46 protein-coding genes and 1 pseudogene (2 of these 47 running past the window's edge) are annotated in these 57671 nt (G+C 47.7%); 29 read left to right on the forward strand and 18 right to left on the reverse strand.

The window, feature by feature from the left end; all coding sequences use genetic code 11:
- The 4 genes from MKZ13_RS02505 to MKZ13_RS02520 form a co-directional block, all read left to right on the forward strand.
- Window positions 1-299 carry the final stretch of an ABC transporter ATP-binding protein gene (locus MKZ13_RS02505; RefSeq protein WP_036672188.1) on the forward strand. 616 nt of this gene lie to the left of the window's left edge, so 299 of the gene's 915 nt are visible here — the last part of the coding sequence; the start codon falls outside the window, past its left edge; it ends in the stop codon at window positions 297-299.
- Entirely contained in the window at window positions 296-1012 is a 717-nt protein-coding gene (locus MKZ13_RS02510) for an ABC transporter permease (protein ID WP_339181510.1), read from the forward strand. Before MKZ13_RS02505 ends, MKZ13_RS02510 begins: the two co-directional genes overlap by 4 nt.
- A 1-nt stretch (window position 1013) precedes the next feature.
- On the forward strand, window positions 1014-1748 hold the full coding sequence (locus tag MKZ13_RS02515; RefSeq protein ID WP_339181512.1) for an ABC transporter permease: 735 nt from the start codon (window positions 1014-1016) through the stop codon (window positions 1746-1748).
- A 629-nt stretch (window positions 1749-2377) separates the two neighbouring features.
- Window positions 2378-5086, forward strand: coding sequence for a PAS domain S-box protein (locus MKZ13_RS02520; protein ID WP_339181515.1), 2709 nt, complete (start codon window positions 2378-2380; stop codon window positions 5084-5086).
- A gap of 164 nt (window positions 5087-5250) precedes the next feature.
- Here MKZ13_RS02520 and MKZ13_RS02525 read toward each other — a convergent pair whose 3' ends face one another.
- Complete coding sequence (locus MKZ13_RS02525) at window positions 5251-6204, reverse strand: L-lactate dehydrogenase (protein ID WP_339181518.1); 954 nt, start codon at window positions 6202-6204, stop codon at window positions 5251-5253.
- 544 nt (window positions 6205-6748) lie between these two features.
- Between MKZ13_RS02525 and MKZ13_RS02530 the strand changes: the two genes are divergently transcribed.
- Window positions 6749-7435, forward strand: coding sequence for a hypothetical protein (locus tag MKZ13_RS02530; RefSeq protein ID WP_221823739.1), 687 nt, complete (start codon window positions 6749-6751; stop codon window positions 7433-7435).
- Between the two features lie 135 nt (window positions 7436-7570).
- Window positions 7571-8392, forward strand: coding sequence for a protein kinase (locus MKZ13_RS02535; RefSeq protein ID WP_339181522.1), 822 nt, complete (start codon window positions 7571-7573; stop codon window positions 8390-8392).
- Between the two features lie 218 nt (window positions 8393-8610).
- Here the strand turns inward: MKZ13_RS02535 and MKZ13_RS02540 are convergent, their stop codons facing one another.
- Window positions 8611-8820 (reverse strand): hypothetical protein, encoded by a 210-nt coding sequence (locus MKZ13_RS02540; protein WP_074093270.1) that lies wholly within the window; start codon window positions 8818-8820, stop codon window positions 8611-8613.
- Between the two features lie 207 nt (window positions 8821-9027).
- Here MKZ13_RS02540 and map point away from each other — a divergent pair, with 207 nt between their 5' ends.
- Complete coding sequence (gene map, locus MKZ13_RS02545) at window positions 9028-9774, forward strand: type I methionyl aminopeptidase (protein ID WP_211084250.1); 747 nt, start codon at window positions 9028-9030, stop codon at window positions 9772-9774.
- 174 nt (window positions 9775-9948) lie between these two features.
- Window positions 9949-10962: an NADP-dependent oxidoreductase gene (locus MKZ13_RS02550; protein ID WP_076215938.1), complete on the forward strand. Its 1014-nt coding sequence runs from the start codon at window positions 9949-9951 to the stop codon at window positions 10960-10962.
- Between the two features lie 121 nt (window positions 10963-11083).
- Here the strand turns inward: MKZ13_RS02550 and MKZ13_RS02555 are convergent, their stop codons facing one another.
- Window positions 11084-11569 carry a cytochrome c biogenesis protein CcdC gene (locus MKZ13_RS02555; protein ID WP_179088578.1) on the reverse strand — a complete coding sequence of 162 codons (486 nt, stop codon included), beginning with the start codon at window positions 11567-11569 and terminating at the stop codon, window positions 11084-11086.
- A gap of 217 nt (window positions 11570-11786) precedes the next feature.
- On the opposite strand from MKZ13_RS02555, the gene MKZ13_RS02560 reads away from it, so the two are divergent.
- From MKZ13_RS02560 to MKZ13_RS02570, 3 genes are read left to right on the forward strand one after another with little or no spacing between them, the layout of a single operon-like run.
- Window positions 11787-12941 (forward strand): HEAT repeat domain-containing protein, encoded by a 1155-nt coding sequence (locus MKZ13_RS02560; RefSeq protein ID WP_339181529.1) that lies wholly within the window; start codon window positions 11787-11789, stop codon window positions 12939-12941.
- A complete protein-coding gene (locus MKZ13_RS02565) occupies window positions 12922-14364 on the forward strand; it encodes a glycosyltransferase family 2 protein (protein ID WP_339181531.1) in 1443 nt (480 codons plus the stop codon). The genes MKZ13_RS02560 and MKZ13_RS02565 overlap by 20 nt, the downstream gene beginning before the upstream one ends.
- Before the next feature lie 53 nt (window positions 14365-14417).
- Window positions 14418-15548: a hypothetical protein gene (locus tag MKZ13_RS02570; protein WP_339181534.1), complete on the forward strand. Its 1131-nt coding sequence runs from the start codon at window positions 14418-14420 to the stop codon at window positions 15546-15548.
- A 698-nt stretch (window positions 15549-16246) separates the two neighbouring features.
- Here MKZ13_RS02570 and MKZ13_RS02575 read toward each other — a convergent pair.
- On the reverse strand, window positions 16247-16819 hold the full coding sequence (locus tag MKZ13_RS02575; protein WP_339181536.1) for a TetR-like C-terminal domain-containing protein: 573 nt from the start codon (window positions 16817-16819) through the stop codon (window positions 16247-16249).
- Window positions 16816-17547 carry an MBL fold metallo-hydrolase gene (locus tag MKZ13_RS02580; RefSeq protein WP_339181538.1) on the reverse strand — a complete coding sequence of 244 codons (732 nt, stop codon included), beginning with the start codon at window positions 17545-17547 and terminating at the stop codon, window positions 16816-16818. Before MKZ13_RS02580 ends, MKZ13_RS02575 begins: the two co-directional genes overlap by 4 nt.
- Before the next feature lie 430 nt (window positions 17548-17977).
- On the opposite strand from MKZ13_RS02580, the gene MKZ13_RS02585 reads away from it, so the two are divergent.
- From MKZ13_RS02585 to MKZ13_RS02595, 3 genes are all read left to right on the forward strand, one after another.
- Window positions 17978-18442: an Rrf2 family transcriptional regulator gene (locus tag MKZ13_RS02585; RefSeq protein WP_339181540.1), complete on the forward strand. Its 465-nt coding sequence runs from the start codon at window positions 17978-17980 to the stop codon at window positions 18440-18442.
- A 65-nt stretch (window positions 18443-18507) separates the two neighbouring features.
- Complete coding sequence (locus tag MKZ13_RS02590) at window positions 18508-18639, forward strand: hypothetical protein (RefSeq protein ID WP_260632933.1); 132 nt, start codon at window positions 18508-18510, stop codon at window positions 18637-18639.
- Window positions 18640-18706: 67 nt separating this feature from the next.
- Window positions 18707-19333, forward strand: a complete 627-nt coding sequence (locus MKZ13_RS02595; protein WP_076215923.1) for a nitroreductase family protein — start codon at window positions 18707-18709, stop codon at window positions 19331-19333.
- Window positions 19334-19460: 127 nt separating this feature from the next.
- On the opposite strand, the gene MKZ13_RS02600 is transcribed toward MKZ13_RS02595, so the two are convergent.
- Entirely contained in the window at window positions 19461-20144 is a 684-nt protein-coding gene (locus tag MKZ13_RS02600; protein WP_339181543.1) for an S-layer homology domain-containing protein, read from the reverse strand.
- A 145-nt stretch (window positions 20145-20289) separates the two neighbouring features.
- Entirely contained in the window at window positions 20290-21150 is an 861-nt protein-coding gene (locus MKZ13_RS02605; protein ID WP_339181546.1) for an AraC family transcriptional regulator, read from the reverse strand.
- 235 nt (window positions 21151-21385) lie between these two features.
- Between MKZ13_RS02605 and MKZ13_RS02610 the strand changes: the two genes are divergently transcribed.
- From MKZ13_RS02610 to MKZ13_RS02640, 7 genes and pseudogenes are all read left to right on the forward strand, one after another.
- On the forward strand, window positions 21386-22441 hold the full coding sequence (locus MKZ13_RS02610; protein ID WP_339181548.1) for a lactonase family protein: 1056 nt from the start codon (window positions 21386-21388) through the stop codon (window positions 22439-22441).
- A 335-nt stretch (window positions 22442-22776) separates the two neighbouring features.
- Entirely contained in the window at window positions 22777-24003 is a 1227-nt protein-coding gene (locus MKZ13_RS02615) for a transcriptional regulator (RefSeq protein WP_339181550.1), read from the forward strand.
- Between the two features lie 236 nt (window positions 24004-24239).
- Window positions 24240-26117: pseudogene (locus MKZ13_RS02620) on the forward strand (rhamnogalacturonan lyase).
- Window positions 26118-26596: 479 nt separating this feature from the next.
- Window positions 26597-27676: a sulfate ABC transporter substrate-binding protein gene (locus MKZ13_RS02625; protein WP_221823720.1), complete on the forward strand. Its 1080-nt coding sequence runs from the start codon at window positions 26597-26599 to the stop codon at window positions 27674-27676.
- 87 nt (window positions 27677-27763) lie between these two features.
- On the forward strand, window positions 27764-28600 hold the full coding sequence (cysT, locus tag MKZ13_RS02630; RefSeq protein ID WP_339181552.1) for a sulfate ABC transporter permease subunit CysT: 837 nt from the start codon (window positions 27764-27766) through the stop codon (window positions 28598-28600).
- 67 nt (window positions 28601-28667) lie between these two features.
- A complete protein-coding gene (gene cysW / locus MKZ13_RS02635) occupies window positions 28668-29543 on the forward strand; it encodes a sulfate ABC transporter permease subunit CysW (RefSeq protein WP_036607456.1) in 876 nt (291 codons plus the stop codon).
- 156 nt (window positions 29544-29699) lie between these two features.
- Entirely contained in the window at window positions 29700-29939 is a 240-nt protein-coding gene (locus tag MKZ13_RS02640; RefSeq protein WP_036607453.1) for a YezD family protein, read from the forward strand.
- 98 nt (window positions 29940-30037) lie between these two features.
- Here MKZ13_RS02640 and MKZ13_RS02645 read toward each other — a convergent pair whose 3' ends face one another.
- The gene (locus MKZ13_RS02645; protein WP_339181555.1) at window positions 30038-31678 is read right to left on the reverse strand and encodes an extracellular solute-binding protein; all 1641 of its coding nucleotides are present in this window, start codon (window positions 31676-31678) and stop codon (window positions 30038-30040) included.
- Between the two features lie 212 nt (window positions 31679-31890).
- Window positions 31891-34212, reverse strand: coding sequence for a helix-turn-helix domain-containing protein (locus MKZ13_RS02650; protein ID WP_339181558.1), 2322 nt, complete (start codon window positions 34210-34212; stop codon window positions 31891-31893).
- Between the two features lie 364 nt (window positions 34213-34576).
- Here MKZ13_RS02650 and MKZ13_RS02655 point away from each other — a divergent pair, with 364 nt between their 5' ends.
- Window positions 34577-37288 (forward strand): S-layer homology domain-containing protein, encoded by a 2712-nt coding sequence (locus tag MKZ13_RS02655; protein ID WP_339181560.1) that lies wholly within the window; start codon window positions 34577-34579, stop codon window positions 37286-37288.
- A 725-nt stretch (window positions 37289-38013) separates the two neighbouring features.
- Here the strand turns inward: MKZ13_RS02655 and MKZ13_RS02660 are convergent.
- A complete protein-coding gene (locus MKZ13_RS02660; protein ID WP_339181562.1) occupies window positions 38014-38901 on the reverse strand; it encodes a hypothetical protein in 888 nt (295 codons plus the stop codon).
- A gap of 111 nt (window positions 38902-39012) precedes the next feature.
- On the opposite strand from MKZ13_RS02660, the gene MKZ13_RS02665 reads away from it, so the two are divergent.
- The 3 genes from MKZ13_RS02665 (at window position 39013) to MKZ13_RS02675 (ending at window position 42275) form a co-directional block, all read left to right on the forward strand.
- Window positions 39013-39441: a GNAT family N-acetyltransferase gene (locus tag MKZ13_RS02665; RefSeq protein ID WP_237177682.1), complete on the forward strand. Its 429-nt coding sequence runs from the start codon at window positions 39013-39015 to the stop codon at window positions 39439-39441.
- A 319-nt stretch (window positions 39442-39760) separates the two neighbouring features.
- Entirely contained in the window at window positions 39761-40393 is a 633-nt protein-coding gene (locus MKZ13_RS02670) for an NAD(P)H-binding protein (RefSeq protein WP_339181564.1), read from the forward strand.
- 202 nt (window positions 40394-40595) lie between these two features.
- Window positions 40596-42275: an NAD(P)H-hydrate dehydratase gene (locus MKZ13_RS02675; protein WP_221823705.1), complete on the forward strand. Its 1680-nt coding sequence runs from the start codon at window positions 40596-40598 to the stop codon at window positions 42273-42275.
- 521 nt (window positions 42276-42796) lie between these two features.
- Here MKZ13_RS02675 and MKZ13_RS02680 read toward each other — a convergent pair.
- The 4 genes from MKZ13_RS02680 to MKZ13_RS02695 form a co-directional block, all read right to left on the reverse strand.
- A complete protein-coding gene (locus MKZ13_RS02680; protein WP_221823703.1) occupies window positions 42797-44449 on the reverse strand; it encodes a methyl-accepting chemotaxis protein in 1653 nt (550 codons plus the stop codon).
- A 26-nt stretch (window positions 44450-44475) separates the two neighbouring features.
- Complete coding sequence (locus MKZ13_RS02685) at window positions 44476-45483, reverse strand: BMP family ABC transporter substrate-binding protein (RefSeq protein ID WP_221823701.1); 1008 nt, start codon at window positions 45481-45483, stop codon at window positions 44476-44478.
- 367 nt (window positions 45484-45850) lie between these two features.
- Entirely contained in the window at window positions 45851-47461 is a 1611-nt protein-coding gene (locus MKZ13_RS02690; RefSeq protein WP_221823755.1) for a gamma-glutamyltransferase family protein, read from the reverse strand.
- A gap of 123 nt (window positions 47462-47584) precedes the next feature.
- Window positions 47585-48484: a glucose 1-dehydrogenase gene (locus MKZ13_RS02695; RefSeq protein ID WP_339181570.1), complete on the reverse strand. Its 900-nt coding sequence runs from the start codon at window positions 48482-48484 to the stop codon at window positions 47585-47587.
- Window positions 48485-48641: 157 nt separating this feature from the next.
- Between MKZ13_RS02695 and fosB the strand changes: the two genes are divergently transcribed.
- Both fosB and MKZ13_RS02705 read left to right on the forward strand, forming a co-directional pair.
- Window positions 48642-49061: a metallothiol transferase FosB gene (fosB, locus tag MKZ13_RS02700; protein WP_339181572.1), complete on the forward strand. Its 420-nt coding sequence runs from the start codon at window positions 48642-48644 to the stop codon at window positions 49059-49061.
- Between the two features lie 140 nt (window positions 49062-49201).
- Window positions 49202-51013, forward strand: a complete 1812-nt coding sequence (locus tag MKZ13_RS02705; RefSeq protein ID WP_339181573.1) for a S9 family peptidase — start codon at window positions 49202-49204, stop codon at window positions 51011-51013.
- Window positions 51014-51197: 184 nt separating this feature from the next.
- Here MKZ13_RS02705 and MKZ13_RS02710 read toward each other — a convergent pair whose 3' ends face one another.
- Both MKZ13_RS02710 and MKZ13_RS02715 read right to left on the reverse strand, forming a co-directional pair.
- Complete coding sequence (locus tag MKZ13_RS02710; RefSeq protein ID WP_339181575.1) at window positions 51198-52232, reverse strand: aminoglycoside phosphotransferase family protein; 1035 nt, start codon at window positions 52230-52232, stop codon at window positions 51198-51200.
- Between the two features lie 21 nt (window positions 52233-52253).
- On the reverse strand, window positions 52254-53228 hold the full coding sequence (locus tag MKZ13_RS02715; protein WP_221823692.1) for an SMI1/KNR4 family protein: 975 nt from the start codon (window positions 53226-53228) through the stop codon (window positions 52254-52256).
- A 212-nt stretch (window positions 53229-53440) separates the two neighbouring features.
- Here MKZ13_RS02715 and MKZ13_RS02720 point away from each other — a divergent pair, with 212 nt between their 5' ends.
- Together MKZ13_RS02720 and MKZ13_RS02725 are read left to right on the forward strand one after the other, a co-directional pair.
- The gene (locus tag MKZ13_RS02720) at window positions 53441-54148 is read left to right on the forward strand and encodes a helix-turn-helix domain-containing protein (protein ID WP_221823690.1); all 708 of its coding nucleotides are present in this window, start codon (window positions 53441-53443) and stop codon (window positions 54146-54148) included.
- A complete protein-coding gene (locus MKZ13_RS02725; protein WP_339181579.1) occupies window positions 54123-54527 on the forward strand; it encodes a DUF6516 family protein in 405 nt (134 codons plus the stop codon). The genes MKZ13_RS02720 and MKZ13_RS02725 overlap by 26 nt, the downstream gene beginning before the upstream one ends.
- Before the next feature lie 112 nt (window positions 54528-54639).
- Here the strand turns inward: MKZ13_RS02725 and MKZ13_RS02730 are convergent, their stop codons facing one another.
- On the reverse strand, window positions 54640-55671 hold the full coding sequence (locus MKZ13_RS02730; protein WP_091018583.1) for a ribonucleotide-diphosphate reductase subunit beta: 1032 nt from the start codon (window positions 55669-55671) through the stop codon (window positions 54640-54642).
- Window positions 55672-55880: 209 nt separating this feature from the next.
- Window positions 55881-57671 carry the 3' portion of a ribonucleoside-diphosphate reductase subunit alpha gene (locus tag MKZ13_RS02735; protein WP_339181582.1) on the reverse strand. Its footprint extends 528 nt past the window's final position, so the window shows 1791 of its 2319 coding nt (coding positions 529-2319); its start codon lies off the right edge, out of view — the gene reads right to left on this strand; the stop codon is at window positions 55881-55883.

Consider the following 57671-nt stretch of genomic DNA (forward strand, 5'->3'; position numbering starts at 1 on the left):
TCCGTGAAGGCAAGATGGTGCTTCAGGATACTATCGCAAGTCTGCATAGTCAGACGGGCAGCTCTATCCGGTTAACGGTTTCCGAGCCGGAAGAGGCTATGAAGCTGGCGAGAGAACAGGGACAATTTGGTCAGCAGCAAGGTTCTGCGTTAACGTTCCCTTATATGGATAACAGTTCAGTGGCACTGCTTGTGCGCCGATTAATTGAGCAGGATCATGATGTGTATCGTGTAGAGGAACAGCGTCAGTCGCTGGAAGATCTGTTCATGCGGGTCATTGGCGAGGGGGCGTCCATATGACCGGGCGTGCATTATCGTCAGACTGGCTCAAGATTCGGGGGAAAGGGATCTGGTTTCTTGTTTTTCTGGCCCCTCTTGGATTAACAGCGATGCAGGCGCTTAATTTTGGCTTACGGCTGGGCTATCTGAAAGAGCAGTATGCAGATAACCTGTGGGGCGGATTGCTTGGCAATGTGGTTGTCTTTGTGCCCTTGTCTCTGATGCTGGGAGCAACCATTCTCAGCTCCATGATCGCTAATGTCGAACATGAACAGGGATCGTGGAAACAGTTGCTCGCGATGCCTATTCCCAGACCAGCCGTGTATTTAGCCAAGTTCCTGCTTGCTTGTGTGCTGCTGGTGATCTCCTGCCTGCTGTTAACCGCAGGCATTGTGGGTCTGGGTCTGATCCTCGGATTCCATGCCAGCGAAATACCTTGGACACATGCGATCAAGCTGGGTCTATTGCCTTTGGCTGGTGCACTTCCGGTGTTATCACTGGAGTTGTGGCTCACAATGGTTAACAAGAATCAGGCGCTTCCCGTCACCCTGGGCATCGTTCTCGCGATAACGGGTATGTTCTCACTCAGTATCTCACCGATCTTTCCGCTCGCATGGGCACAGATGGCCTGGAATGGGCCTAATCCTTACCTGTATGCAGGCATGGGGGCAGGTCTGGGGTTATTAATCCTGTTGCTGGGTATGATGCATTTTAGCCGGAAGGATGTGGCCTGATATGAGCTTTGCGACAACGTATTTCCGAATTTTGTCCGCTGAACGATTGAAAATGAGCAAATCGCCCATATGGCTCCTGATTCTGCTGAGTCCACTCATTGCGCTGCTCATCGGACTGTTGTCCACGCCATCGGGCAATTGGCAGGTATTGATGACCACAATGGTTTTCCTGCACGGATTGTTATTGTTACCGATGCTGACTGGCGTGTTTACGTCCTTTGTCTGCCGTTTCGAACATGCAGGTGGAGGGTGGAAGCAGATGCTGGTTTTGCCGCTCACACGTTCAGGTGTATATGCAGGTAAACTGACGATTGTACTCATGCTTCTGGCGGGTACACAAGTATTATTGCTGATGTCCATTCTGCTGGCAGGCATGATTCACGGCATTACGATGCCAGTACCTTGGGGATTCTTGGTAGGCAAACTACTGCTTGGGTTGCTGGCCTGTGTACCCTTGGCTGCCCTGCAGATGTTCGTTTCATTGGTGTGGAGCAGCTTTGCCGCACCGCTCGCACTGAATTTTGCACTGACCATACCGAATATTCTCATTGTAAACTCGGCGACATATGGGCCGTATTATCCATGGGCACAACCGATGATTCTGATGACACCCGTGGACGGCGGAGGTTTCGGAGCCTACAACGTGCCACTGATGACGATGCTGGCGGTTGTTGGAGGCAGTGCTGTTATTTTTATTGGAATCGGCATGATGTATTTTGCGAAAAAAGAAATCTGAATAATTCGTTACACACTTGGTTATCGTAGATCAAAATCCTCTTAAAGCAAAACATGCAAACTCCATTGTATGTAGGCTTCAGGAGGATTTTTTCTAATGTCTGACCCACCCATCATGAATGGTCAACTCGCTAACGAATCTGAGGAGTCTTAATCAAGGATTTGAAGTGATCTCAGAAATCTAAGGAACCTGAGACATGTTATATCCAATGAAACAACTGATTGCAGCGTTTATGACAGGAGATTATGGGGATTAACGTGTCTGATGTTCTTTAAAATTTACAAAGGGCGCATGGACGCCAAATAAGATGTCCTGAGTTCTTTAGAAAATCGTTTAGTCACAGCTGACTTGAAATTGAACTTCAAGCTTGTTAGAGGCTTACTTGATCCTTATAAATTGTCTGCCTTTGAAGACACCTCCTGAGTAATATCAAAATTCCAAGTATTACCTCACACATCATGTGAATTGAATCATAGATTGTAAGCAAAATGAGACGAGAATCTGGTAAAATAAAAAAAACTGTTTCTAGGTTGGCTTACATGGTTATTCGAGGGTAGGCCTATTTCTAAGGAACTAAAAAGATTCCTGTTGTTAGATGTAGATATCGGCTGAGAAAAGAGGGGTAAGCCTTGGATGTTAATAAAACGGAAACCCTGAAGCGCATTATTTCTGAGGGAAGTTCTTACCAATCACTGTTTTTTAACCATCCGGATGCCATTTATGTAATGGATATCCGTGGAAACTATATTGATGCTAATCCCTCGGTAGAGCGGATATCAGGGTATACACTGGATGACTTGATTCGTATGAATCAGAGTGAGATCTGTCCTCCGGACAGTGAAAATTCACGCAAAGAATATATTAAAGAGGTACTGGCTGGACGTTCAGTCAGTAATCCCATTACTTTTTATCATAAAGATGGTTCCCTGAAACAGGCAGAGATAACGTATGTGCCTATCACAGAGAGTGATGAAGTTGTCGGCATATACGGCATTGCCAAAGATGTTACCGATATCCTAAAAGTGCAACGTGAGCTTAAGGAGGCACAGGAGAAATATCAGGTGCTGGCTGACCACGCACAAGATCTGATTACAACTTGTGCTAAGGATGGCGAGTTGTTATACGTCTCCCCTTCCGTGTACACCTTACTGGGTTATAAGCCGGAGGAAGTCATAGGAAAGTCCTTCAAGGATTATTGTTATCCGGGAGATTATCCGGACCCTATGGATCTCTCCAAGATCGGCAATGGCTGCAAGATGCGTGTGTTGCACAAGAAGGGACATTATATCTGGATGGAGACATTGGCGAAACCTGTGGCTGGAGAGCGTGGCAAGAGTGTCCAGATTGTCAGCATCAGCAGGGATATTACTCAGCATAAGGATGCAGACAGACGTCTTCGGGAAAGCCGTCAGCGATACAGATCGCTGTTCGAACATAATCCGGCGGCGGTGTATTCATTGAATCTGGATGGCAAATATAGTGCGGTGAACAGCAAGCTGGTCCAAATGCTGGATGTTCCGCGCAATAAGCTTATTGGCAAATCGTTTTTGTCCAATCTGGATAAATGTGAAGTTCAACACGGTCAAACGAACTTTGACAAGGTTAAGCAAGGCGATCCGCAATATTATGAGACCCGAATCGTCAATTCAAGTGGTCGGAAGATCGAAGTATCTGTTACGAATGTGCCCATTATTGTGGATAAGGAAATGGTAGGTGTCTATGGGATCGTGTCCGATATTACCGAGCGCAAGGAATATACGGAACGGATTCAGGAGCTTAGCAAGCAACATGAGTTGATTCTCAACACGGTTACGGAAGGAATATATGGTTTGGATGCGGATGGCATCACCATGTTTATGAATCCTGCAGCAGCTTCGATGTTCGGTTATGAGGCGAAAGAATTCATTGGCAAAAACTCACATCCTATTATCCATCACACCCGTGCAGACGGAAGTCATTTCCCAAAAGAAGAGTGCCCGATTCACATGACTGTGTTGGATGGACAGAGACGTTCAATCAAAGAAGATGTATTCTGGCGTAAAGATGGCAGCAGCTTTCTGGTGCAATATCAGGTGACGCCAATTATTGAACAGGGACAGATTCAGGGCGCGGTGGTTGTGTTCAATGATGTGACTGGCGAACGTGAAATTGTACGTGCCAAAGAGACAGCTGAGCTGGCAGCTCAGGCCAAGTCAGAATTTCTGTCGATGGTTAGCCATGAGATCCGGACACCGATGAACGGGATCGTGGGGATGACAGAATTGTTGATCGGCACCGATTTATCGGAAGAACAGCGTGAATATGCCGAGATTATTCGAGACAGCGGCGATGCTCTGCTGAACATCCTTAATGATATTTTGGACTTCAGTAAGCTGGAATCCGGGAAAATGGCACTGGCTTATGAACCATTTGCATTACGCAAGATGCTGGAACAGGTTGCCGAACTGTTTAAACCGCGTGCAGATGAGAAACATCTGGAGATCAGATATCGCCTCAATCCAAGCATCCCTGAGTTCATGGTCGGTGACGCTATACGTATCCGGCAGATTCTGGTGAACTTGGTTGGCAATGCGCTCAAGTTCACAGATCAGGGAAGCATTGATGTTAACGTGGATATTATCAAGGGCAGAAAGCCTGAAGACAGCGTTCTTGATTTTGCGGTGCAAGACACGGGAATTGGCATCCCGGCTGACAAGCTGGATCAGTTGTTTCAGTCCTTCTCTCAACTACATCCGGTGATTAACCGGATGTATGGTGGTACCGGACTGGGACTGGTCATCTCCAAGCGACTCGTGGAGATCATGGGAGGCAGTATCAGTGTCGAGAGTATAGAAGGGGAGGGCTCAACCTTCCGGTTTGCTGTTCCTGCGGCGAGTGTAGATGCTTCAGCAGAACAGACAGCAAGTCAGTTCCATCATGATCGCACACGTCAAAGTGACAAGGTCGCCATGCGTATTCTGGTGGCGGAGGATCATCCTGTGAACCGGAAGATTTTGCGAGAATATCTGGAGAAGCTCGGATATCACGCAGATGTATGTACCAATGGTGTGGAGGCAATTGATGCCATCTCTCAGAATGCTTATGATATTGTCCTGATGGATATTCATATGCCTGTGATGGATGGACTGAAGGCGACAGACCTGTTACGCCGCCTAATTCCACAGGATCGCATACCTCCAATCATCGCAGTTACAGGTAATGCCAAACGTGAAGACAAGGAAGCTTGTCTGGAGATGGGTATGCGTGACTTCATTAGCAAACCGGTTATGCTGAGTGAGTTGAAGCGAGTGTTACAGCAATGGGGACCAAGGGACGAACCTCAACTTGCACCGAATTGAACAACAGCTCAAATCAATTATGAAATTGATTCATCTGGCTGTGAAAAATAATAAACGCAAACATGCCAATAAGACTCCTCGCATGGAGTATTATTGGCATGTTTGCGTTGGTAGGCTTTTGAAGTTGAGCCGAAGCATACAAAGTGGAGTTGTATAGGAATGGCTTATACCAGTGTCAGACGATTGATATTACCAGATAGGATTTCACAGGAACTGTTGAATTTCTCACGTTCCGTTGCATCCAGATTCAATTCGATAATCTCTTGAATGCCATTGCCACCGATGATTGCAGGAACACCGACGCAAACGTTGTGTTGCTCGTACTCTCCGTCCAGAATAGCCGATACGGCGATGATCTTGTGTTCGTCATTGAGGATGGAACGAGTGATGTGCGCGAGGGCATTGCCGATTCCGAATTGGGTAGAACCTTTACGGGTAAAGATCTCCCAGCCGGCATCCTTTGTTTTGCGTGCAATATCGTCCAGATCCAGATGTTTGAAGCGTTCCTTGTGCTGATCCATGATGTGCATAATCGGTTTGCCACCGATGGTCACATGCGACCAGGCCACGAACTGGGATTCTCCATGCTCCCCGAGAGCATAACCGTGCACACTGCGTGGGTCGATGGAGAAGACTTCAGACAGCAGCGTTTTGAGCCTTGAAGAGTCAATAGACGTTCCTGTGCCGATGACATGCTCACGCGGAAGACCAGATAATTTCCATACCATATAAGTTACTATGTCAACCGGATTGGCAGCGACGACAAAAATCCCGTTAAATCCACTGTTCATGATCGGGACCACGATGTCTTTGGTAATCGATTCCGCTTCCCCCAGAATATCCAGCCGTGTCTGTCCTGGCTTGGGATTCGCCCCGGCAGTTAAGACAATAACATCCATATTGCCACAATCGGCGTACGTGCCTGCATATACCTTGGTGCGGTTATGTGTGAAGTCCATACAATGGGAAAAATCCAATGCCTGTGCTACAGCACGGTCATACGTCCGGTCCACCATCATAATTTCCCTGCATATCGATTGATTAATCATGGAATACGCACAACTTGAACCGACAAGACCCGCCCCGATCACCGCTACTTTGCCTGATTTGCCTAACACTGCCTTCAGCCCCCATTTAGATTGATATTTATCCGTTACTCATGCGTTCTATGTTAAGTATAGTCTTTTATTTTATGCTGGAATGTACTTCTACGTTACATAAGATAACACATGAAAAAGCTGTACAGCAATGATATCCGCTATCACGGGAGCGTATTGGAGTAAAGGAGTTAACAAAATTGACATGAATAATTCATAATCATATGATTTGACGGCATTTGCACCTGTGTCATTCGACATGACAGCATTCATGCTTGTTGTCGGATTGGGGGTTATTTGTGCGGATCATATACCTGACAAAACTTCTTAGGAATCCGCAGAAACAGAACAAAACCGCCAAAGGGATCTGCTGAGAAGCTGACGAATACATACGGACAAGCAAAAGATAAGCATACTTGATCCATGAGACAGGTTGCCCCGATCCGATGACGGTTCCAAAAAGGAACGCTGAAGCCATAATGTTTTTATCCAAGAATCCATTTCATAACTCACTACAGGTATTATGAAATGGATTCCCAAAAGACTTCATTCCGGGAGGGAATTAATGATGATTGAAGAAGCAGGAGCAACGACGGAAACGGCCAAGAGCCTGGGCATAGGTGCCAGTACTCTTCGTAAATATGCGGCGGCACTGGAAGAACAGGGATACCGGTTCGAACGGTCCGCCAACAAATCCAGACTATTCAAGTCCGACGACATCGAGTGCATTGAACGCCTGATGACCGAACTCAGGGAGCATAATCTCCCCCTGGCTGATGCTGTGGTGACTGTATTGGCTCCAGAAGTACCTGTAGCTGCAGTAGAAGTGGATGTACCGGTGGTGGGGATTGAAGGTCTGTCAGAGACGGAATGTGCAGCGACAGTCATGTCATCCGTATTCCCTGAAGAACCTGAAATAATGGGTAATCTGAGATCCTATGAAGGTCTGGGCCAACTGGTAAGTGAGGTGACTTATGGTGCTGTAGAACAACAGCAGGATGATCGGGTACAGCTGCTGCAACAGCGGGTCGATGAACTGGAGCTGACCCTTCAGCATCTGGCTGATACACATATGGCGCTCCAGGAACAGATGGAGAAACAGCGCCTGTGGATGAATGAGAAGCTGGAGGAAGAGCGGGATCGTGAACTTGTGACCAATCTGCGCAGTTTCCAGGGAAGAAAACGCAAACCCAAAGGAGTATCCCTGCGTATGTTGTTCGGGTTCCTGCCCAAGAAGCATAAGGAAGCTTGAGCAACAGGCATTTACCCATCGTGATTTTACAGTATTGGCCTGATATAATAAGCTCCATACAACATGAAGACTGGCAACCGACTGCTCAGTATAGATAAAGACTGAGTGGATCAGGAAGCTGGCGTGGGAGGATCTGTGGAGCTGCGACGAAGTTGGCAAAGAGTGCTCGGATTATGGACGGATCGTCCTCGGCGGGAAGGCACGACCATTGCTGAGCGTTATACAATACAGGAATTGCTGGGTATGGGGAGCTATGGGCTGACATACCTGTGTACAGATGATCAGAACGGCAGGGAAGTGGCGTTGAAGGAATCCAAGCCTAGCAAGGGCAGACTCTCTGCTCACCTGTTGGAGCGGGAGGCGGACGTGATGAGACGTCTTCATCATCCGGCGATCCCTGAACTGTTGGATGTGTTCACATCCGGGAGACGAAGTTATATCGTTACCGAGTATATTCGTGGACAGACGCTGGAAGATTGCATATTTGAGCAAGGTCTTCGATATACGGAGCGGGAATGTCTGGAATTGGCAGGTCAACTGCTGGCTCCGGTGGCGCATGTGCATGAGCAGGGATATATACATGGAGATGTGCGGATTCCCAATGTTATTTTACGTGAAGGGAAGGTGCATCTGATTGACTTTGGCCTGGCAAGACGCTTGGGGGAGCCGTTGTTGCCGGAGTTGAAGCGACGTATGCGTGAAGTCCCTGAACCTGAAGATGAACGGGCTACACCGGATCATGATTTGCAGGATATCGGCCACTTTCTTCTCTTTCTGCTGTACTCGGCTTATGAGCCAGAGAAGGGCCGTGAACCCGCCAGCTGGCAGGAGGAACTTAAGCTTACGCCGGAATTGCACCAGATGCTGGAGCGACTCCTTGGACTCCGTCCAGGTTATAAGGGTGGGGCGACAGAGTTAAAGGCAGAGATTGAGAAAGTGTTGCTGAGATTACAATGAAATAAGCTCTGTAGGCGGACCTATATTTGTTATCCGTGACCTCTTCGTATGATATCTGCAGGGGTCTTTTTCCTTTTTACTATATAGAAACAATAAAGGGGTGTTCTGTTAGCCGTGTGTATGGCTAGCGAACACCCCTTTATTACATATTCATTTATTGTAGCGTCTAATAAGCTGGTGTGTGATCATTGCTCTTTAAAAGCAGTCGTGTTAGCAGCTTAGCTGGAGCTGTATTTTCTGCTTTTGTAATACCCGGAGCCACTACGGCTATCCCGGTATTTCACATCCGAAGAAGAATAGCGCTTGTAGGAACGCTTGCCTGAGGAACTACTGTGACGTTTATAGGAGCGCCTGTCTGAGGAGCTATGACGTTTGCGGTGAGATGAAGATTTGGAATCGATAAGTTTGCCGATAATCTTTTTGAACATGAGCTTTCACCCTTTCGACTTCAACTGTTTTAAGCATATACGTGGCTAGATCAGAAGGGGTTTCGATTTTTTCATGGATAATTGTATTCATTGGACAGGAGCTTGGCGTATAATAGGATGTTGCTAATTGCACGGAATTTTTTATTTTGAGTGTTTAGAGTTACAATAGAGGACAGGATAAGATTTTAACGGACAGGAGTAGTTATTATGATTACATTGAAGACCAAAGAACAGATTGAATATATGAAAAAAGCCGGAGAAATTCTCGCCGCATGCCATAGAGAAATTGCAAAGATGATTCGTCCAGGCATTACGACACAGGAGATCGACCAGTTTGCAGAAGCTTTTATGAAGAAAAATGGCGCTACGCCGGAACAAAAGGGATATAACGGATACCAATATGCGACATGTGCGTCGGTTAATGATGTGATCTGTCACGGGTTTCCGGGAAAATATGCATTGAAAGACGGCGATATCGTTACAATCGACATGGTAGTTAATCTGAATGGCTGGCTGGCGGATTCGGCTTGGTCATATGCCGTAGGTGAAGTGACTCCGGAAGCACAACATCTGCTGGATGTAACCAAAAACTCTCTGTACAAAGGCATTGAACTTGCCGTGGTGGGCAACCGGATCGGAGATATCTCCAATGCGATTCAAGTGTATGCAGAAGGTGAAGGCCTATCGGTTGTGCGTGAGTTTATCGGACACGGCATTGGTGAGAAGATGCATGAGGAACCACAAGTCCCTCACTACGGTCCGCCTCATCGGGGTCCGCGTCTCAAGGAAGGCATGGTTATTACGATCGAACCGATGCTGAATATTGGTACGTTCCGAAGTAAGCTGGATTCAGATGGATGGACTGCTCGTACTTTGGATGGAAGTCTGTCTGCCCAGTATGAACATACGATTGCGATTACGGCGGATGGTCCAGTGATTTTGACAGCACAATAATAGCCAAAAGCAGCTACAATGTGACGATATTTGCATATTTCAAGGCGGCCCACGTTTGTGATCCGCCTGTTTCGGTTTAAACTATTAAGAAGTGATAACACAGAGCCAGTGGTAAGTGATCTCAGCTGACAAGGGTTAACCTTGTGTCCACTTGGCAACAAGGAGGTAATTTTGGTGTCTTTAAATAAACAGATCGTACTTGCGTCTCGTCCCGAAGGTGCCCCTTCCAGAGAGAATTTTAACTTCATTGATGCACCTCTTCCTGAACCGGAAGCTGGGCAAGTTCTGGTACGTACATTATATTTGTCGGTCGATCCGTATATGCGGGGCCGCATGAAAGATACAAAATCCTATGCTGCACCGTACGCGTTAAATGAAGTGATCAAGGGTGGAGCCATTGGACAGGTTGTGGAATCTTCGGAACCCAATCTGCGCAAAGGAGATCTCGTATCCGGTATGTGGGGCTGGCAGCAATATGCCGCAGTGAATACGGCTGATCTGTCGCTGATTGATACGGAAGAAGCACCAATCACGGCTTACCTGGGTGCGCTGGGCCTGACGGGTCTGACGGCTTATTTTGGTATGGAGGACATCGGCAAACCGAAGGACGGCGAAACGGTCGTTGTATCGGGAGCAGCCGGAGCGGTAGGCATGATTGCAGGTCAGATTGGTAAAATTGTGGGAGCACGCGTGGTTGGTATTGCAGGCTCTGATGAGAAATGTGCTTATTTGAAAGAAAAGCTGGGCTTCGACGTGGTGTTGAATTACAAGAAGGAGCAGGATATGTCAGCAGCCATTGAACGGGCTTGCCCGGATGGTGTAGATGTCTACTTTGACAATGTTGGCGGTGACATCTCGGATGCAGTCTTGCGCCACATCAATCGGAATGCACGTATTCCGTTATGCGGTCAGATCTCGTCCTATAATCTGGAGAAGCCGGATATCGGGATGCGACCACAGACATTGCTGTTAACAAATACAGCATTAATGAAAGGTTTCCTGCTGGGTGACTATACGAAATCCTTCAAGGAAGGCCGCGCCAAGTTGGCGAAATGGATCAAGGAAGGTCATATCCAGTATGAAGAAAACATTGTGGACGGGTTCGAACAGACGCCGGAAGCATTCATGGGTCTCTTCTCGGGAGATAATCTGGGCAAGCAACTGGTTAAGGTTGCAGATCCTGAATAGATATCGAATGGTTTACATGTACAAATTAGGTTGAAAACGAAAAGACACGTTCTGCACACCGAGGGTGCAGTAGAACGTGTCTTTTTTATCTGTAAATCTGTGCGTGGTCTGCGTATGATGACTAGTGTTCGGCGACCAGCACTTCTTTGTAGTGTTTGTACATATATACACGCCAGCGTACAATCATGCCAAAAGCCAGCAGGAAGAACAATCCGCCCGTTTGCGGAATACTTACATATCGCTGAATGACTTCATGCAGGATCAGGCGTACGGCCAACAGTCCAAGCAAGATAAAAGCAAAGCTGCGAGAACGTGTGGCAAAAATTTCTTCACCTACTCGTTCAAACCGTGTACTGCGAATGAGGGGATAGGAGAAAAGGAACCAGCCCACCAGAAACGCAATGAATGCCCAGAGTAGAGGAACATGAGTTGCCGGTACAACAAACATGAGAAATCCTGTGCTCATGCCGAGCGGAGGAATAAGGATTTTGCGAATGGTCACCGGTCTGTGACTGGCTTTCATGCGGATGAAGATGGCAAGCAGTGCCATGACGAGCATGCCCACGGTTGCTCCGATTTGCAGGTAGTACGGACTGATTTGAGCCACGTAGAACTCCCTCTTTCTGGAATAATATGTTATCCGGTGATCCGGAACTCAGTACGAATTGCCGGAATTTTCAGTTCCTATTATATCACAAACGCAGAAAGCCGATAGAAAGCTTAGTGTATCATATACCCGATATGTATTCACAGGGTGTATTTGAAAATTTTGTATTATTGTGCCCGTTGTAAGGCCGTTTATTCGATTAAGGGGAAATCATGCAATGATTGGACAACAATGGATGTATATCAAGCTTATCGGCTCACATCATAGTGGGTGGCTTGCAGGTAATACAGATTGGTTGGTACATGTGGTCAGCCTTGTATGTGCAAGTGTACTAGCTTTTTTGCTGGTTATCTACGGTTACATCTTATGGATGAAATATAGCAGTGGGCGCAGGGACAAAGTTAAGACGGCACTGATGAAGGAATTACTTTCCGAAGATTCGGTGTTACAGAAGTACCTGGGCCAAGGAGAAGTAAAAGTAGACTTACTGAATATGAGTGGAGATCAACAGAGCGTTTTGCAGCAGGTGTTATTGCAACGGCTTGCTCAAGGTCCGGTAGAGCACGAGACTCTGCGAATTCGTCTGTTATCCTGGCAAGTCTTTGGAAGTTCATACCGGTCGGTTCTGAAGACGGGAAAGAGGAGTGAACGGGTCAACACGTTGTTATATATTGAACAGTTTCATATGATAGAGCTTCTGCCCAGGTTAGAGGATATGCTACGGGTTACTTCCTGTACGCCGCTTGAACGCTTCATCATATTGCGCATATATGCCCGAACCGGTTATTTCAGAATCGTGAAGGAATTGATGCGTGAGCAATATGTATGGTCCGATTCGCAGTATCTGCAGATTCTGCTGTTGCTTACCGATTCATCCTGGACTCGTCTGAAGGATCATTTCAAGGAGGTACCTTATCAGGTCCAGTCTAATATCGTCCACGCCATTCGTATTCGGGATGACCGGACGGAGGGTGCTGTTGTTCTACTGGAGAAGCTCATTCTTGGAGAGGATGCGCTGCTGCGTACCCATGCGTATCAGGCATTGGCTCAAGTGGGCAGAGGTTGCGAAGATATGCTGAAGGGGCTATTGCTGGTATGGAACGAATCTGGTGAAGAGAGGCAACGCTCTGAAAGACTAACAGTGACCCAGCTTATGGGTACTGTTCATGCGGATGCTTTTATTCCTAGGCTGAAGGTAATGATGGGTGATCCTTCTTTTCAGATCCGACAGGAAGCGGCGAACTCTCTTGCCCGGTACGAGCAGGGACTTGAAGAACTCCGGGAAACGGCTGTAAACCATCCGGATAAATATGCAAGGCAGATAGCGGAGGAAACGCTGGAAAGGATGCAGTATGGACGAAAGATGGATTGAGATGTTGCAGAGTTTTGTTTTGGCATGTTACGAGGGGATATTTATCTATCTGGTGGTAGCGATTGTGATGTGCAGTGTTCTGGTCGTTGCTGCCGCTCGTACATTGATTCGCCAGAGGGATCTGGACCCGCTGCAATATCATGAGATGTTGGATGAAGAACTGGCTCCTGCGGTATCCCTGCTTGTCCCGATGCGTAATAGTGAGAATACGATCGTACAGCGAATTGATTGTCTGCTCGATATTCAGTATGCACGCTATGAGGTTATTATCATTAATGATGGATCAGAGGATGGAACAATGCGGCGTCTAAAAGAAACCTATGACCTGATGCCCATTCGGAGTAAAGTTCATTATTCGGGACTCGGCCAGGAGACAGCTCAGATTAAATGTGTCTACCAATCCAGGTTACATCATCGTCTGGTTGTGATCGACAAGGAGTATGGAGGACGAATGGACTCCCTGAATGCAGGCCTGAATATCTCGCAATATCCTTATATCGCCTCTGTTGGACCTTGGACAGTTCTGGAACGGGATGCATTGGTGAAGATTATGAAACCCTTTATGGATGCTCTCCCGGGAGAAGAGGTTGTTGCTTGTAGTGGACGAGTAGATCTCATGGCCCCCAGAAAGACGGATCATACAGATTTAACGGATAACAGCACAAGACTTACGGACAGTACGTTGTATGTAATGCAGACGATTGAATACGTGCGTGCTTTTTTGATTGGTGGTGTGGGACTTGTTCGTTACAATATTAATGTGCTTTTATTTACGTCTGAAGTATTTGGTGTATTCAAAAAAAACCGGGTGATGGAAGTTGGCGGTTACAAGCGCGATGACCAGGTCGCTCACATGGAACTGGTCATGCGGTTGCAGAAACATATGAAGCGAACTCGGGAACGTGGTCGTATTATATACATTCCCGATCCGATCTGCAGGGTAGAAGTGCCCGGTACATGGCGTCAGCTGTGCAGACAACGTATCGGTTGGCACATGCAGCTTGCAAGCAGTCTATGGGCCCAGCGGAGCATGATCTTCAATCCGGCCTATGGCTGGATGGGGATGGTATCCATCTCGTATTTTATTCTGATCGAATTGTTGGGCCCTTTGATGGAACTGGGAGTGATTTTGCTGTTCATCTCAGGCATAGGGCTACAGTTGGTGGATATCAACCTATGCATCATTCTCGTTCTGCTGCTGACGCTCTATGGTTCACTGTTGTCCGCAGGTATGGTAATGTTCGAAGTATGGTGTTCACGCAAAGCGTATACGTCCAGAGCAGTGACGCGTCTGTTATTGTATGCTTGTTCGGAGACGTTCTGGTTCAGACCGCTGAACAATACATTCCGTATGTTTGGCATTTTGCAGGCTATGGGATTGAGGAAGGAAAAGGAGAAGGAGATCAGGAATGGATTGGGGTAAACTATCGGCAATCCTGGTAATACCTTGGAACAGAGCAAGGAGGAAGACGCTTCATGAAAAAAAGTTACAGGCCAGCCACGATGTGGACGCTGGCTTGTTTTACAGTGGTATCGGTGGTGCTGGTTGTCCCCTGGATTATGTGGCAATCCCAGGCCCCGGTTCCGCTTAACATCATGATTATTGACAAGAGCAGACCTGACCAGTCCTATCAGGGGCACAGGGGATTGGTCTGGTTGCTGAATCAGCAGAAGATCGTACAGCAAACAGGGGAACACTATTCCTATGAAGAGGATTATTACGGCTATGATCTTCAGGACGGGCTTCCTCGGATGAAGCGATTGTTGCCTGATGAGGTGACGGACACGGATCTGATCTATCTGACGGCGAATCGGAGTAGTCTGTCTGCACAAAAGAATGAACGGAAGCAAGACGAAGTCTATGAAGGGTTAACAATATATGATGTGCAGAAGATTCGCGAGGCTGCGTATAAAGGCGTGACGATTGTTGCCGAATACAGTGCATTGGCGAATACGGCTTCCAAGATGACAAGAGAGCAGCTATACCCGATCTTGGGTGTGGACAGCAGTGGATGGCAGGGGAAATCGGTATCTGATCTGCAAAGTATAGAAGAAGTACCCCGCTGGGTTAGGGCGCACTATGAGCAGCAGGAGAAGAAGAAATGGCATTATCGCGGAGCGGGTATGCTGCTGATACATATGGATGGACAGGTCATGGTACTGGAGAAAGGTCCGGATGTGAAGACAGGCAATATACAGATTGCATTTACACCGGAAGGCAGCGATTGGAGCGGTATAACCCAGGATATACATTACAATGGCTGGTTCGATATCATTTTGCCGCAACAGAAGAATTCCATACTGGCCTGGTACAAGACGGATCTCACGGAGACAGGCGAGCAGAAGCTGGTGGATGCAGGAATTCCTGCGGAATTTGCTGCACTTGTCCACTACGACGACTATAATCGGTCGTATTACATGGCAGGGTCATTCGGAGAGATGAAGCATTATTCCTTCTGGCGCCGAATCCGGGGTTGGGAGGTCGTCCGGTCCAAACTTACGCCAGATCAGAAAGATATTCCGGACATGTTCTACTGGAAGGTGTACGTGCCCGTGATGAAGCATATTTTGAAAGAAGTGCAGGATGGACGGCAGCAATGGCCATAGATAGGCTATCGAGAACCGTTTCGATGGAAAGAGGGAAGCTAAAGTCCATTCCAGCCTTCGAGAGGAACGGGAGATGTACATAATAGAGAAGTGCGTTGTTGTGAGTGGCAAAAGTGTAATTGAGAGACAGGGCGAATCAAGTAAGGATCAGATTGCCAAGTGAAAGGGGATTGGGACTGGGGAGATCGAATACGTTTCAGACTCTTACCGCCCTGAACAATGGGAGTTGTAGCTAGATCCGAAACAAGAATCATCCCGCTGCGGCGTAGATGCAGTGTGATCTATAAAGATTCGTATTAAAACACGTACTGAAACAAGTACTAACGTGTGCATCACGATTAGGGTAAGCTCCGTATCGAGAATCGCCCTAATGTGTGTCTGGACGTGCGCCGCTATGATGAGTGGACGAGTATCTATGACATCGTGATCTGAAGCACCGTATGTAGCACGTTCTAACGAACTCAGCACATCTTATATGGCCTAATTGGGTACGTTGGTAAATGTAACGAATCACAGACACGTTAAATGAACACAAGCCGATGAAAGATGAATTCAAAGTGGATGTTAATGTGTTGAAAATAATTGGCGTAACTATAACATTATTACTGTCAAATCTATGGGATGTACCGGTACACCGCAATGCAAAAAGGACTGCAGATCTTCTGCAGTCTTTTTTCATGATGCAATGCGAGGCTTAACTAGTCCTGGTGAAGATGCCGGAGTCCGTGCAGGAAGGCGGATACGGTCAGACGCAGACTTTCGTCTGGATCAAAGTTCATGCCGAAGCCGCCCTGTGCCTCAATGGAGGCAAATCCATGGCAGAGGCTGCGCAAACCACGAACGGCGTGCAATGCTTCCGCTTCGGTGAGCGGGTAGGGCTGCAAGCTGTGTAGCAGCAACTCCAGCGTAGCTGTACTGGCCGCGGCGAGCTGTGGCTCTTCGCGATCCGGGGCATGGAATGAGGCTTCGTACAGCCCGGGGTGCTTGCGGACGAAGCCAATGTATGCCGCAGCGATGGCCTGGATGGCATCATCGCCAGTGCGGTCAGCGATAGCCGCGGTTAATGTGCGGCTAAGCTGTTGCACGGACATCAGCGCCATTTCCTGGCGAAGCCCGGGAAGTCCGCTGATGTGGTTGTAAAGCGACGGCGAGCGCACATCCAGCCGCTGTGCCAACGCGGCCAGTGTCAGCGCCTGAAAGCCGTCGCTGTCAGCAAGCTGGGCGGCGGCGCTGAGCAGAGCGCCGCGATCCAGCCCTTGCCGGGGGCTCATAGTTGCCCCCCGGCAAGATCAAACCGCTGCTGTGCATCAGCGGTTGCCGCGCGCATGGCTGCCGCGGGCTGGCGCAGCATCCGTCCGTGGCCTACAGCCAGCACGGACGGTTCCAGCTCCGCCAGGCGCTTCGCGCTGGTCAGAGCCGCTTCGCGGTTCCACGTCGCCAGCGCGGGGAACGGGAAGAGCGGGCGCACGCGGCCGGATACGGCAAGGCCGCCTTGCAGCTGGTACGCGTCGCCAGCGATGAGCACGCTGCTGCGCGTATCCATGAAGGACATATGCCCCGGCGTATGTCCTGGTGAGGCAATGGCGACCAGTGAACCAATCTGGTCACCGTCATCCAGCAAGTGGTTTGGCTGGGTGTGCACCGCTTTGGGTTTAGGCACCCCGCCGCGTACCGGGGTTTGTGGCTCACCGGGAAGAAGGGAAGTATCACCCGCCAATAGCCGGGCATCCCGTCTGGAGATGAAGACCTCGGCTTGAGGCAGTGCCTCTGTGAGACGATCCAATGCACCAATATGGTCGCTATGAGCGTGAGTCAGAATGATCTTGGTAATGGGTTTTCCAAGGGACTGCGCAGTTGCCAAAATCCCTTTAAGACTGACCGGTATTCCGGCATCAATCAGGGTTAAACCATCTTTCTCTTCAACCAGGTATACGTTCACAGGGAAGAGTCTTGGGAAAAACGTAACTTGAACGACATCAAATTCTCGGGTAATACGCATCGTTAAACCCTCCTTAAAACTAATGGTATTAGTATAATAACTAATGGCATTAGTTTTAGCAATACCTGCTGTTCATTTTATTTAAATAAAAAAAATTTAAAATAATGATGCACTTTACAAAAAAAGCGTTTTCAAATTGAGGATTACCGATTATAATAATCACGTAAGCCCTTTCATATGTCTATCTTATTGGAGCCCTTCGCGTAGCGAAAGGCTCACTTTTTTGTCTTTTTTGGATTAAAATGAAGACAGGATGTTCATCCTAGCTTAATTGTGTTGATGAGCTGTAAGTATTGGTATAACAGGAAAAATCACGTTTGACCTCCATTCGGGATGAAAGTTGACAAACATAACTGTTATTCATATAATGACAGTTATACTTACCTTGAGTTGGAGTTCATCGGTGTTGTAAGCCGGGAAGGAGTAAGTTATGAACAGCGAATTTACCATAGCGGTGCATTGTCTTGTTTTTCTGTCGATGAGAGATGAGTGTATGGCCAATAGTGAAGATTTGTCCCAGAGTGTGGGTACACACCCGGCCAGAGTCCGTAAGGTACTTAGTGTTCTGCGCAAGCATGGTTACCTGACGACCAAGGAAGGTGCTCATGGTGGGTACTTGCTTAGCCGTCCAAGTGAAGAGATCAAGCTGGGAGAATTGTACAGACTGGTAGCTGGTGGTTCACTCGGTCCCAACTGGTGCTCAGGGGAGTCTGGTTCATCGTGCGTAGTTTCTTCCAATATGCAGGATGTGATGGGGAACATATATAACGGAGGCGAAGAGGCGCTCAGCGCTTATTTTGACCGTATATCCATTCAGGATGTGAAAGAGCGCATAGGTCATGGGAAAGCGATAACCCTGTCGCTGAATGGATTGCCTGCAAAGGAGAAGTCCTGACGGAGTCCACAACGAATGGTCCTTCATGACATGGCCTTGGTTTAGTCAGGCATGGTGGACAAGTTATGGCATTGGCGTGTGCTCCGGTGAAAGATCCATTGATGTTCTCAGGCGATTCCGGGCATAACGTGAACACAGATGGGGAGAGATTATCTGCGCTGATGTTATTTTCGGAAGGCAAATCCTTGGGAGAGTAGTATTCTTCAAGATTACCTTGCGAAAGTAAAGAAGTATAAACAAACTAGATTCTGGGGAGTGGAACACATGTCAGGCATTGAAAAAAATGAAACACTTCGCGTTATTAGCGAACGCCATGCTGTCAAAAAGTACGAAAAAGGGTTTGAATTGCCTGAAGCTGATCTCAATGCGATTCTGACAGCAGCAGCGGAAGCACCATCTTCATGGAACCTGCAACACTGGAGATTCCTCGTGATTGAATCCGAAGCAGACAAAGCGAAATTGCTGCCAGTTGCTTACGGTCAAAGTCAGATCGTGGAAAGTTCGGTTACGATTGCTGTTCTTGGAGATTTGGAAGCAAACCGAAACACCGTAATCTACGATCAAGCTGTTGAAGCAGGCGCACTGACTGCTGAGGTTCGTGACGCATTGGTTGGACAGATCAACGGTGCTTACCAAAGCCCGCAAATCGCTCGCGATGAAGCGATCCGCAATGCATCTTTTGCTTCCCAAAATATTATGCTTGCTGCACGCTCCCTGGGTTACGATACATGTCCAATCGGTGGATATAATCCACAAAAACTGATCGAAACATTCAACATTCCTGCACGATTTGTGCCAACGTTGTTGATTACTGTAGGTAAAGCTGCACAGCCAGCTCGCCCGTCAGGACGTTTACCGTTGTCTGAGGTTGTTGTTAAAGGTTCTTTCTAAGTTAGAAAGTTAAATCTGATGATTGCATCAGTGATATAGGTATAAATAACGGTATAATACAAACGGCCGCACTTTCCTGTTGAGGGAAGGTGCGGCTGTTTGGCTTACTGCTTCCACCAAGGAAATATTACTCCTCAGGTGTTTCCGGGATTTGTGGTGCATGGAACGATTGCATGTACTCAATTGCGTTATACATCATCACTGCTGCTTCGGCACGAGTAATCGTTTGTTTGGGATTGAAGTTGCCGTCGGCATCCAGTTGATTGATTTTGAGAACGAGTGAACGCTGAATGGCACCTTGATACTCCGGCGTAAGTTCCTGTTCGTCGGTAATGTCCACAGGTTTGATATTAATCATCGGCAGACCGCCTTTGGCCTCGATGCCTTGCATCAGGAACAGTGTGAATTGTTCACGAGTAAGCGGTTTGGACGGATCGATATCCTGTGACATCTGAATGCCATTATATTGTGCACGGATAAATGCATCACTGTACCATACGCCATCTTTTACATGAGAGAAGTGGTCACTTGGCAGCGGCTGTTTGATAAAACGAATCGTGTCCAGATTCAGATTCAGTCCATCCGCAATCAGTTGAATGCCCTGAGCGGTATTTAACTCCAGTTCAGGTTTGAACAAGCTGTCACTCACGCCTTTGATGAATCCATCCTGATGGAGAGATTCAATTTTGTCTGCTCCTGCGATACCTTGAATATCCGTGAATTGGGCCTGCGCAGCGTTGATCGGGCCTGCACTCAGAGACAGCGTGAGCAGAGCTCCCGCAGTTAATGTAGCAATTATATTTTTTCTCATGATAGGTGCGCCTCACTTTTCCAGGGATAATCCCTTTATATAAAAGTTATTTGCCCCTATAGACGACCCTTCTGTTTAAAAGGTTGCTGGAATTTTCCAACTGAATTCATAATCATTCAGAAAGGGCTAAGTGGAGGCACTACCTCTAACCTTTGGATTTATTTCGATAATCCGTGGGTGAACGACCCATCATTTTGCTGAACAGACGGGAGAAGTAGTAAGGGTCCTTGAATCCAAGCTCGGAACTGATCTGCTTCACGGTCCAATCAGTAAAATCCAGATAGCGGCAGGAATGCTGAATCTTCAGCCGCAGGAAATAATCGATGGGCGAATGCCCTGTAGCTTGCTTGAACAACTGTGAGTAATGAGGGACAGACAGCCGCGCGTGTGCCGCCAGTTCCTTGAGGGTGATTCCGTTCTCCAGATGCTCCAGCATATACTGGACAGATTGTTCAGCCGCACGTTTGCTACTGACGACCCCGCCATCTGTTCCTGTCGTTTCTGGCCCATAAGCGAGCATACCGAGCATATAACCAATAATCTGGGAGGCATACGTCATCGTTTGCATGGAGTAACCCGTCTCTAACGCGCCGTAACATTCATGGAACAACTCAAGCCATTTTTGAGCCTTGGCCGGGGGCATGGTAGTAATATGATGAGTTAACAAGGGTTCTATGTAGGATAAAGCGTGTTCCCCGCGCAGATGAATCCAGAAGATGCTCCATGGTTCAGCTGCGTTTGCTCCGTACACATGAGGAACATGTGCAGGTAATATAACGAGGTTTCCCGGGTTGACATCATATGTCTTGCTGCCATCCATCGTATACCAGCCTGTGCCTTGGACACAGTACATCAGAATGTGTGATTCACAACCATCGGGACGATCACGGTAATGATGCTCCGCTTCGTGAAAGTAACCGATATCGGTTACGTATAATCCGCACGTGACCGGATAAGCTGCGGTTTCTTGCAGCAGGGCGTCCGGAAGCACAATGAGTTTTTGCATACGAAATCCGTCAGATTTACGCTGTAGGGGTGGTCTGTTGTTAGGTCTCATACTTTGTATTATGGTGAGAGGCGATAAGGGAGTCAATGACAGATATGAGAGCGCTCACCGGAGGTGTTCTCGATTTAGAAAGCCACGTTACAGGAAGTGAAGCAGTTGCCCGTGAATTGGGTAAGTACATACTAGTGGGAAGAATCAGAACAGTGAATATATAGGATAAGGGAGAGATATAGTTATGGAACCAGTCACGACTCAGGAAACGTTTTTCTATACAGGTACGTATGCGTCAGCGGATGAACCCGGAATATTCCTATGTGCGTTGAATGCGGATACAGGAGAGATGCGAATCGTCAATCACATGGATGGTGTGGATAATCCGTCTTATCTGGCGCTAAGCCCAGATGGGAACTGTCTGTATGTGGCGAGTGAAACGGACGAGGGAGAGGTGTTGGTCTATCGGAGAGATGCGGCAACGAGTGAGCTGCACCTGATGGATCGAAAACAGACCAGAGGGGCTTCTCCATGTTATGTGTCTGTCTCCACGGATGGTCAGTGGGTGTTCTCATCCAACTATAGCAGCGGCAGTGTCAATGTATTCCCGGTTGGCGATCAGGGGACGCTTGGTGAGATGAGTGCATGGGTGGAGCACACGGGAAGTGGAATCAATGAAGACCGCCAGGAAGGGCCGCATGCACACTCCATTCAACCCGATCCGTCCGGGCAGTATGCTGTCGTATGTGATCTCGGTCTGGATCAGATCATTGTGTATCGGTTGGAAGAGGGACGTCTGGTTACCCATCGTGAGATGGATCAACCACCAGGCGCAGGGCCAAGGCATCTTGTGTTCCATCCCAACTCGAAGTGGGCATATGTAATCAACGAATTGAACAACACGGTTACGGCATTCCTGTACGATGAGCGCAGAGGGGAGTTCACTACGGTACAGCACATTTCCACACTTCCAGAAGGGCATAAAGGAGAGGGGACAGCTGCGGACATCCGTGTATCTCCATGTGGACGCTTCCTGTATGCATCCAATCGGGGAGATGACAGCATCGTGCTCTATCATATTGACCAAGAGAGCGGTAAGTTGGAAGCCGTAGAGTGGACGTCCACGATTGGGCAGACACCGCGTAACTTTAATATTTTGCCAGGTGGGATTCTGGTTGTGGCGAATCAGGACAGCAATAACCTCGTAGGTTTCCAGATCAGTGAAGAAGACGGACGTCTGACACATAACGGGTTCAAGCTGGAACTGCCTCGTCCGGTATGTATTGCGCCTGTGGTGTAAAAGTTGTCTATAAGCTGTGAAATCATGGAGAAATACATGGTTTTACAGCTTTTTTAGTCTTTTTATGCGAATAACTTGAAAATAGTGGCAATTATCACATTTTTTTATTGACCATCGTTCGAACGTTCATTATGATCAGGATATATAGGGATAAAACCTAAAATCTGGATGTTGCACGAAGGGTGGTGCTTTCCTTGATACCTGCAAATTCAATTCGGGAGCAATTAACCCAGTATATCGATAAGAACAGCATGACGCTCTCCCGATTCTCGGAAGTATCTGGCATTAATACAGGCACAATTAGTCGTATTTTACATGGAAATCGTCCCATATCCGTGAGTCAGTTGATTGCGATATCATCAGGAATGGGCGTGGCAGCAGATCATTTTTTTGCCGACTATGTGGAAGAATGTTTTGCTTATTCCGTATCCATGCGGCGGATCAGACCGTTTATTCTCCGAAGTGCGGAGTTGAATCGGCTGGACTGCATTGAACAGATTCTTTATCGGCTACTGGACGACCTGGATTATGCGACAGAACTATTTGAGATGGCTGAACAATTATTTGAACAAAATCAGCGGTCTGCGGCGGCATTGTTATATAAGAGTGTGAGTGAAGTTGAGAAATATCAGCATTCCGAACGGCTTGCGATGTGTCAGTATCGCATGTTTCTAATTGGACAAGGTGAGAACCTGGAGGAAAATCTAAGGATGGCTATCTTGTTCAAGCCCTATGTTGACCGGTTGGATGAGGGATACCAACTTGAAGCCTTCAAAGATCTAATTCATGTTTTTGGCTCGGTAAATAAATGGAGCGAAGTTAAAAATTTTGCTGACAAGATGTTACAGTTAGCCAAAATTCAATATAATACAATTAACATTTCGGAACGACAAAATCAGGAGTGGAAACTAACAGTGCGGCCACTTTACTTTTATATACTATATGCTTGGTTGATTCAGTCGACGGTATTTGAGGAGCAGGGAGACTATGACAAAGCATTAGAACTTGTGGGGCTTTATGCAAGTGGACAGAGCTGGGTGCGGGAGGACGATGATGAGTCTCGACGTGTGCTGAAGCAATTCGAAGAATGGGCAATGGCTAATAAGTATCTCTATCAGATGTTATCTGGAGATATAAATGTTGTTAACGAATATGCAAATTACATCACACAATACCCGGATGAGATATTTTTGGCATTACGTTACATCATCCAGGCAGCGAATAAGTTTAACTGGAATATTGATGATATTTTAGAGCGTTTCTCGGATTACATTCCTTTACGTACATACAAGACAGAGTTTGGACAATACAATTCTTCAATGATGAATCAAAATTATGCAAAACTTCTAGGGGAATTGGCGATATACTATTTAAACCACAATCGCGATGTTGCAATAAGTCGAATTTTAGAAGGATTGAACTTCTCTATTCAAAAAAATAATGATCTCAATTTCATTAAATATGTAATGGCTTTTCTTGAAAAAAGCTTTAGCAGTGAAAATTTTGAAGACAAGGAAAAGCTTAAATTACTAATTAATGAAATGCAGCGAATTAATGCTTAATAACAAGTACTTTAGTTCTGAATCTATTTAGCATTATGATTACACTGTAATATACTTTACGAAGCCAAAGGAGAAATCCGTTGGCTTTTTTCATGTACCAACCATTCAATTACTAAATTAGACCTATAGATGGAATTATATGTTTAATTTAAAATGAATATATTAAAGCGCTTACATAAAAAGATGGCGCTACAAGGGCATCGGGCTTACCAATACAATTGGGGAGGCAATTGTTTATGGGAAATCGATCATCATTGTGGAAGCGCACATTACGTACAGCGGGAGTATCCCTGCTGAGTTCCGCGTTACTGATTACTTCGCTTGGCCTTGGCAACACGCCGGTAACACATGCAGCAGGTCCGAGGCAGATGGAATATCTGGATCGCGGTGTGGTGGCTGTGAAGACCGGGACAGGTGTGTTTGTCAGTTGGCGGCTTATGGGAACGGAAGGCTCGAATGTATCGTTTAATGTCTATCGGGATGGAACCAAGGTGAATGCTACGCCCATAACAAACAGCACCAACCTTCAGGATGCAAGCGGGACAAGCAGTTCCAAATATACGGTTCGCGCTGTCGTCAGTGGAACGGAGCAGGCTGCTTCAGCGGCAGCAAGCGTATGGGGCAATAACTATCTATCTGTACCGCTCAGTGTACCCGCAGGCGGGACAACGCCCGATGGAGTAGCCTACACCTACAGTGCCAACGATGCCAGTGCAGGTGACCTGGATGGTGATGGTGAGTATGAATTGATTGTGAAGTGGGACCCTTCCAACTCCAAGGATAACTCCCAGAGCGGTTATACCGGAGAAGTGTTTATCGATGCCTACAAATTAAACGGAACACGCCTCTGGCGTATTAGTCTGGGCAAAAATATCCGTGCCGGCGCTCACTACACCCAGTTCATGGTCTATGATCTCGACGGTGATGGCAAAGCCGAAGTTGCGATGAAAACAGCCGATGGCACCAAGGATGGCACTGGTGTGGTCATCGGGGATGCAAGCAAGGATCACCGCAATTCCAGCGGTTATGTGTTGTCTGGTCCCGAATTCCTGACGGTCTTCAATGGACAGACTGGCAAAGCGCTCTCCACGGTGAACTACGAACCGGCGCGTGGCAATGTATCCAGTTGGGGGGATAACTACGGCAATCGGGTGGACCGATTCCTTGCCGCCATTGCTTATCTGGATGGAGAGCGCCCAAGTCTGGTCATGGCACGTGGGTACTACACCCGCACAGTGCTCGTGGCTTATAACTGGCGGAATGGACAGCTGACCAAACAATGGACATTTGATTCCAATACCTCCGGTAACTCGGGTTATGCCGGGCAGGGCAATCATAATCTGAGTGTGGCGGACGTAGACGGAGATGGGAAAGACGAGATCGTTTATGGTGCCATGGCAGTGGATGACAACGGCAAAGGATTGTACACAACAGGACTTCATCATGGCGATGCCATGCATTTGAGTGACCTCGACCCGGATCGCCCTGGACTTTAGGTATTTCAGGTTCATGAGACGCCATCCAATGCCGGAGTGGAGTTCCGGGATGCAGGTACAGGCCAGTTAATCTGGGGAGTCAAAACAACGAAGGATATTGGACGCGGCATGGCAGCAGATATTGATCCAAGATATAAAGGCGCTGAAGTATGGGCAGACGGCAGTCTGTATACGGCCAAAGGGCAGAAACTCGGGACAACTCTGCCGTCCTCCACGAATTTTGGGATCTGGTGGGATGGGGATCTGCTTCGTGAACTGCTGGACAGCAACCGAATCGACAAGTGGAATTATGCCAACAGCACAACGATGAACCTGCTCACCGCTTCCGGCGTATCTTCCAATAACGGAACCAAGTCTACGCCGAATCTGCAGGCCGATCTGTTCGGGGACTGGAGAGAAGAAGTGGTATGGCGGACGAATGACAGCTCAGCACTGAGGATCTATACCACAACAGCAGTTACGGACAAACGCATCTATACGCTGATGCATGATCCGGTGTACCGACTTGGCGTCGCTTGGCAAAATGTAGCCTACAATCAACCGCCACACACTGGTTTTTATCTGGGAGAAGGCATGAGCACACCACCGGTACCCAATATTCGGTATGCGGACAGATGAGAATGGACAACGTGTAGCCGTCCATTACCGATTAGGTTTACAATAGCCAGCGAAGTATGGGATTCGCTGAAGGGAACAACGGACGCTGGTTCGTTGTTCCTCTTTTTTTGCCAATAGCCCAGAAATACGGTAAAAATCGGAAAAAACGTTTGACAGGTATATAGACTGCCTTTATTATACGTATATAACTTACTAAACAGGTAGGAATAATAAAAACGAATCTGTTTTCATTGTGAAAACGATCATTTTACAGACAGATGCAACCATGCAACCTGAACAGAATAACGTTCTCACCGTATAGACGGAGGAACACCGCAGCGCATCCTTTTCAGATGGAGCATGCACGGCCTTAAGCCGGCATGACTTTATGGGGAGAAGTGCGCGGGGGTTCCTCCGTCTTCTTGTTTTTTATGGGGCGTTACATCCTGATCAGCCGGCCTGAGGTAGTCATGCAGATCTATATCGGGGGAGTGTATTTAATGAAAAAGAGAATTCACAAGGGTATTCTGGTTGGTCTGGCACTGGTATTAACAGGAGTTCTGGCAGCATGCGGATCGGATAGCGGGGGGTCCAGTGCGGCAGGAACATCGGGGGGAGCGGAAGGCGGCAAGGAAGGGGCCAAGGCCATCGAACTGCTGAATGTTTCCTACGATCCAACACGGGAACTCTATGAGCAATATAACAAAGCGTTTGCGGCGCATTGGTTGAAAGAGAAAGGCCAGGAAGTGACCATCAAGCAATCTCATGGGGGCTCGGGCAAACAGAGCCGTTCTGTTATTGACGGGCTGGATGCAGACGTGGTGACGCTGGCATTGGGATACGATATTGATGCGATTGAAGATAAAGGTCTGATTAACGAAGGCTGGCAGGACAAATACGAGCATAACAGCGCTCCTTACACCTCTACGATTGTATTCCTTGTGCGTAAGGGTAATCCAAAGGGCATCAAGGACTGGGATGATCTGATCACAGGGGATACGCAAGTCATCACCCCGAATCCCAAAACGTCCGGCGGAGCACGCTGGAACTATCTGGCGGCATGGGGATATGCCCTTAAGCATAATAACAATGATGAAGAGAAAGCGAAGGAATTTGTTGGTGAATTGTTCAAACATGCGCCTGTACTGGATTCCGGTGCTCGCGGATCTACGACAACGTTTGTTGAACGTGGCATCGGTGATGTGCTACTTGCTTGGGAAAATGAAGCTTTCCTATCGGTAAAAGAGTTGGGTCCGGACAAATTCGATATTGTCGTGCCTTCGGTTAGTATCTTGGCTGAACCACCGGTTGCGATTGTGGATAAAAATGCAGACAAAAAAGGAAGCCGCGACGTGGCGGATGCCTATCTGAAATATTTGTACAGTGAAGAAGGACAGACAATTGCCTCTGAAAATTATTACCGCCCAACGCTGGACAGCGTGGAGGAAAAATTCAAGGATCAGTTCCCGGCGCTTGAACTGTTCACGTTGAAAGATGTATTCGGTACATGGCGGGATACTCAGGCCAAACATTTCAATGACGGTGGTATCTTCGACCAGATCTATGTTCCAGGCAGCTAAGGTTATTCTGTTCAATGAACACCCGATCAATCGCGCTGTGAGCGGCCAACCAGCCTTACCGGCTGAAGGCAGAGAGGATGAACGTGCATGAGCAAGGTGATGGTGGCGCGGAGACGCACATTGCCGGGATTTGGATTAACGATGGGTTACAGTGTGTTCTACCTGAGCCTGGTTGTACTTATTCCACTGGCTGCGCTGTTATTTAACTCAACAGGGCTGACGTGGGCAACCATGATTGAGGTTGCGACCAATCCCAGGGTGCTGGCTTCATTCCAGGTCAGCTTCCTGACCGCAGGTGCAGCGGCGCTGATTGATCTCGTGCTGGGGTTACTCCTGGCATGGGTGCTTGTTCGGTATGAATTTCCGGGCAAAAGGTTGTTTGATGCGGTCATTGATCTACCTTTTGCCTTGCCGACAGCGGTAGCAGGGGTTGCTCTTACGGCGATCTATGCCGGCAATGGCTGGATTGGGCAGTTTGTAGAGCCTTTGGGCATCAAGCTCGCTTATTCACAGGCCGGGATTACGCTGGCGCTGATGTTTATCGGAATTCCGTTCGTAGTTCGCACGGTGCAACCGGTGTTGGAGGAGCTGGGGGCTGAGGTGGAAGAGGCGGCTGCCACACTGGGGGCAGGAAGATGGCGGATATTCCGCACCATTCTGCTGCCAGATCTGATTCCACCGCTGCTGACGGGTTTTGCTCTGGCTTTTGCCCGGGGCATTGGCGAATATGGCTCGGTTGTGTTTATCTCAGGTAATATGCCGATGAAAACGGAGATTGCTCCCTTACTGATCATGGCCAAGCTGGAGCAGTTCGATTATGCAGGCGCTACAGCGGTAGCTTTGCTGTTGCTCCTGGTTTCTTTCATCCTGCTGTTGATCATTAATTCTTTGCAGCGCTGGAGCCGGAAGGCGGGCAGAGCATGACGATGAAACATGATGGAGTATGGATACAATCAGATGTCACTCACCCAAACCAAAGGAGGTGCAGCATATGGCGGGTTCCGTCCCACTGAGCCCTGTTCCACCCGTAAAGACCGGGCGTGGAACTAATCGTGCAACAACGGAAGCTCCATGGGTCAAATGGTTGTTGATTGGACTGGCAAGCCTGGTACTCATCTGGCTCCTTATTTTACCACTGGCCATTGTGCTCATGGAGGCGTTGAAGCAGGGCTGGGGTGTGTACATCGCGGCTCTTACCGAGCCGGATGCCATGTCTGCACTGAAACTCACGTTATTGGTTGCGGCGATTACCGTGCCGCTGAATACGATATTTGGTGTGGCCGCCGCATGGGTCATTACCAAGTTCCAGTTCAAGGGCAAAGGACTCATGATTACCCTGATTGATCTTCCCTTTTCCATTTCGCCTGTGGTGGGCGGGTTGATCTTTGTATTGGTCTTTGGTTCGAATGGGTGGTTAGGGCCGTGGCTGTCCGAACATGATATCAAAATCATTTTTGCGCTGCCAGGCATTGTGATTGCAACGCTGTTTATTACCTTCCCCTTCGTAGCGAGGGAGCTGATTCCACTCATGGAGGACCAGGGAACCCGGGAAGAGGAAGCGGCGGTTACACTAGGGGCTTCCGGGTGGCGAATCTTCTGGAGTGTAACCTTGCCCAACATTAAATGGGGACTGCTGTACGGCATTATTCTGTGTAATGCCCGTGCTATGGGCGAGTTCGGAGCTGTATCTGTGGTGTCCGGGCATATCCGCGGAGAGACCAATACGTTACCACTTCATGTCGAGATTTTGTATAACGAATATCAATTCTCGGCTTCGTTTGCCGTAGCTTCACTGCTCCTGATTCTGGCTCTTGCCACGTTGCTGCTCAAGAGCTGGCTTGGACACAAAGCCGTTTCAGAAAAGTGATTATGAGAAGAAGAAAATACAGATTGACAGCTACTGGAAGCCCTGCTAATGTATAAACCAAGTATATAGGTTGGATAAGAATGATTTATAAATCCGTTGGCTGACAGCGTTCTTAGGAATATGGCGGGCAATAGCCCGAGAAGAGGAGGCAGCTCTATGGCTAAGCCGTTAAAAGTGGATGAGGTATGGTTGGACCGAATTGCCGGACAGCTGAATGACATGGAGTTTGGTTCATTGCATATCGTGGTGCACGAAGGTCAGATTGTGCAGATGGAGCGGACCGAACGCAAGCGTTTTGAGAACACTCCCTCAGGCAGCGCCTCCAAATCCGGAAGCACGGCACGAAGCAGTTCAGCCCGTTCACTACGCGGATCCAATGCGAGTGCGAAGGGATAGCGAGTGACATGGCGTCAGGAATCGAGGATGGGTGCATAGGAACACAAAGGTATACTTTTCAGAAACTCATGGGAAATGCATGTTCCAAATCATCCTATCTATTGTGCGCGACTTGTCTCCATATGCTCCTTATACCAATGATTCGCTTCAAGCAGCAACTGTTGTCCACCTGCATCCATGAATTCTTCCACAAAGGTATCGAAATACCCCACAGGCTGATCGCCAGTGATGATGGAGATGTACGCTCTGTCTCTCATGCGAATCAATTCAGATGAATATTGAATCAGGGCAGGGGTTGCAACCTCCAGGCGATTATAGATACCATTCTCCGTCAACCCTGCAGATGCAGCCCACTGTTCACGTTTATCCGAGGGTGTACCTGGAACCGTCATGCCGATACTTGAGCCGATCCTATTAATATAATTCTCCATTCTGTTGTATGGGTAAAGTAAATGGAACGAGTTTGAATCTTCAGTGCTCCAATTCCAGTGTTTTCCTGGAAGGCCATACTCCATTTTGATCTGCTCCTCCGGATCGGGGTTGGCACTTACATAATCGAGTATCTCCAGAATTTTCTCCAGTTTTCCCGGCTCCTTCGCAGCCTCAGCACCTATAGCAATAAAATTCATCAGCAGATTGTTCCCTTTTGAACCGCTATGTCCATCAGGACCAATAACAGGAGAACCAAATACAACCTCTGCAGTTGCGTTCTTCTGTAACAGCTCATTAACATTAAACGAGGCCCCCACTGGAGTTTCTTGGCCATGTTCATTAAGGACACTGTAGTCTCCCTCTTGATTCCAATGATAATAGTTGCCCATCGAGGTCATCCCAATTTTTCCATTAATAAAAGCATGGGATAGATGTTTATAGCCGCCTTTATTTTCACCGGTTATGAACTCAGGGTCGATAATCCCGTCCCGATACCATTTTTGCATATAAGCCAATGCTTTTTTCATCTCAGGCTCCAAAGCGCCGATCACAAGTTGGTTGTTTTTTTCATTAAAATACAGTTGCTCGGTGAAAACGGACTGTCCAAAAGCGCCAAACACGACATTTAAGCCCTCTCTGGATAGGCCATACGTATCCTGTTTACCATTTCCGTCCGGATCATCTTTGGCAAAAGCATACATAACCGTTTCAAATTCATCTAATGTCTTCGGAACCTCCAGACCAAGCTGCTTAAGCCAGTCCTCTCGGTATACAACAGGAGTTCGATAGATATTGGTCTGATTAATGGCCGGAATTCCATATAAGCCACCGTTTATTTTTCCATACTCTAAATAACGTGAATCATAATCGCGAATTCGCTGCACGATATTTGGCGCATATTGTTCAAGGACTTCCGGGGAGATTTCCGCTAAGACCCCTTGCATTTGATATTTAAGCAGATCATGCGGTTGTCTGATTCGAAACAGATCGGGTATCTTCCCTTGAGCAAGCTCCAGGTCCAGCAGTTCCTCGTACCGCTTGTTCTCAAGATTCCACACCTCCAGATCGACATCAAACTGATCCTCAATATATGCAATCATCTCCGCGTCCTCAGGAACAGCAATATTTTGATGCATGGTCCAGGATATCGTATATTGCGGTACTGTCTCCTTCTCAGGACTTTCCAAATGGTCCTGCTGTTGCACTTGTGATCCTTCCCTGTTTAGAAAGGTACAACCGTTCATCAATCCTATAAGAATAGATGTAGCAATCAATAGACATAGCTTTCTTGACAGGTTAAGGTTCATAGCAGCTCCTTTCTTAATTTTAAATTCTATATAAGTTCAATTAAAGAGTATTTACACGGACACTCCAATGACAGAACAACCTTCCGATCGCTGTTATTCCCAGATTTCTTTTGATCCCTTTCTAAAGGGGGAAATCCGGGAATAAAGGCGCACGCTTCGCTTCTTCAGGTTTTTTCTGTCCTCTCCGTTATTGTGTAAATGTTAAACTGAACCTATATAGATCCCTGTTCCATTAGACTGCGCATGAAGTTTTTTGGTGTACAGCCGTGAATTTCTTTGAACTTCTTAATGAAATAAGCAGGGGTACGGTAACCGACCGAACTTGCGACCTGCTCAACTGTAATTTCGCGTTGTGTCATGAGTTCCCGTGCGCGTTCCATTCTCTGATTCGTAACATATTCGGAATAAACAATCCCGGTTTCTTCCTTGAAAAGTTTACTGAGATATTTAGGGCTGATGAATACTTGCTCTGAGACATGATCCAGCGTGAGATCGCCCGATAAGTGCTCGTGAATATAGGCTTTGACAGCCGAGATGGTATCCACACTTCGTACCTCGCTGCGCTTCTCCATCTGCATCACAAATTCGGTAACGAGATGAATCATCCATTCCGAATAGCGGTTGATATTGTAGAACAATGAAAATTGCTTGTACAGATTCAATGAGCTCGCCTCGGCGGGTTGCAGGCGCATCTGATTAATACACTCCGCGTAAATAGATACCGTTTTTAATAATATGATACGGCTGTATTCGGCGGAATAGGGGCCTTCCTTTATTGTCGCGACCAATTTCTGAATGGCCTCAACCGTACCTTGCACATCCCGAGTCTGCAATTTCTTTTCAAAGTTGACGAGGTATGACTCCGGAATTTCCAAACTGCTGGCTTCCCTGTTCAGAAGATCAAGATCCTGAATGGCAGACTGCTCGGGAAAGAAGTAGCTGTAGCGAATCAGGATATTTGCCTGATGATAGCTTGTGTGAATCTTCGTGAAGTGTTCTACCCATCCGCCTAACGATAGTACAAATTCCAGGCCAAATCTGCTGCTCGCCTCAGCGTGAATAAAGTCAACAATGTGATCAGAGAGCGGTTCTTCGGGTTGGTTGGTACAGATGATTACTGCTATTTTGTGATCCTGCAATTCCTCTGCCAGCAGTTGAGTTCCATCCATTTCTGTGAGCTCCAGTTGCTGGATCATCGTATACAATGTATGCTGCAACTGTCGTGGCTGCAGATCCTTCCACTTCTCATTGACGGGGTCAATGACGATGCAACGGAAGCGAGAGTAGGCCATTGAAATGTGAACAGACTGGAGCTGTTCCGAAAGTTCTTCGGGTGTAAATCGATTATTTAACATATTAAGCATGATACTATGCTTAATCATTCTGTGATTGGCCTGTAAGGTTTCTTCAAGACTATCAACTTTATTGGACAGACTGTTAAACGTTGTATCGATGAACCGATATTCGTCTTGCTTTAAGCTGGTTGGGCTGTCCATCCGGCTCTTGATGTTATTCATGATTCGCTTAAGAGGACTATAGTTGGCCCTGGTAAAAATGGAGGACATCACGATCCCAACTGCGACAGCCAACAAGCCAAGAAAAACCGAAATTTCTTTTAAGCTATCCAATTTATAATAGAAGCTTTCATTAGGTGTGGTTGTGTATATTCTCCATGCATTTCCTTTAAATTGATCTTGGGTGACGACATGAGAGTCATAGTTAAATACAGGTGCGAAGCTCTCATCTGAAGAATGATAGGCAAGGAGCGACTGCGTTAGATTCTCCTCCGTGGAGCTGCCTATCAACGTTTTGTCCGCGGCAGATATGACGGTTCCGTCCTGATCGATGATTAATGTATTTGCATAGTCAGCAGGGATCATATTTTTAATGATCTGACTGATCGCTGATTCTTTGATATCAATCGCAATCATGGCCTTACTGTCTTGTCCAGACGATTGAAACGGGTAACTATGGACATAGGAAATTAGATGACTCATATTGCCCTGTTCCCGTGATTCGATATAAGCATCCTGAGGCACCATGCGAGTCTTCATCCATAAGGAGCTTTCTGGAGTCTCTTTCATCGCAGCAATCCAATCCGTCGTATGATCCACACTCGAAGGCGTGTCCTCATAGAGCAATAGCCCATATACAGATGAGACGATGAAGTGGTTCCTCGTATCGTACACATGAATAGCTTCAATGAGATCCGAATAATTTTGCACCATATTTTTGAGGGACTGTTCGATGTCCAAGATTTTGCTATGGTTTCCTTTTAAGCTATCTAAATCGATACTTGCTGCGTTACCGAGTGCCAGGGACAGATAGACCTGATTCACCTTCTGGATCACGGAGCTCTCAATAGTATTGACGGTGCTTTTCAGCGAAAGTTGATTATTGATTCGAATCTCTTTGCTGTATTGATGAGAGAAGAAGAGGTATAGAATGGAGCCGAAAAGAAGCGCAATGACAAGAACGACAGCAAGGTAGGAAAGAACCATTTTGGATCTCACAGATTGAAATGGCTTATGCATTCTTTTTCCCCCTTCGTTTCTCGTTTCTAAACAACTTCATCATTATATAGCAGGCCGAGGACTAGAAATCATGTTGATCGAAATTTAACAAACTCCCACTCCATAATTTACTTTCAGTTAATAAAGCGTTTACAAAAGTAGGTGTTTTAATTGATAAATGTAGTATCTAACTCCATTTTTCTTGGCATATAAGCTCCGGAACGTACGATTTTGATATAAAACGGAATTTGTTCTATAGATGCGAAACGCTCCCTAATGCTACAGTAACGGCAGATCAGACATCTGTATAGAGTCTTTCTTACTCATTTGCAGATGCAGAAGCAAAAAAATAATTTACCATAACGGGAGCGTGTATTTGCAAGCCATGAGAAAACCACTTAAAAAGTCACTGGCATTACTTCTAATGTTGTCTATGGTAGGTCCGACATTTGCAGAGAAGAGTTTTGCAGCCGATCAGAAGATTCAGTTCTCTGATATTAAGGGACACTGGGCGGAAGCAAATATCCAAGCATGGGGTGATGAAGGATTAATTCGAGGTTACCTGGATCATTCATTCAAACCGAACACGTATATTACCAGAGCAGAATTTATGAATTTGGTAAACGGTGCTTTTGGATATTCCGGACAAGCTAAAATTACCTTTAACGATGTGTCTGAGAGTGCATGGTATTACGAAGCAATTTCTATTGCAAATGCGAATGGATATATAGATGGTTACACCGATGGCACAATGAAGCCGCAAGATCCGATTACCCGTCAAGAAGCAGCTAAAGTGATCGCTGGCATTTTGAACTTGGAGTCAAATGAAACAGCAGCGAATGTATTTAGCGATTCATCGTCTATTGCGGCGTGGAGCAAGGGAGCAGTAGGTGGAGCGGCAGCAGCGAAAATTGTCGCTGGTTATGCAGATGGAAGCTTCAAACCGCTTAATTCCATTACTCGTGCGGAAGCGGTGTCTGCGCTCGTTAAGGCTGTGGAAGCAGATGCTACTACAGCTGCCAAACCAGCTAAGCCAAAAGGAACGGCAACCGTGCTGAATGTTAACCCCCCAGCAGATGAAGCTCGGTTGTCCGCCGTGAAGCACGGAGCCAATGCTGGAGACGACACCTTGAAAAATATTGCGGAAACCAATCCGTTTATTGATATTTTGGACGGTTTTGATCAAGTGTGGTCCATGAACCAAGCGGATTGGCGAGATGGAACAGCGGCAACCAAAATTGGAGCTGACGGAAAAAATGCAAAGTATGGAGATGGACCGTCCCCTTATTATGACGGATTTAAAAATGACCCAACCGTAGCCGTCGCTGATCAGAAAACATATGCAAATGAAGAGATCCGAAACAAAGCGACTTGGGAAGCCAATATCAAATATGTCGAAAAGGTCACGCAAAACCGCACGGGTGAAGAGGCTTTGGCAGCCTACTATGATGACCAAAGAGATAAGATCTATAGCGTGATGGAGGGCTTTGGTCCGTTGGCTAACACGTATGTAGATATCATCAAGCCAAAGACAAACGTTGAACGAACGGTGGACGAGATGAATGTGGTATTGACCGAAGAAACAGTGGAAGATGAAAGCCAAGGTATTGGAGATTGGGATGAAAAAACGGAGCTTTCAGACTTGGTTCATTTGGTTGATCTGGTTCGATTCAAAATTCCTGCCTCATCTAATCCCTCTAAATATTTCTACTCTTCCCCTAGACCGTGGAGAATGAATTCCAATGGAGAAGTGAAAGAAGTTGTTGACAGCAAAGGATTGCCTGTATGGGAAACCATGGGCGAAGGTGAGAAAAAAGAAGTACCTTTGGCTTCAGGCGGCACCAAATCAACAGGAGAAAAACATTACCAGCAATACGAAACCAACGTTAAGCTTATTCCTGCCTTAAGTTATGTCAAACGAATCGCTGAGGATGGAAGAGGAAAAGATGGCGGATTTCCGAGCGGACATACCAGTGCAGCTTACTTATCCGTATTTCCTTTGGCATACGCTACACCAGAACGATTTGCTGAATTGTTAACGAGAGCAGCTCAGTTGGGAGAGAATCGAGTCGTAACGGGGATGCACTCGCCGCTTGATGTTATAGGAGGAAGAATACAATCCACAGCCATGGCTGCATATGCACTTAATCAGGCTGAGAACAAAGATGTGTTAGAGAAAGGTTATGAGAATGCCGGAGAAGTATTTGGAGCTGCAGCCAAGGAAAAAAATATGAGTCTGTATGAGTATGCACACACCGTAACTGAGGATTACACGTTCAAGAGTGCTTATGATGAACACAAATGGGAAGATCATGATGCCAATAAAGCCTTCTATAGAGAAAAGATGACTTACGGTCTACCACAAACCGGAACCAAAGGTTTGGCTCCAGTTGTACCGCAAGGAGCAGAAGTCCTGTTGGAAACGCGTCAACCGTATTTAACAGATGAGCAACGCAGACAAGTGTTGTATACAACATCCATTGACTCTGGATATCCTGTACTGGATGAATCCAAGGGCTGGGGTAGAATTGATCTGGTCACGGCTGCGGATGGATACGGTGCATTCTTGAACAATGTAACTGTGGATATGGACGCTTCCAAAGAGCGCTTTAATGCACAAGACTGGTGGAGAAATGACATTACCGGTAGTGGAATGCTTACGAAAAAAGGAACAGGAACCCTTACATTGACAGGGAAAAATAGCTACACTAGCGGAACCTTACTGCAAGCAGGAACGCTGGTAGCCGAATCTGAAACTGCTTTTGGTACAGGTGATCTGTATGTAGAAAATGGAACAGTTGTCGTTGATGTCGACGGCGCACTCAACTTAAATAGAAACTTTACCATGGATAACGGTACGTTGGAATTGGTAGTGACTGATAACAACAGTCAGCTGAATGTCGGCAGAAAGCTCTATATTGATGGAGGAAGTCTCAAACTCGACTTGTCCAAGCATAAGATTGAAGGTTCCAAAGATATTACGTTAATCACGGCTAATGGAATCACAGGTGAATTCGACAGTGTAACGGCAGATGGTTATGACGTGACTGTCACGTACGAAAAGGGCCGCGTCATTGCACATGTTGTAGCCAAATAAGTGAAGTAATTATCCATGATATAAAGTGACTAAAGTATGTTACACATGCCACTTCGATGACAGAATAACCTTCCGATCATTCTTCGCAAGACAAAATTAGTAATATAGAAAAGGGCTGAAACTACAATGTAGTTTCAGCCCTTTTTGCGTACAGATACGTTGGATATAGGGGATGTTTTCAATACGTCCTGAAAGCCGAAGTGTATCTGAAAGTGTCCGGAGTAGGCAAGCGCTAAATACTGAATGTACGAGCTAGCGATCAGGATGTCGCAAAGGCGATTCTCCTATTTTCCTCTACCAATGAAAATTTTCGCTTTGTACGAGAGGGGCAGGGGTTGTCCTCTCAGTCGCGCTTGGAACAGAGCATGAGCAGGGATTGAGCGCTAACGAATCTGAGGCACGTTATATCGAAATGTACGGCGTTTTAGAGCGTTTTTATCGAGCGATTTTGGGAAATAACGTGTCTGAGGTTCTTTACAATTTTGAAAGAGGCTGTAGAGGTAATATAAGACGTCCTGTGTTCCTTAGAAAATCGACTGGTTACTCAATAGGAACAGCCTGACGGGAGCTCGATAATTTTGGGACACTGACATCCATCCTCGTATAGCATCCCGAGTAAGGAGACACGACCTGATCTGTGAAAATCCAGCCGAGGGAGGGCCGAGTCTCGTATCATCGAGGTGGGTATCTAAGTTTAATCATAAGGAAGCGGCTGGATGCGTAGGTTATTCGTCGGTGTTGGTACCAGATGTACGACGTGTATTTCCTTCCAGTTCCGTAGAGACTTGCTTCGTTGGTTCCAGATCCGTATGTCCTGCGTAGGGGCGATCACTTCGAGAGCGTGTCCCAGTCAACCCGAAACCCGAAGTGAATATAATCAGCTGTAATGCAAGGGCGTAGGGCGCAGCAGCAGGTCCAATCAGATGGAGCAAGGAGCATAGTGCGATCAGTAAGGAGAGCATTTTGGTTACTGTACGTGGCCTATCCCGGCGTGGGCTGGCCCAGAGCAGATAACCATATATTATGGTTATCATTAGGGAAATCGCGCGAATCCATGGCAAGATGCTGTCCCATGAGTCTACAGAGACGTCCAACATCCGCTGACGAAATACCAGATCTGTAATCAGAAACCCTGTGGCCGCCAGTGCAGCTGGTTCGGCTATGGGCCGAAGGATGGTCCAGACCGCTGTGCCCCAATGATCTGCATGTGTATCCCGGCTGAGTTCATCCGATAATACGGTGCATTCCCGTTCCAGTGCTCTGTGCATCAGTCCGAGTCTGGCAGGGTCATGATCCTTAATACAGTCACGGATCTGGTCCTGTAGCTGAGGGGACAGGTAAGATGCAGCTTTGCAGGCTAACATGGCTGTTATCAGATCATTATGTTCGTGTTCTGATCGTTCATAATTCCGATTTTCCTGGATGGTAAGTTGTCCCAAGAGGGCTGTACTTATGTATAATGTATCTCGTATCCTTCTCATTCGCCTTTCGTGGCTGCGGCGAACTTCAGTGGCAGACCATATGTATATCCCTAGAAGCAAAGCCATGACTCCAAACAGCATAGCCACGGCGCCTGGGCGCGATGTTAGATCTTCAATCCAACGTTGAAACACACTTGTTCCTCCTTTGCACCAACTTCACGTATCATGAAACACGCTTCACGTAAGCTTTCTCTCACTATTACACAGGAAGTAGATGAATTCAAGCAGAAAGGGGCACAATTCATGGATCATGTGAATATTGAACACACACCACCCGCAGCGGTGGAGTATCTTGCCTTGCGGCAGATTGCCGGCCTTAGTGCAATGAGCAGGGAAGGGGCGGAGATTGGATTACCGAATAGCCTGTTTGCCGTATGTCTGCGTGAAGAGGATATGCTGATAGGCATGGGGCGAGTGATTGGAGATGGAGGTTGTTTCTTTCAGGTCGTCGATATTGCTGTACACCCGGATGTTCAGGGAATGGGGTATGGAAGACTGATCATGAGCGAGATTATGAATTATCTGCGTGAAGCAGTACCTGCCCGTGGTCTGGTCAGTCTGCTGGCGGATGTTCCGGCTGATCGCCTGTATGCTCAATTTGGATTTGAATACACCAGCCCAAAATCGGAGGGTATGTGGTGGAGGCAGGGAGAAGAAGGACCGACTACCTAGCGGAATGAAAACTGAAATTTTAAGATAAGAATAGACTTAGGTCGTATGAAATTATCTTAGTATAGCCGCATTTAGCGGCTTTTTTCATGATTCGTGTTGAGTGCTGGCGGAGAGAGGGGATACTTAAGAGTGTCGGTGCTTCTTCCGCTAGTTGAAGTAAAGATTATTTTTCTACATATAAGCTGTAAGAGATAGGTTTACAAGTTGTTCACATCCGGTTTAAGATGGCGTGAGCCGTTTAAGGTATATAACAATAGGATTAAGTATTAAAATAACGGTAAGTTGATGAGATGATATCTACAGAAAAGAGGGAATTCATATGAAAGTAACCATTTTTGGAGCAACCGGAGCGATTGGCAAGACGATACTGTGGGAGCTGATGGATCGTGGGCATGAAGTGACAGCGGTGGTGCGTGATCCGTCGAAGATTGAGATGGTTCATGAGCGTTTGCGTGTAGAACAGGGAGATCTGCTTAACCCGGATCAGGTGGCAGATTTTGCAGCGGGTCAAGAAGTGGTTGTGAGTGCGTATGGACCGAAGTTTGGAGAAGAAGAAGAAATGCTGGAAATCACACGCTCATTAATTGAAGGTGTGCGCCGTGCAAAAGCAGGACGGCTGGTTGTGGTTGGTGGAGCGGGAAGTTTGCTAACCGAATCCGGTGATATGCTGATGGATACGCCGGGATTCCCGGAAGAAGTCAAACCACTGGCAAAAGCACATGCAGAAGCCTATGACCTGATTGAAGCATCAGGTATTCACTGGACCTACATGAGCCCTGCTGCGACAATCACAACAGGACGTCGGACAGGCCAATTCCGGGTTGGCATGAACCGTGTGATTACGGATGATATCGGGGAAAGCTCGATTTCGGTTGGTGATTTTGCAGCGGCTTTGGTGGATGAACTGGACGATCCGCAATTTATCCAAGCTCGGTTTACGGTAGGTTATTAAGCGTAGACATGCTTTGGAATGGATGATTTAATCTGAAGGTCTCGTACACGGGATTAATAGAGCTTCCAATGATGCATGGAGCGCATCGTGGTAACTATATGAGGTTAAGGGAAAGATAGAGATACAAATATAGGATGCAGCGTTTAGTGTGAAGTTGTTGCTTTTAGGTATGAGATGAGCTTGTCACGGGGAGGGATGAACGTTGTTTATCGTAACCGCTGAACAGATGAGAGCTGTGGACGAGCATACCATTCATCAGCTCGGTATTCCGGCAGCAAGTCTGATGGAGAATGCAGGACGAGCCATTGCTGAGGAAGTGATCAAGCTGTGCCGGGAAGGGCAGGCAGAAGGCAGGCTTGCGGATTCAGTAAGGCTTGGCTATAACAGCAAGACAGATGCGAGGCGGGCACACACCGGGCCCGGTGATCGGCAAGGGTATGGTGGCGACATCATCGCCGATCCGGCGCTGGTGATGGAGCGCCCGGGAGATCAGCAGTGGTACATGCTGATCGGCAAGGGCAATAATGGCGGCGATGGGCTGGTGGCCGCGCGCCATTTGGTTGAAGCGGGGCTTGGCGTGACATTGGTCTACGCCGATGCTCCTGATGCACTGCGGGGCGAAGCCGCAATGCAACGGGATGCCGCCGCGAAGCTTGGCATCCCTGCTCTTGTCCACGGGCGCGAAGCCGTGGACTTCAGCCGGTGCACAGGCATCGTGGATGCGCTGTTGGGCACCGGCTCGAAGGGAGCGCCGCGGGGAGCTTACGCGGCGCTGATCGAGGCGGCGAACGACAGCGGCAAGCCGGTCGTGTCCGCCGATGTGCCAAGCGGGCTGGACGCCGACACCGGAGAGGTGTACGAGCCCTGCATTCAAGCCCGGGTGACCGTATGCCTCGCGCTGCTTAAGCGTGGGCTGGTGCAGTACCCGGGTGCTTCTGCCGCGGGGCGCATCGTGGTGAGCGCCATCGGCATTCCCGCGCGGCTTGCGCCAGAGCATGGCCCCTCGGTCCGTCTGCTGACGGACGAGGTGCTGCGCGGTGCGCTGCGCGTGGATACAGGCCGTCTCCGGGCACCGGACGGCCACAAGGGCACCTACGGCCACGTGTTGCTGGCCGCAGGAAGATTGCCGATGAGCGGCGCTGGCCTGCTCTCGGCCAAAGCCGCGCTGCGCGCAGGCTGCGGGCTCGCCACATGGGCGCTGCCCGCGGCACTGCTGCCGCATGTCATCGGCACCGTACCCGAGCTCATGCTCGCTGCCGCCGCCGATGGCGACAGCGGCGAATGGAACGCGGCTTCCGCCGACGCCGTGCTGCGTCTCGCGGAGAGCCGCGACGTGCTCGCGACCGGCCCCGGCCTTGGCCGCTTCCAGGGCGACACAGAATGGCTGCGCCGTCTGTGGCAACATACGGATCGTCCGCTGATCATCGACGCGGACGCCCTCAACATGCTGGCAGACGCTGGCCCAGAGGGGCCTCGCGACTGGGGCCAGCGAAGTGCGGCGACAATCCTGACGCCGCACCCTGGCGAGATGGGCCGACTGCTGGGCATGTCGACCCAGGAAGTGCAGCGTGACCGCATTGGACACGCTGCAAAATACGCCCGCGAGCAGGGCGTGACCCTTGTGCTCAAGGGAGCACGAACGGTCATCGCAACGCCAACCGGCGAGGCGTACATCAACACCACCGGGCACGCCGGCATGGCAACTGGCGGTGCCGGAGACGTATTGACCGGCATCATCGCCGGTCTGCTTGCCCAAGGGCTCAGCGCGGAGCAAGCCGCCGCGTTCGGCGTATATCTCCACGGACAGGCCGCCGAACGCGCAGCCCTGCTGCGCGGTGACCCGTCGTCTCTACTGGCCGGAGACATCATCGACGCACTGTGAGGATGGGGCAGGTGTGGGACAAGCTCGTCAGTGCTCTAACGAATCTTACACACCTTATGCCACGGTATACATGGAGGAGCAAAAGCTAACGAACCTTATCCACGTTATTTCTGTGTATTTCAGAGAATATACCTGTAAAACCAGGCTGAATTAGGGAATAGAATGCCTGAGATTCGTTAGTTTTTAGAATCTGCAATGAGTGGCCCAATAAGGTTTGCTCAGTTTGTTAAACGTTTGGATCTGAAACGCTGATACCTTGTTATCAACTTTCGTGTCTGCTTACCGTCTTGCGCGTGCCATGGGAACGATGATTAGATGAAACAGCGATTAGCTATTGAAAAGGGGAGCCCTGTCATGATCCATGACGGAGACTCCCCTTTATTTGTTTTTATGTTTGTATGTTCACGCTACCTGATCCTGGCTTGCTTATAACCTGCCCATAACTTGCCTATAATCTGCATCTAACCTGCATCTAAACGACATCCGAACTACGCCCGGTCCGAATTCTCCCGACATCTTGATTACAACCGGAATCGCAGCAGCTCCTGATGCATCTCTGCGCTGATATCACGCAATGACTTCACCTTGATACTTGCATCAGCGAAGGAACGTTGTTGTTCCGACGTGGAGGCGGTAATCTCTTCACTGCTGGCAGCTGACTGCTGGGTGATGGCACTGATATTTTCGATGGCCTGTTGCACCTGTGTACTGAGTTCATTGGAGTGTTGCATGTCCTCAGCAAGCTGATGGATGCCGGTACTAATCCGTTCCACACTTCCACGAATGGCGGAGAAGGATTCACGAGTCTGGCTTGTGGCTTGTTCCTGTTCGCCGAATAGCTGCATGCTCTGTGCTACAGAGTTCTTCACCTTGTCCATGGAGGTTGTGATTTCGCCCACAGCCGCATAGATATGTTTGACCGATTGCGCAGATTGTTCGGCGAGTTTGTTCACCTCGCCGGCAACAACAGCGAAGCCACGTCCGGCTTCTCCAGCGCGAGCAGCCTCTATGGAGGCATTTAACGAGAGCATGGTCGTTTGTTTGGCAATCTCCGATACATATGCCGTCATCGTAGTGATTCGAACCGCGCTTTCTTCCAGTTCCCGCACCGTTTGTTCCACCTCGGACATCGCCATGCGATTCACTTCGGCCAGGCGGAGTTGCTCTGCTACAGCCTTATTACCTTCCTCAACGGTAGTTAATACTTCACGACCATCGATCACCGATTGGGAAGTGGCCTCCAGATTGCTATTGAAAGTAGACTGCATTTTGTCCACAACCATCACCGTTTCACTCAGATCCTCGGCAATCTTTTGACTGCCAATCGAGAGTTCCTCCGTGGTGCGGGATACTTGCTGTACGATCGCTTGGGCTGTATCATTACCGCGGTCAATATCTTGTGCCATCAGATCGACCCGCTGACCCGCTTCACCAATCGACTGAATAATGCCACGAATATTATGAGTCATGATACCGAAGGAGCGACTCAGGTCATCGAGTTCATCTTTGCCCCGAGCTTCCGGTAATTGTCCGGTCAGGTCACCGTCCGCAATTTGTCCAGCGGCGTCTTTGAGTGTTCGAATACGTTTGGCGATCTGACGTGAAGTATACATATTAAACAGCATTACGGCGACGAGCAATACGATGGCTCCTGCCAGAGCGGCTTGCCACGTTTGCTGAATGTCATGTTCCAAATCAACCGTATATTGATCATAACGATCCCGAGTCATCTCATCTAACGAATAGATATCATTCTGTATGCCCCGAACCCGAGTGCTGTAACGTTTTGCTTCCGCACTGTTCATCTTGCTCATCGCTTCTGTGGCTCCCTGGTTGAGAGCTTCTAATTTTGTCTCGATGGACTGAATAAGTTGTAACTGCTGATCTGTTTCGAGCAATCCGTCCGTAAGCTCCTGAATCATCGTTTGGCCTTCATCCAGCAAGCGAAGTACGGCGTCCTGGTTTCCTGCTGTCATGGAGAATGAGTAGACATCCAGCGCCTGCTGGGTCTGAATCTGATTGGCATTCAGTTCACTCACCTTGAGCATGGCGGGTACCAGATTTTGATTTTTGGCATTCATGCCGAGCAATTGCATGATGATATAAGCCACTAGCACAAGGCATAGAAGCAGTGAAATTAGAGCATTAAATATCAGTTTTCCCTGTAGTTTCATGAGCGTACCTCCTCGTATCCGATGGGTTATTGATCAAGCTTAATTTTGATTTGACCGGAAGAGATCTTTGCCTTCAGATCTTCGAAGGTTTGCTGTTGTTCATCACTGAGCGTGATATTATGTAGAGCAGTCAGACCCACGGCGTTCTCCGCCAGCCCCTCCACGATTTCCTTTTGAGGGAAGGTATGATTGTTTTGAACAAACGTGTTAACGGCATTATAGATAGAGACATCCACATTTTTCAGCATGGACGTAAGAATGGCTTTTTCCGCCAAAAAGAATTGATCGGTATCTACACCGATGGCGTATTTCCCTAATTTCTGAATCTCCGTCAGTGCGCCTACGCCTGTGAGACCGGCAGCAACGTAGATCACGTCAGCGCCCTTCTCCTGAATCATCTGTGCAGCCAGTTGTTCACCGAGATCAGCATCACCGAAGTCCCCTGCGTAGACGGCATCAACGGTTGCATCCGGCTTGACAGCCAGAACACCTTGTTTAAAACCCTGCTCGAAATTACGAAGGACAGGTATCTCCATTCCACCAATGAAGCCAACATGATCTTCCGTTGAAGCCATAGCAGCAATAACGCCTGCCAGATAACTTCCTTCTTCCGCCCGGAATGAAATGGAGGCGATGTTAGGCAGTTCGGACTGACTGTCAATCATGAGGAACTGCTGGTCAGGATATTTGGCTGCAACTTTCTCCATATCCGCTTGGACAACATCACTCAGGCCGATAACCAGATCAAATTTGGCTTCCGCAAACTCTTCAAATGCAACTTCGGCATTCTCGCCTGGTTCACGATAGTCAAAGACAATGCTTTTCTCATTTCTGGCCTGAACCAGTCCATCAAAAGCAGCATCATTAAAAGAACGGTCACCCAGACCCACTTCCGTAAGCACGATTCCAACCTTCGTTCTTGTGTCTGTTGCCGTTGTTGTATTATTGGCCGAACATGCCCCCAGGATCAGTACCGTCAGGATCAACATTAGGGTGAGACCTAGACCTGCGCGTCTGTTCTTGTTTGTTTTCATATGTGGTACCCTCATTTCTGTAGTCGCATTTTTCTGTTTTGCATGGTTCCTTAGCTCCAGGGAATGACGTATACATGATGACACGTATGGTGAGGATTTCCCTTTATCTATATCGGTCAGAAAGGCACTGTGATTTATGATATGTAGTGAAAATTTACGAAAAAATAAATATTTTTCATGAATTACACATTATTTTTACATTTCTCTGGTTAAAAGGGTACCTGAATATCTACAGTATGTTGTTTGCTGATGTTAGAAGTCCAAAAAAGGCACAAGAGAGATGACGTGAATCATCTCTCTTGTGCCATAGAATAGCACCCTATACGGATGATAAGGTAATCATCCTATTATAAAAATGACGCGAGTTTTACCAAGCCGCAATCGAGCCATCCGCTCGGGTTTCCGTACCCCCGCATAATACGCCATTGTCCGGGTTGCGCCAGATGATCTGACCACGTCCAAACTGGGATGGATCGAGTGCCACTTGAATATCATGTCCCTTGCGGGCGAGTGCCTGTGCAATGTGCTGTGGGAAACCCGGTTCCACGAGAATTGTTTTGCCCTTCGTCCACTGCCAGCGCGGAGAATCCAAGGCGGCCTGTGGGTTCAGATGATAATCGATCGTATTCATGACCACCTGCACATGACCTTGCGGCTGCATGAAACCACCCATGACACCGAATGGCCCAACCGCTTCGCTGCCACGGGTGAGGAACCCCGGAATAATCGTGTGATACGTTCGTTTGCCCGGCTCCAGTGCATTTGCATGATTCGGGTCCAGTGAGAAGTTGTGTCCACGATTCTGCAATGCAATGCCCGTCCCCGGAACAACGAGTCCAGACCCGAAGCCCATATAGTTACTCTGGATAAAGGAAACCATATTGCCTTCACCATCGGCCGTAGCCAGATAGACGGTTCCACTTGCGCGTGGATCACCTGCCTCAGGTGCGCGTGCGGTATCACCAATGAGTTTGCGCCGTTCTTCTGTGTATGCCTCGGACAGCAGTTCCTCCACGGTCACACCCATTTTGCGTTCTTCGGTAATATATTTCTCCCCATCGGCAAACGCCAGCTTCATGGCTTCAAGTTGCTGATGATACGCCAGAACGGATTCTTTCTCGTCAAAATCATATCCCTTCAGCAGATTAAGCGCCGCGAGAGCAATCAGTCCTTGTCCATTCGGCGGAATCTCCCATACATCGTAACCACGATAGGAGACGGAGATGGGATCAACCCACTCCGGCTGAAAAGCCTTCAGATCTTCGCGAGTCAGATAACCACCGTGCTCTGCCATAAAGGAATGAATGCGCTCTGCCAGTTCTCCTTCGTAAAAGTCTCGCGCTTCGCTCTCGCCAATCTGGCGCAAAGTCGCCGCATGATCCGGCGAGCGCCACATCTCTCCAGCTGCGGGAACACGCCCGCCTGGAGCAAATGTCTCAAACCACGCACGGCCTGCCTCCGCATCACCCTGGCGTGCATAGATCTCGGCTGCCCTTGCCCAATGGCGGGCCAGCCCAGGCGCAAGCGGATAACCTTCCTCCGCATAGCGGATGGCCGGTTCCAGCGCTTCCGCCAGCGTGAGCCGCCCAAAACGGCGGCTCAACTCAGCCCAACCCGCCGGTGCGCCAGGCACCGTCACCGGAACAACCCCAAGCTTCGGCATCTCCGTATAGCCTGCCGCTTGAAGCGCCTCAATGGATATGCCCTGAGGCGCAGGGCCGCTGGCATTCAGGCCATGCAGTTTGCCCTCGGTCCATACGAGGGCAAAAGCATCGCCTCCAATGCCATTAGACGTGGGCTCCAGCACCGTGAGTGCTGCCGCAGTTGCAATGGCGGCATCAATGGCATTGCCGCCTTTTTTCAATACATCCAGACCGGCTTGTGCAGCCAGTGGCTGAGACGTGGCGACCATGCCTTGTTTCGCATACACAGGCACGCGGTAAGAGGGGTACGGTTGGTAGAGTGGATCGAAGTTCATCAGGTTGTTCAGCTCCTTGTCGCTAGATGTCAGGCTCCGGATAACCGGATCATACTCCTAACCCTCTTCGCAACTGGACAACTGATATCCTGCCACACCTGCCAAATCCAACCTGACATCAGCCTATGTCGTTACCATATCGCCGCCATTCACATGAATGCATTCACCTGTGACGTAGGATGAATCGCGGGAAGCGAGATAAACGTAGGCTGCCGCCAGTTCGTAAGGCTGACCAGCCCGACCCATGGGCGTATCTGTTCCAAATACCTGTACATCCTCCGCAGAGAAACTGGCAGGGATGAGTGGTGTCCAGATGGGTCCCGGGGCGACAGAATTCACACGGATTCCCTGTGCAGCTAGCGATTGGGCGAGTACACGAGTCAGCGATACGACGGCTCCTTTGGTAGAAGAGTAGTCGATCAGTTGGGTATTGCCTTTATATGCCGTAATGGAAGCCGTATTGATGATGGAGGCACCTCTGCACAGATGGGGGAGAGCGGCCTGAATCAGAAAGAAATAGGCGAACACATTTGTCTGAAAGGTGTGATACAGCTGCTCTTCTGTAATATCAACGATACTTGGCTGCACATACTGTACGCCATGATTGTTGACCAGAATATCGATCTTCCCGTACGTTTCCATGGTTGTGCGGATGACGGCTTCACAGTTTTCCTTTAAGCGGAGATCAATCTCGATTAAGAGACAGCGCTGTCCGATTTCTTCGATCCGTTCACGAGTCCTTTCGGCATCTGTCCGTTCATATAGATAAGCAATGACGATATCCGCACCTTCCTTGGCAAAAGCGATGGCGGCCGCCCGGCCGATTCCACTGTCACCACCCGTAATAATGGCAACTTTACCTTGGAGTTTACAGCTGCCGATATAGGCAGGATCTTCACTAATTGGTTCAGGCACCATCAGGGTTTCCAGACCGGGTTGCTGGTCCTGATGCTGGGGTGGAAATGCCAGTTTTTGGTCCTTGCATACCGTTTTCTTACCATAAAAAGGATAGACAGGATTCATTCGCTTTACATCCTCCTCGAACGTTCATTGATACGGATAACCTATGCATTCGCCCAGAAGAAGGTGCGGGAGGAAGCAGCAGAACGGTTGTTTTTATTGCACAGAATATACCATAATAAGGATAGATCCTTAAATCGATGGAGGTGTCAGGAGCCACATGAATATTCAAGGAATTAATCATTTGTGCTTTTCCGTATCCAATCTGGAGCGGGCCATTACCTTTTATGAGCAGGCTCTCGGTGCCCGAATTCAGGTGAAAGGACGCAAACTGGCTTATTTTGAGCTTGCCGGTCTGTGGATTGCCCTGAATCAGGAGGATGTTATTCGCAACTATACGGAACGAACCTATACCCATATTGCATTTACCGTTACAGAAGAGGAGTTCAACGCGTCTGTGCAGCAGCTGCGAGCAGCGGGTGCTGACATTCTTCCCGGAAGGCCAAGAGATCCGCGGGATGCATTATCTGTATATTTCACCGATCCGGATGGTCATCTGTTCGAACTGCATACAGGTACGATGAAGCAAAGGCTGGATTATTATCGCGAAGACAAGGCTCATATGACCTTTTATCCGTGAGTTCATGTGCAAATTGAGAAAATCTGCAATTATAACTCACATATCTATTGTCTAAACATTGGAATTACCTATAATATGGACAAAGGTTACCTTAATTTACCAATGTTAAATTCGTTGGTTCAATTCCAAGGAGGTTTGTCATGATTCAGTTCCCTAAGCCGGATGTCGAGCAATATTTTCAGACGTACCGTATTTCGCATTTTGCCGTATCGGCAGACGAGAAACGTTTGTTCATGGACAGCAATCTGAACGGTCAGCCGAATATTTGGGCGATGGATTTGCCTGGAGGATACCCGTATCCTTTAACGTACTTGAATCAGAGCAGTCAATTTATCAAAGCAGACCCGAAAGGACGTCATCTTCTTACTGCATTTGATCGGGATGGAGATGAGAACTATCATCTGTATGCACTTCCGCCCGAGGGTGGTGTCCCACTGCCTGTGGTTCCGGCAGAACCTAATGATCGCTGTTATTTCGCTGATTTGTCCGAGGATGGACAACGTCTCTATTATGTCACCAACGCGGGTAATCCGAATTATCTGAATTCACGCCGCATCGATCTGGAGACAGGAGAAGATGAACTGTTATACAGTGGAGAAGAGGTTACGAGCAGCCTGGTGGCTGTAAGTCCTGACGAGAAGAGTTATGTCATTTTAAAAATGTACTCCAATACGTATCAGACGGCGCATTTGCATCGTAACAATGAAGAAATGGAGATTCTGCCAGCTTCAGAACGTCATAGTCAGGTATCCGATCTGATTTTTGCAGATGATAATCGTCTTCTGTTCATTACCAATGATGACTCCGCATACGCTTATGTGGCTGAGTACCGTATTGATACCCGCGAATTCCGTTTATTGTGCCGAATCGAAGGGGAAGATGTGGAGTTTATCCGCTGGCATCAGGCTTCCGAGACCTTATATTTCTGGACACTTACAGGGCCGGAGAATCGTATGTACGTATTGGGCAAAAATGCCGATGAGCCTCGGCGCATAGAGATGCCGCTGGATACGATAGAGCAGGTGAACGTTACGAAGGCTGGTAATGTGTATATCCTCGGACGTGGAGCGATCCAACCGCATAACATTTATCGCAAAATCGCAGGTGATGAGTCCTGGGAGCCGCTGACTGCCAATCGGGTAACCGGACTGGACCCAAGTGATCTCGTGTACCCTGACGTTATTCGGTATAACTCCTACGACGGACTGGAGATCGAAGCTCTCTTGTTCAAAGCAAAACCAGAGCAGGCCAATGGCTACACCGTATTTTGGCCTCATGGTGGGCCGCAAGCATCCGAAGCGAAGTTTTTTCGGCCGATGTTCCAGATGATGCTCGCTCAGGGCTATCATGTCTTTGCACCGAATTTCCGGGGCAGTACCGGATATGGTGCGGAATTCGTCAAGATGGTTGAGCGTGATTGGGGTGATGGTCCAAGGCTGGACTGTGTTGCCGGGATCAACTGGTTGTTCGATCAGGGAATCACCTCGCCAGAACGGTTGTTTGTGGTAGGGGGAAGTTATGGGGGATATATGACCCTGTTATTGGCAGGTCGCCATCCGGAGCTGTTCCGGGCTGCGGTCGATATTTTTGGGCCAAGTAACCTGTTCACATTCCTGGAATCCGTGCCGGAAGACTGGAAGCCGATGATGGATAACTGGCTGGGTGATCCGATCCGTGACCGCGAACGTTTAACGAAGGATTCACCGATTACGTATCTCGATCAGATGGTGAATCCAATGCTGGTCATTCAGGGTGCTAATGATCCAAGGGTCGTGAAGGCCGAATCCGATCAGATCGTGGCCGCGCTCCAGTCCAAGGGAATGGATGTGGAATACATCGTTCTGGACGATGAGGGCCACGGATTCTCCAGAAAGGCAAATGAGATTCTCGTATACCGCCGGATGTTGGAGTTTTTGCAGAAACATCAGGAGGCACCGATTGCACAAGCTTAAGTTGAGGGATTCCATCGTTGAACAAAATATAGTGAGATGAGGAAAACCGCCAGAGATCATCCTTGATCTTTGGCGGTTTTATGCGTGCGCCCGCTTGTTGGGCGGCATATATGGAACGATACATGCGTTAGTTTGGAAGACTGTTATCCATTGAGCGACCTGTTCAAATCTACTAATTAATCTACTAATCCAGCAATGTGACAATTGAATTAATGGACTGCTGCGCCCACTGTGCCAAAGGCAGGTCGGCTGCCCACGTCACTTGTCCAGTCGCTTTGGCTTCCCCCCACCATAAGATACGTTGATAGAGCAGATGCATGCTGAGACGTGTGCGGAAGTGTTGGCATTTCTCTTCATCTGCTGCACAGACCAGATCCCGGTAGCAGCGAAGGAACTGTGCGGCCAGTTCTGGTTGACCCTCACGAACATACCTGGTGGATATTTTGGTTAGGTCGGCTGTGCCATCTCCGAAGTAGGCGGTTGTAAAATCGAACAAACCACTAATCTGCCACCCTGAAGAACGGTCATTCGGATTTTGAATCAAAATATTCTCGACCTTGAAGTCTCCCATGACAAAACATGGAACAGCTTTGGACCGAAATGCCGGTTCAGCATTTTTGAATTGCTCGTCCACCCACTGAACATCTTCATCCGTAATCACCGAGTACTGTTCAGCATCATGTAACCAGTGACGAATGGTCCCGTACAACCAGTCCAGATAATCGCCTGCAAAGGAAACAATCTGCTGCGCTACAGGATCATATTCCCCGGCATCGGGCACCTTCCAGCGGTGCAGTTCAGCCAAAGTATGGGCAAACATACAGGCGATCTCTTCCTGATCTTGCTGTGACAGTGAAGCCTGGAATGCTGGATCATACAGGTGATTCCCGGGCAGGCGCGGCATTATGGCATAACTCCAGCCTAGCAGATGGGTATCTTCATGTAATAAATATGGATCAGGGACAGGAATGGACGTATGTTTTGCCAGTTGTTCTACAAAGAACCTTTCTTCCTGTAACTGTCCTGCATATAAAGGATTGCCTTTCAGAATATATTCTCCACGGGAAGAGCGAATGAGCAGTGTCTGACCCATAACACCTTTATCTGTTCGTCGATAATCTTCAAGGGTTCCCAGGTCAAGCTCATTCAGCGCATCCTGCAATGAAACTGCGGCCACTTCGCCAAGTTGATTGGAACCAAAATATATACGGGTTGTCATATGGCCGGACCCTCCTGGATATTAGTCCTCATTCTCTTCGTCAGACAGGTCATACGTATCCTCATCGACCAATCCACGGATGAAAGCTTCAAAATTCGGCGCAAGATATGTAATCTCATAATCATTTTCCTGATCTACATGAACGACACAAGGTTCACCTTCAGGGCCGCAGAAGCGATAATCCAGCATAACGACATCATGACCAGCGGATGGACAATCACAGATCACAATCCCCAGGTCGGGGTATCCCCAATCCTCGATCATGAACCGACTTCCCAGCTCACCAGCGAGTGCGTATGTTTTATCGTGTCCGATTCCCATAATGCTTGAAATGGCAATGTGATCCTCAGCCCAGGAAGTCGCTTCTTGGGTGGGAAATACAGTGAGCGCAGGGATACCGCCGTTTTGCGTATTCATCAGTTGAATATAGGAGGCAGGGAGCTTGTAACCCAATTCGTGTTCAATCGAAACAATCGTGGCTTCGTCAAAGGGAGCCGACACATGGTTGTCCCGTGCATAATCACTCTGTTTCCAGAATGTCCCTGGGTCGTAGGTTCCTGAAGCAGCACGAAGATGGTTCAACGTGCCACGCTGCTCCCATTCTGTTACTTGTTCTTCATGGCGTTGTCGATCCCGCCGCATCTTCTCAGCGAAAGGTCGAATCTGACTTAGAAATTCAAGGGTTGATTCATCATGTGGCTGAAGTTCGTTAGCTCTCTCAAAAGCCAGTAGTGCCTGTTCATAACTCGCTATATGACAGTATGCATAACCCAAGCGGTATTGCCAGAGCGGGTCGTTTACTCCTTGCTCCTCGACAGACAACAGTTGTTGAATGGCTTTGTGACAACGTGCATCATTATTATAGGCTCTGGCGAGTTGACCAATCAGATCATAATCCCGCTCTGAGACGGGGATACGTTCAATATGTTCAATAATGAGACTGAATTGGTCCTGCTCATGCCACAAATTAATTTGTTCCAGCAGTTCTTTTTCCATGAATAGGCCTCACTTCCGTAGGAGGGGTATGAATCTCTTTCATTATATAATAAGTGCGTGTTGGTTGGAGAATGTATAAATCAGCATCTTCGTAGCATACTGTGTAAGTATACTTTAAGTTTAATCCATAAAGTTTAGGTTATGTTTAACTTTGTTTAAGTATTGTGTTGAAAGTTAAACTTTACTATCCTATACTAGGAGTGTGAGGTGAGATGGATATGGGAATTACAAGAGTTGAAAAGAATATATTTAGTCAGAACACAGATGAGATTGCTTCTGAGTTAGTTCAGAGCTTGAGCAATACGGATAATAGCATTTTACTGTTCAAAGTGCTGGCACTTGCAGTCAAGAATAATACTGAATTTGTTCGTAGCCTGGATGAATCTATCTTTGAAGATGCTGATATCTTTAGAGAAAAGTATGTTACTCTTCTCAAACATGCGTTAAGTCAAGCAGTGAATGTACCGACAGGAATTACAGACAGTGGTGTTCCTTCTATTGAAGCTGTACGTTCTTATACTCCTAAAGAATTATCTGTATTTTTTGGAGTGAGTATTACGACGATTTTTAACTGGATTGATCAAGGCCGTTTTATGGGGATTCAAAGAGCCGGGTCCAACAAACATAATCTCATCCCAGACGATACTACATATGTGTATGGATCAGGTAAAAGAACGACGATTAAAGAGATTGTGACTATGTGGAAAAAGGAAGAGGCAGGACGCCAATCCACAATAGAAGTCAGTGACCTGGATTACCACACGGGGCAAATTGCCTTATACGAAGATAAATACAAAGGGGAATTCGAACGGACACTCGGAACTAAATTGAATTTAACACCTGAAGAAGAAACCGATGCACAAGTTTGGAAACACCATTTGGGGAGGCAGCATCTTGGCTTTAAAGATACCGAAAAGTAATTTTCGTTTTATTGAGAATGATTTTTCAGATATTATTATGGAGATTCGAGATGGTGCCCAGGGTCTTCCAAGCAGCACTAGAACTATTCGTAAAACAATTGTCTTTAATGATTTATCGAAGATGTACTGTGTAGAGGAGATAGATCGAAACGGGGGATTCATCGAGTTATATTGGTATGATTGGTATGATGATCAAAAGGAGTTGGTTATGAAATTCCATGCTCACTATCATCCTGATGAAACACCCGCTAATATCACGATGTATGACCCGTTTCATATTCATACGGCAAATGAAAGAAGATTGAATAATGAAAAATTTCAAGAATTATATACGATTCTTGAATTTATTAGATTAAGAAATATCTCTATTAAATTATAATAGTTCAACGCTGATATAATGTTTGTACATACGAATTAAACAACACTCCCTGAACTTAGGCATGATAGCCACAGTTCAGGGAGTGTTGTTTTTATTTATAGTCTATTCTTTATTACAAATCGTCAAATCCGTTATCGTCGCCAACTTTACCGTAGTTACGGGATTTAGCTTCGAAGAAGTCGGTTTTGGTTGCATTCAATGCTTCATCGGAGAATGGTTTGATCCAAGGCATGCAGTTTACATCCACACCTTCATATGCTTTTTCCATCCCCATCAGACGCAGACGTTTGTTGGCGATGTACTTGATGTAATCTTCCAACTCGTTCAGGTCAATACCGCGCACGTTGCTGAGTGTGTAATGTGCCCAGTTGGTTTCAAGTTCAACAGCACGATGGATTGTTTTGTATACATAGTCCATGTTCTCAGGTGTGTTCAGTTCAGGGAAGTCTACCAGCAACTGTTTGTACACTTCAGCGAAGAAGTAACAGTGTTGGTTTTCATCCCGCTGGATATACGAGATCATCTGGCTGGTTGCCATCATTTTCTGGTCACGGGCCAGATTGTAGAAGAAGGCAAACGTACTATAGAAGAAGATACCTTCGAGTACCAGATCGGCTACCATAGCCTGGAAGAACGTCTGTGGAGACGGCTCATCCCGGAATGTTTGGTAGATGTCTGCGATGAAACGGTTACGGTCAAGCAGAACTGGATCATGTTTCCAGTATTCAAAAATTTCCTTTTGCTCCCGATCAGATACGATCGAAGACAGGACGTAGGAATACGATTGGTTATGAACGACTTCCTGTTGTCCGATAATGGCCGAGATCGCTTCGAGTGAAGAATCGGTAAAGTAACGTTTTACGTCACCAACAAACATCGTCTGCATGGAATCAAGTACCGCGAGCAGAGAGATGTTGATTTTAAACGTACGTTGCTCTTCCTCGTCCAGTTGAGCAAACTGGGAAGCATCTTTGGACATTGGAATCTCGTCTGCGATCCAGTGATTGAGCAGCAATACTTTGTATAATTTGTACATATGAGGCATGCGAATGTCGTTCCAGTTCAGGATACCGGAGCATTCACCTTCAATAATACGTGTTGATTGGTTAGGGGCTTCGGTGTTGAAAATTTTCTGTACTTGCATTGTTCCGTTCACTCCTTGAAATTTCATAATGTTCTGCCGACAGAACTTTGGGGAATCATCTATATCAACATCTTGCGATGCTGTGATCGTGTTTTAGGCAAAAAAGAACCAGGGCAACGCCATTTTGCAATCAAAACAGGATGCCCTGGTAGTCACCTCGAATCTAGTATATCTTCTCTATCATGGATAAAGCGTAAATTGTGCAAAAATCAAGATTCTTCAATTGTTAATGCCCGGCTACGAACATAATAAGTTGATTTCATGCCGGCTCTCCAGGCGTGCAGATGCAATTCCAGGAATTCTGTTGCTTTAATATCTGGTCGAACGTAGAAGTTGAAACTTTGTCCCTGATCGACGTGGCGCTGACGGGCAGCCGCCATATTAATGGAAGCATGTTGATCCACCTGGAACGCCGTTTGGTAATAAGGACTTGTTTTTTCGGACAGATCCGGAGCTGGATTGGCAATTTTGTAAGTTGTTTTCTCTTCATAAGATAACAGCTCATAGAGCGGATCAATACTAGCCGTTGAACCAGCAATAATGGACGTGGAACCGTTAGGTGCAATGGCGAACAACCAGGCATTACGTACACCGTTTTGTCTTACTTCGGCTTGTAGTTCTTTCCACTGTTCGGTTGTCACGAATTCACCTACGCGCTCACCTGATGTGTACTCGCGTTGGTCGAAGTAATGACCACTTTCCCAATCGGAACCTTTGAATTTCGGATAATGTCCTTTTTCTTTGGACAGCTCCATACTGGATTTCACAAGCAGGTAGTTAATTTTTTCATACAGATTATCGTTATACGCTACAGCTTCGTCAGACTCCCAATGAATGCCTTCGAGAGCAAGCAGGTGGTGAAGTCCAAACGTTCCCAGACCGACTGCGCGATATTGGCTGTTGGTATATTGGGCTTGCAGCACTTCAATGTTGTTAATGTCGATAACGTTGTCCAGCATTCGCACCTGAATTGGAACGAGACGCTCCAATACATTATGAGGTATAGCACGTGCCAGATGGATGGAGTTCAGGTTGCAGACAACAAAGTCGCCAGGCACTTTGGAAATCACGATGCGAGTTTGTCCATCCTTGGTTACGAGTTCTTCCTTTTCAATTACAGTGGCAGACTGGTTCTGCATAATTTCGGTACACAGGTTGGAGGAGTATACCATACCGTGTGCACGGTTAGGATTCGAGCGGTTAACCGTATCCCGGTAGAACATGTATGGCGTACCTGTCTCCAGTTGGGATTTCAGTACTCGCTTCATGATGTCAATCGCCTGTACTGTAATCCGGGACAGCAGTGGGTGATTCACCGCTTCTTCGTATTTATCACGGAACGCACCTGCACCAAAGGACTCATCATAGAAATCTTCCAGTCCGAGTGCACGACCATTCTCGTCCTTCCAGCCCATCACTTTCTTTGTTTCGTGTGGACAGAACAAGCTCCATTCGCCGCGGCTGGATACCCGTTCCATGAACAAGTCAGGCAGACAGATGCCGTGGAATACGTCATGCGCACGCATACGCTCGTCACCGTTGTTCAGCTTCAGATCGAGGAAGGCCAGAATGTCTTTGTGGAAGACGTCCAGATATACAGCAATGGCACCTTTACGCGTACCGAGCTGGTCTACGCTGACCGCTGTATTGTTCAGTTGGCGAATCCAAGGGATTACACCGGAACTTGTATTTTGGTGACCACGGATATCCGAACCACGAGCTCTGACTTTGCCGAGGTAAACGCCGATGCCGCCACCCATTTTGCTCAGACGAGCTACATCCGTGTTGGAATCAAAGATACCTTCGAGTGAGTCGTCCACCGTATCAATGAAGCAGCTGGAAAGTTGACCGGCTACTTTTTTACCTGCATTGGACATCGTAGGAGTAGCTGCGGTCATGTACATGTTGCTCATTGCCCAGTATGCTTCCTTGACGAGATCCATACGTTTCTCGGCAGGCTCTTGGTGCATTAGGAACATGGCGATAACCATATAACGCTC

Source organism: Paenibacillus sp. FSL R5-0701 (assembly GCF_037973995.1).
Classification (GTDB): domain Bacteria; phylum Bacillota; class Bacilli; order Paenibacillales; family Paenibacillaceae; genus Paenibacillus.

Bases quoted from the DNA above. Each gene is read 5' to 3' on its own strand.
- MKZ13_RS02510 (WP_339181510.1), top strand. From the start codon at position 296: ATGACCGGGCGTGCATTATCGTCAGACTGGCTCAAGATTCGGGGGAAA.
- MKZ13_RS02515 (WP_339181512.1), top strand. From the start codon at position 1,014: ATGAGCTTTGCGACAACGTATTTCCGAATTTTGTCCGCTGAACGATTG.
- MKZ13_RS02530 (WP_221823739.1), top strand. From the start codon at position 6,749: ATGATGATTGAAGAAGCAGGAGCAACGACGGAAACGGCCAAGAGCCTG.
- MKZ13_RS02540 (WP_074093270.1), bottom strand. From the start codon at position 8,820: ATGTTCAAAAAGATTATCGGCAAACTTATCGATTCCAAATCTTCATCT.
- map (WP_211084250.1), top strand. From the start codon at position 9,028: ATGATTACATTGAAGACCAAAGAACAGATTGAATATATGAAAAAAGCC.
- MKZ13_RS02560 (WP_339181529.1), top strand. From the start codon at position 11,787: ATGATTGGACAACAATGGATGTATATCAAGCTTATCGGCTCACATCAT.
- MKZ13_RS02565 (WP_339181531.1), top strand. From the start codon at position 12,922: ATGGACGAAAGATGGATTGAGATGTTGCAGAGTTTTGTTTTGGCATGT.
- MKZ13_RS02570 (WP_339181534.1), top strand. From the start codon at position 14,418: ATGAAAAAAAGTTACAGGCCAGCCACGATGTGGACGCTGGCTTGTTTT.
- MKZ13_RS02575 (WP_339181536.1), bottom strand. From the start codon at position 16,819: ATGAGCCCCCGGCAAGGGCTGGATCGCGGCGCTCTGCTCAGCGCCGCC.
- MKZ13_RS02580 (WP_339181538.1), bottom strand. From the start codon at position 17,547: ATGCGTATTACCCGAGAATTTGATGTCGTTCAAGTTACGTTTTTCCCA.
- MKZ13_RS02585 (WP_339181540.1), top strand. From the start codon at position 17,978: ATGAACAGCGAATTTACCATAGCGGTGCATTGTCTTGTTTTTCTGTCG.
- MKZ13_RS02590 (WP_260632933.1), top strand. From the start codon at position 18,508: ATGGCATTGGCGTGTGCTCCGGTGAAAGATCCATTGATGTTCTCAGGC.
- MKZ13_RS02595 (WP_076215923.1), top strand. From the start codon at position 18,707: ATGTCAGGCATTGAAAAAAATGAAACACTTCGCGTTATTAGCGAACGC.
- MKZ13_RS02600 (WP_339181543.1), bottom strand. From the start codon at position 20,144: ATGAGAAAAAATATAATTGCTACATTAACTGCGGGAGCTCTGCTCACG.
- MKZ13_RS02605 (WP_339181546.1), bottom strand. From the start codon at position 21,150: ATGCAAAAACTCATTGTGCTTCCGGACGCCCTGCTGCAAGAAACCGCA.
- MKZ13_RS02610 (WP_339181548.1), top strand. From the start codon at position 21,386: ATGGAACCAGTCACGACTCAGGAAACGTTTTTCTATACAGGTACGTAT.
- MKZ13_RS02625 (WP_221823720.1), top strand. From the start codon at position 26,597: ATGAAAAAGAGAATTCACAAGGGTATTCTGGTTGGTCTGGCACTGGTA.
- cysT (WP_339181552.1), top strand. From the start codon at position 27,764: ATGAGCAAGGTGATGGTGGCGCGGAGACGCACATTGCCGGGATTTGGA.
- cysW (WP_036607456.1), top strand. From the start codon at position 28,668: ATGGCGGGTTCCGTCCCACTGAGCCCTGTTCCACCCGTAAAGACCGGG.
- MKZ13_RS02640 (WP_036607453.1), top strand. From the start codon at position 29,700: ATGGCTAAGCCGTTAAAAGTGGATGAGGTATGGTTGGACCGAATTGCC.
- MKZ13_RS02645 (WP_339181555.1), bottom strand. From the start codon at position 31,678: ATGAACCTTAACCTGTCAAGAAAGCTATGTCTATTGATTGCTACATCT.
- MKZ13_RS02650 (WP_339181558.1), bottom strand. From the start codon at position 34,212: ATGCATAAGCCATTTCAATCTGTGAGATCCAAAATGGTTCTTTCCTAC.
- MKZ13_RS02655 (WP_339181560.1), top strand. From the start codon at position 34,577: ATGAGAAAACCACTTAAAAAGTCACTGGCATTACTTCTAATGTTGTCT.
- MKZ13_RS02665 (WP_237177682.1), top strand. From the start codon at position 39,013: ATGGATCATGTGAATATTGAACACACACCACCCGCAGCGGTGGAGTAT.
- MKZ13_RS02670 (WP_339181564.1), top strand. From the start codon at position 39,761: ATGAAAGTAACCATTTTTGGAGCAACCGGAGCGATTGGCAAGACGATA.
- MKZ13_RS02680 (WP_221823703.1), bottom strand. From the start codon at position 44,449: ATGAAACTACAGGGAAAACTGATATTTAATGCTCTAATTTCACTGCTT.
- MKZ13_RS02685 (WP_221823701.1), bottom strand. From the start codon at position 45,483: ATGAAAACAAACAAGAACAGACGCGCAGGTCTAGGTCTCACCCTAATG.
- MKZ13_RS02690 (WP_221823755.1), bottom strand. From the start codon at position 47,461: ATGAACTTCGATCCACTCTACCAACCGTACCCCTCTTACCGCGTGCCT.
- MKZ13_RS02695 (WP_339181570.1), bottom strand. From the start codon at position 48,484: ATGAATCCTGTCTATCCTTTTTATGGTAAGAAAACGGTATGCAAGGAC.
- fosB (WP_339181572.1), top strand. From the start codon at position 48,642: ATGAATATTCAAGGAATTAATCATTTGTGCTTTTCCGTATCCAATCTG.
- MKZ13_RS02705 (WP_339181573.1), top strand. From the start codon at position 49,202: ATGATTCAGTTCCCTAAGCCGGATGTCGAGCAATATTTTCAGACGTAC.
- MKZ13_RS02710 (WP_339181575.1), bottom strand. From the start codon at position 52,232: ATGACAACCCGTATATATTTTGGTTCCAATCAACTTGGCGAAGTGGCC.
- MKZ13_RS02715 (WP_221823692.1), bottom strand. From the start codon at position 53,228: ATGGAAAAAGAACTGCTGGAACAAATTAATTTGTGGCATGAGCAGGAC.
- MKZ13_RS02720 (WP_221823690.1), top strand. From the start codon at position 53,441: ATGGATATGGGAATTACAAGAGTTGAAAAGAATATATTTAGTCAGAAC.
- MKZ13_RS02730 (WP_091018583.1), bottom strand. From the start codon at position 55,671: ATGCAAGTACAGAAAATTTTCAACACCGAAGCCCCTAACCAATCAACA.